We start from the raw sequence: 56,211 nt of genomic DNA on the forward strand, positions 1-56,211 counted from the left end.
GATATCAACTGGTATTTCGATCCGTTCACGCAAATGACCAATATAAAAACCGAGCGACGCATTGTTTGCCGGGGCGGCAAATTGTATCCCTACTTTTTGACACTCAAATCCTACGAAAGCGATTACGCGGTTAAGGGAAAGTTTGCCTGGCAGACCACCTGGACCGAGGCGAGTATCGGCAACAACCGCCTGCACAAATCTCTGGTAGTATTTCTGGCGCCGCTGTCCGCGTGGCACGATCCGAAAAAAGATGCACCCTGTCCGGATTTTCCCAGCCTGGATCTGGAAAAAGATATCGACCTGGCGCTGGACCGCTGGGAGCGGGATGCACGACCCACGGCTGAAATAGACGTGGACACGACGCCGGCGGAAGGTGAGCCTGAATTTGAGGGCGAGGAGTTTACCGAGTTTTCGAGCGGCAGTGCCGGTCGCAGCGCGCGCAAAACAAAAAGCAACTAAACACCGACATGGTCGTGGCGACAACAGGGTATGAATGCAGAAGTCTGTCTGGAAAAGCTACTACAGAACCTGGATCCACAAATGCAGGATGAGGTTTACGTTTTCTGCCAGGTACCGGACTCCCAGCTGAGTGAATTAATTGGCGATTGCCTCTGTGTCTTTCGCGAGCGCGAAGGGCTCAGTGCCATAGTGCCGCAAATACTGGCCCGGCAGCTGGGCCTGGCGGCGAGCGGCGGTTTTTGCCAGATCACCCTGCAGGTATTCTCCAGCCTCAATGCGGTCGGTCTCACTGCCGCCATCAGCAGGGAACTTGCCAACGCAGGCATCAGCGCCAATGTCGTTGCGGCCCTGCGCCACGATCACGTATTTGTGCCACAGGAAAAAGCTCAACAGGCGCTGCAGCTACTGCGAGGGATCTGCAACCGGGCGCAGTACAGTTGAGTCGCCTGCGGCCAGCGCGGTACCGCCATGCGGATCCAGTATCCTCCGCCCCAGCCCCACGGTGAAATCCGCCGGCTTCTGCCCGACTTTTTCTATGTGCCCGGTACCTCCAGACTGGCACCGGCGACGATCATCAACCGCAATATGGCCATCGTCCGCTGGGGTGATGAGCTGACGCTGGTCAATCCGCTGCGCCTGCGCCCGCAGCAGGAAGAAAAACTGCAGGACCTGGGCACCCTGCGCCACGCGGTGCGTCTGGGTTACTACCACGGCTGCGACGACCTCTACTACCGCGACCGCTTCAACATCACTTTCTGGCGTCAGGCCGACTCCGATTTCTATCCACCGATGGCCGATGCACTGCTGCGCGAAGGCGGCGACTGCCCGGTACCCGGTGGCCGCTTCGTCGAATTCTCCCACAGCCGTTTTCCGGAGGCGGTGTTGTGGGTGCCGCTGAACGGCGGCTTGCTGCTCAGCTGCGATGCGCTGCAGTTCTGGCAGTCGTGGCACGGCTGCAGCTGGTGCGGCCGCAACCTGCTGCGCTTGGCGGGCTTCCGCCGCGGCATGCAGGTGGCACCGACCTGGCGCCTGCGCATGACGCCGGAGGGCTGTGATCCGGCACACTGGCTGGAGGAGGATTTCCAGCGCGTGCTGCAGTTGCCGTTCCTACACTTCCTGGCCGCCCACGGTGATTTCTGCCCCGACTCCGCTTACGAGAAAGTCGTCACCGCAGTCAGCAAGGCCTTTCCCGACCTGGATCTCGCCGCCTGACACAATCGGGTGAGCAGGGGGCGCGGCGTTGTTTGTTATCTTTAGCCGAAGATAACAATCGCGCGGAGTACCCCGGTGCAGAACCTGACCCTGCCACTCAAGCTGTTAATCATTGCCGCATGGCTGCTGCTGTCCCAATTGCTCGCCACCGGCCTCGTCGGCGACGGGCCCGAGCGGCAGGGGCTGTTTATTCTGCTCGCCGCCGCCGGGCTGTGGATGAGCGAAATCATCCCGCTTCCCGTGACCGCACTGCTGGTGCCCGCCGCGGCCTATTTCAGCAAGCTGATGCCGGCGGCGGATGCGCTCGCGCCCTTTTCCAGCACCATTATTTTTCTGTTCATGGGCGGCTTTACGCTGGCCGCGGTACTGAATACGCACGGCATAGACCGGCGGCTGGCCGCGCGGGTGCTCAAGTTCGGTGGCGGGCATCTGTGGCCGACGCTGATCGGCTTTCTCGCCACGGTGTCCTTCCTGTCCATGTGGATGAGCAATACCGCCACCACCGCGATGATGCTGCCGATTGCGCTGTCACTGGTGGATGATGCACACCCGCGCACCCGCACCTTCGCCATTCTCGGCACCGCCTACGCCGCCAATATCGGCGGTCTCGCCACCGTGGTCGGCAGCCCGCCCAACGCCATTGCCGCGCGGGTGCTCGAGCTGGATTTCGTCAGCTGGCTGAAAGTGGGTTTGCCGGTGACCCTGGCGATGTTCCCGCTGGTACTGGCGGTGCTGTGGCTGGTGCTGCGACCGGACCGGGAACAGGCGGAAATCCAGCAGGTCGACGTGGCCACGCAGGAGTGGAGCGCCGGCGCCGTCGGTGCGGTGATCCTGTTCGTGACGGCGGTACTGTGCTGGAGTTTCTCCGGCCTGCTCACGCGCTGGCTGGACCTGGGCAAGAGTTTCGACGCAGTGGTAGGGCTCGCAATCACCGCGGCGGCACCGCTGTTCGGCCTGATCACATGGCCGAACCTGCAGCGACAGATCAACTGGGGCATCCTGTTGCTGTTCGGCGGCGGCCTGTGCCTGTCCGCAATACTGCAGCAGACCGGCACCTCACTGTGGCTGGCCCAATCCCTGCTGGGCGGACTGGAAAACGCGCCTGGCTGGCTGCTGATTACCGCCTGTATCGCGCTGATGATCTTTCTCACCGAACTGGCCTCCAATACCGGCAGTGCCGCCATCCTGGTCCCGGTGATCTATGCGCTGGCGCAACAGTTCAATCCCGGCATCGCCTACCCGCTGGTTTTCGGCGTCGGCCTGGCCGCCACCTGTGCCTTTATGCTGCCGGTGGCGACACCCCCCAACGCCCTGGCCTATGGCACCGGCATGGTCCGCCAGGAGCAGATGCTGCGCGCTGGTCTGATACTGAACCTGGCGGCGATTCCGCTGTTGTGGATCATGGTAAGCTTGCTGGCCTAGGCGAGCCCGGCAGCGGTTGCTGCCGGTTCCGCAGCGGCGCCCGGTGTACATCTGACCCGGTACTGTCCGCGCGCGCCCGATATCGACATTCAACAACAAGATTTATGCGATGAAATTCAAGACCCTGCTCGGCGCGCTGGTGGTGGGCGCGCTGGTGGCCTGTGCCACGACTTCCCCGGCACCCATTCCCAGCGCCGACAGTCTGAAGATCCAATCCCACGTCGCCTACCTCGCCGCCGATGAGCTGGCCGGTCGCGAAACCGGCAGTGCCGGCTACCGCGAGGCGGCCGATTATGTGGCTCGCCAATTCGAGCTGCTGGGCCTGCAGCCCGCCGGCAACCAGGGATACCTGCAGCAGGTGCCGTTCCGCCGCGCCAGCTGGAGCGGTCGCGAGCCGACGCTGGTATTGCAGGGCCGCGATGGCGATATCACCTTCAAGTTCGGTGAGGACTTTATCGCAGCGCCGCCCACCATCAGCGAAGACACCGCCACCACCGCCAACCTGGTGTTCGTCGGCTTCGGCATCGAGGCACCGGATTACGGCATCGACGACTACGCCGGCCTGGACGTGCAGGGCAAGATAGTGGTGATCCTGAGCGGCCGGCCGAAGAACCTGCCCAACGAAGTGGGCGCTCACTATGCGTCGACGCGCACCAAGCGCGAGACGGCCGCGCGTCACGGCGCGGTGGGATACATCACACTGAATACTCCGGAGCGGGAGCGGCGCACATCCTTCAAACGCGCCACAGAGCACCTGCATGAAGACAGTTTCGCCTGGATCGGCGCCGACGATCTGCCCGGCGATGCCATTCCTGGATTGCACCCGGGCGTGATGCTGGACATGCCCGCCGCGCGCCAGCTGTTTATGGGCGCCGAGCGCAGTCTGGATACCATCTATACCGAGACGAAGAACGGCCTGGCGCCGCGCGGTTTTGCGCTGCCCTATCGCGCCGCGCTGACCAGCGGTGCAGCACACAAGAAAATTCTCAGCCCGAATGTGGTGGCCATGCTGCCGGGCAGCGATCCCAGGCTGAAGGACGAGTACGTGGTCTTCTCCGCGCACCTGGATCATATCGGGGTGGACCCGGACGGCCAGGTCAATAACGGCGCCCAGGACAATGCCGCCGGCATCGCGGTCATGCTGGAAACCGCGCGCCTGTTTATTGAGTCCGGCCGCGCGCCGCGCCGCTCGCTGTTGTTTGTCGCGGTGACCGCGGAAGAGGAGGGGCTACTCGGCTCCGATTACTTTGCCCAGCACCCGCCGGTGCCGCCGCAGTCGATCGTGGCCAACATCAACCTGGATATGCCGATGTTGCTGTACCCGTTCCGCGACATCATCGCCTTTGGCGCCGAGCACTCGACGCTGGGCAAGACCGCCGAGCGCGCCGCCCGGCGCACCGGCCTGAAGTTGAGTCCGGACCCGATGCCCGAACAGGTGATCTTTGTGCGCAGCGATCACTACAACTTCGTGCGCCAGGGTGTGCCAGCCATCTACCTGATTACCGGCCGCGAAGCCCTGGACCCGGAAATTGACGGCACTGCGATGCAGGTCAAGTTCCTGCAGGAGCGCTACCACCGCCCGACCGACACGGCCGACGAGCAGATCGACTACGCCGCCGCAAAGCAGTTCACCGAGGTGAATTACGCGATCGCGCGCGAGGTGGCGGACGCGGACCGCAAGCCCCACTGGTACAAGGGCGACTTCTTCGGCGAGCTGTTCAGCCGGCAGTGAGGCTGAGCGGCGGCGGCAGATGAACCATTGTGGACGCCCTCACCAACTAACTGCGTCGAGGAATGGGGGTGAACGCGATGACTTTTTCTCCTGATGTATTGTCGGGCCCCGACCAATAGCGGCAGTCCGGTCGCAGGCCCGCCGGGCCGCCTTCACATACCAGGCCCACTTGCAGTCCATCTGTCAGTGGGCCGCTCCAGGCGCGGCAGCGTGCAAATCTGCCCGACCAATGCGCAACGCCGCGCACGAGTCTTCCTTCCGTCAGTGTCATCCCCAGATCCACGCCGGTGCATTTTGACAGGGCCTCTTTCGCGGTCCAGCTGCGCAGGAATTCAGCCTCCGCCTTTTCAGGCGGTAGCCGTAAAAGCCATGCCGCCTCGTCCGCGGCGAAGTATTGACTGCAGATGCCGCGCCAGTTGCGACGCCGCGCCAGCCGTTCACAGTCGATGCCGACCGGCTGCGCGGCCAGGGCCACAGCGACGGAATGTGCCGAGTGGCTGATGGATACAAAACACAGGGGAGAGTCGTCACTTCGCCGCGCGCGCACCGGTGCCGTCGCGGCCAGCCGAATATCGGCAGGAGGGCAGGTAAAGACGTCCGCAACCAATTGCCGAATTAGTAGCCGCCCGGCGAGGAACTGGTCGCGTCGGTGCGCGCTGCCAAAGCGCGACAGGCGCGCCTGCTCTTGTGCGGATAACCACCCGCGAGCCAGTGCACGCCAGTTGCCCTGCCAGCGATCGAAGTCTGAATAAACCAGTTGCAGCAAGAGTAATTACTTGAGGCTGGCGACTTCGCCCTTGCGCGCTACACCTGCCATGAGGGCGCCGGCGGTCGTTATGGCTTCTTCGATCGAAAGCATGTGCCGGGTATACCGCGCATCCGCTATCCCGCTCGGGGTCACCAGCCAGGTGGATAGAACCCCAGACAACGCCTTGTTATTCACTTCATGGCCCCTTGTATCAGTGGATTCCCGTCGTCTTGCCGGGAACGTTGGCAAGATCATACGCGAGCGCCCGGGGCGGAGAAATCCCGCGAAAGCGTCGTAGTGAGAGCTGGCTCATGGACAATTGTCATTGCAGGGCTATTTTTCTGGCGGAAATTGATCAGTTTGTGTACCATTTCCGGCTATTTTTCGCCGGCGGGCTGGGGCCCAAAATGGCCAGGTTACTCGAGAGCCATGGGTGGTCGTGGGCGAATTTACTGATTTGTTTGGGGGTATGGGGCCGGTTCCCATAAGCATCGGTGTCTATTGAATTTGTTATCTCCGCGTGGCGGGCCTGGGCGCCGGGCCTAAGTGACGCCGCCGATTGGCAGCGCTGGCGTCTCGGCGAAGCCTCACTGGTAGAAGGTGACCAGCCGGACGTGTCGTTCTTGCCGGCGATGCAGCGCCGCCGCCTCAGCCCGCTGGCGAAGGCGGCTTTCGCTACCGCATACCCGCTGCTCCACGATCGCGATATCCCGCTACTGTGCTGTTCCGTGCACGGAGAGGCCCTGCGGACCTTCTCCCTGTTGCGCGATGTCGCATCAGGTGAATCCCTTTCGCCGACCGCATTTGGCTTGTCAGTACACAATGCCATTGCCGGGCAACTGTCCATTCTCTGCGGCATTCACTCACCGGCGCTGGCGCTCGCGGGCGGAGATTTTCCACTGCAAGCTGGCCTGCTCGAGGCTGCCGGCTTGCTGGCAGAGGGGGCGCAGGAGCTGGTGCTGCTGTTCTGCGAGGAGCCGCTGCCGGAAATGTATTTGGCCAGTGCGCAGAGTGCCCAGAGTATCTGCGCGACGGCTCTGCACCTGACGGCGACCGCAAGCAGCGAACAGGGCCTGCGGGCCGCACTCGCTCCCGGAGCGCCAGAGCAGGTCGAGTCGGCGTTTGCACGTGCCGATTACCAGTTGCCCCTGATTGCGGCGCTGACCGATGGTGCCGGACGGGTGCCAGTGGGGCAGGGCTGGGAGCTTTGTATCCATGGATAATAGGCCGGCAAATTCACTGCGCCGAGATTACTATTGGCTGCGCCTGCTGGCGACGGCAACGGCATTCACCCTGTTCGGTCTCGGCGGGCTGGCTCTGCGTTTCGTACTCTTTCCGCCGTTGAAATTCCTTTACCGCGATGTGGAAGTGCGCAAACGCAAGGCGCGCCTGCTGATCCATCACGCCTTCCGCGCCTTTATCGGATTCATGCACATCACGGGTATCTACACCTATCATTTTCGCGGTGAGGAGCGCCTGCGCCGCCCCGGGCAGCTGGTACTCGCAAATCACCCGTCCCTGATCGACGTGGTGTTCCTGATCTCCCGCATCCCCAATGCCAACTGCATCGTCAAGGCGAGCCTGTTCCGCAACCCGTTTATGCGCGGTGCGGTGACCACCGCCGGTTACATCCCGAATGACGATCCCGAGCGCATCATAGAGCTGGCCGCACAGTCGCTGCAGCGCGGTGAATCGGTGGTGCTGTTTCCCGAGGGAACGCGGTCAGTACCCGGGCGCCCATTCAAGTTTCAGCGCGGTGCGGCCTATATGGCGTTGCGCGCGCGGGTGCAGCCGACACTGGTCACCATCCGCTGCAACCCGCCGATGCTGATGAAAAATATTCCCTGGTACAGCATTCCGCTGTCCCGTCCGCACTTCCAGTTTGAAATCGCCGAGGCCGATAACCTGCTGCAATTGCGCGACACCGGCGAATCGCCACTGGCGGCCCGGGAAATTACCCACAAATTGAAAGCATTTTTTACTGAGGAGTGTGCCGCGTGAGCGAGCTGGTAGAAGAACTAAAACAACTGATCATCGACGTGCTGAACCTGGAGGACATTACTCCGGAGGAAATTCAGGCTGACGAGGCGCTGTTCGGTGAAGGCCTCGGCCTGGATTCCATCGATGCGCTGGAGCTGGGCCTTGCCCTGCAGAGGAAATACAACATCTCCATCGACGCCGAGAGCGAGAACACCAAAACCCATTTTGCGAGCGTGAATAACCTCGCCCAGTTCGTGGCTGAAAGCCGCGCTTGAGAGAAGAAGCACGATGTTGAATAACAAAGATGAAATTCTGTCGGAACTGACCGGCATCCTGGTCGAAATGTTCGAAGTCGACGCGGCAGATGTCTCTGTAGACGCACACCTGTCCGACGATCTCGATATCGACAGTATCGACGCGGTGGATTTGATCGTGCGGCTGAAAGAACTGACCGGCAAAAAGATTGCGCCGGAAGAATTCAAGAGCGTGCGCACCGTCGGTCACGTGGTCGAGGCGATTCAAAAGGTGATGGCGGAGCAGTGAGCAGGCTGGCGCAACTGATGCTGGTTCTGGCCGTCGCTCTGTATCCGCTGGCGGTCTATTTCGGTATCCAGTATCTGTCGCTGGGCGCATTGCTCGGAGTCCTTGTCGTGGTGGCGGTTTTGCGACTGCTGCTCGGCGGCGGCAAGGTCGGCGCCAGGCTCGTCGCCGCGGCGCTGGCCATCGTTGTCGCCACTTCCTGGCTGCGCGGTGATGTCGCTGGCCTGCTTTGGTATCCGGTGCTGTGCAATGTCATCCTGCTGGCCGTATTCGCCTGGAGCCTGCGCCAGCCGCAGACCGTTATCGAGCGGCTCGCGCGCCTGCGGGAACCGGAACTCCCGCCAGAAGGCGTGGCGTATACCCGTCGCGTCACCCAGGTGTGGTGTGTTTTTTTTATGGCAAACGGCGCCCTGGCCGCGGTCACGGTGGTGCATGGCGACATGCAGGTGTGGACACTGTACAACGGGCTGCTTTCCTATGCCCTGATGGGCATGCTGCTGGCCGGCGAATGGCTGGTGCGGCGCCGTGTCCGCGCGCGGATATCCGCTGGGGCCTGAGACAGTATGTTGTTTGATTCTGTTTTCGGATATCGCAGCGACGGCGATCTTGTCTGTCATACGCGCCGTGGCCCGGTAACTTTTGCCGGGTTCAAGCGCCATCTCGCCGATGCCTGTGAGAAGCTGCGGCCGCGCCTCGCGCCGGCGCAGGGTGCGCGGGTGGCTCTGTACAGCGAAGACAGCTACGAATTCGCCGTGCTGATGTTCGCCGCGCTGGCCAGTAACGCCGTCGTGGTGATTCCCGCAAATAACAAGCGCGGGACCGCGCAACAAATCGGCGACGTCGATCTCTGGCTGGGCCAGTGGAATGTCTGCGGCACACTGTCGCTCGAAGACCTGTGCCGGAAATCGCCCGATGACGATACGACCGGTATGGCGTCGCGGCCACCGCGCGAATTTTCCGGCGGCATACAACTGTTCACGTCCGGCAGCAGCGGTGAACCCCAGTGCGTGAACAAAACGCTGGCGCAACTACTGACGGAACTGGATGCCCAGCAGCGACACTGGGGCACGCTGGCCGCAGGCGCGACCACGCTGGCCACGGTGAGCCACCAGCACATTTACGGACTGCTGTTCAAAGTGCTGTGGCCATTGCAAAGTGGCCGCCCGTTTGTCGCCAAGACCTATGTCGACGTGGCGGCCCTGTTGCGTGATGCCGAACAGATGGCGCCGGCCCTCTGGATAGCGAGCCCGGCGCAGTTGAGCCGCCGCATGGACAGCTGGCCGTGGCATCTGGGCCGCTCGCTACTGGGAATTTTTTCATCCGGCGGCCCCCTGTCCGCCGAGGATGCGCAGGCGATAGAACAGCTTAGCGGCGTTTCGCCCTGCGAGATTTATGGCAGCACGGAAACCGGCGGCATCGCCTGGCGGCGCCAGGTGGACGGTCCACAATGGCGGCCACTTGCCGGGGTCGAGGTCACTGCCGATGCCGAAGGATTGCTGCGTGTGCAGTCTCCGTGGCTGAACGGGGAATTTGCTGGTCAGGACCGCATCCAGACAGGAGCCGATGGAAGCTTTCGCTTGCTCGGTCGCGCAGACAGGATCGTCAAAATTGAGGAAAAGCGGATCTCACTTGCTCAGATCGAAACGTTGCTCTGCCGTAACAACTGGGTGGTGGAAGTGCGCACGCTTGCCGTGACACGTTCGCGCGAGTGTGTTGCGGCAGTCGTCGTGCTGAGCGCCGAAGGCAGGAGCTGCTTGTTGCGGGAAGGGCGAGCGACACTGGTGCGGACCCTGCGCGCATTTCTCGCACCGGATCTGGACGGCGTGGCTGTACCGCGCCTGTGGCGTTTTGTCGACGCTATCCCAACCAATCAGCAGGGCAAGAGCCCGAGAGAATTGTTGATGCAATTGTTTGATGCCACGCCGGCGGCAATGCTGCCGCGTGTCGTAACCCGGAGCACCGCCGAGTATGCCGCGCGCGTAACCCTGCAGGTTCCCGCCGAGCTGCCATGCCTGCCCGGACATTTTGAAGGAGCGCCGGTGGTGCCGGGTGTAGTTCAGATCGACTGGGCCATGCACTACGGTCGCGAGCTACTGGGCCTGGGTGGCCGGTTCTCGTCAATGGAAGTGATCAAGTTCAAGCAGCTGATGGTGCCAGGAGAGACCGCGGTGCTGGAGCTGGAATTCAACCCGCAGAAAAACAAACTGAAATTCTGTTTTCGTTGTGACGGCGATGACCAGCGCGAATTCAGCAGCGGACAATTGTGCTTTGACCATGGCTAATCCCTGTTTCGTAATCCCGGTATACAACCACGAAGGTGCTATCGCCGGCACCGTCGCCTCGCTGCGCGACTTCAATCTACCCTGCGTGCTCGTCGACGACGGCTGTAATACGCGGTGTCGCAATGAACTCGAGCGCCTCGCGAGCGAGCAGAGCGACTGGCTCCACCTGGTGGTGCGCGAACAAAACGGCGGTAAGGGCGCTGCGGTAAAGACCGGGCTGCGCGCCGCACGGGAACTGGGCTTCAGTCACGGTATCCAGGTAGATGCCGATGGCCAGCACAACCCGGCGGATATTCCGCAGTTCCTGCAGCACTGCAAGACAAACCCCACCGCGCTGATCTGCGGTTATCCGGTTTACGATGAATCGGTGCCGACGGTACGGCTGTTGGGGCGCTACCTGACGCACGTGTGGGTTTGGATCAATACGCTGTCGCTGGAAATCAGGGATTCCATGTGCGGCCTGCGCTGTTATCCGCTCGGCAGTGCGGTAGCGCTGATCGACGAGGAGTTTACCGGCGATCGTATGGACTTCGATCCGGAAGTGCTGGTGCGCTGGCACTGGCGTGGCGAGCCGTTGGTACAGGTACCGGTTCAGGTTTGCTATCCGGCCGATGGTGTTTCCCATTTCCGCGGTCTGCAAGACAACCTGCTTATTTCCGCGATGCATACGCGCCTGTTCTTCGGCATGCTCTCACGCCAGCTGAGGCGCTTGAAACCGGAGGCAGCGTTGTGAGTAGCGTGCACTGGTCGCGATACCGGGAGCAGGGGTTTTTCCTCGGTATCCGTTTCCTGTTCTGGTTGCATCACCGCCTCGGACCCATTGCGTTCAAACTGGCGGTCTATCCGGTGGTGCTTTGTTACTACCTGAAAAATCGCAGCGGCCGCAAAGCCATCCGCGAATACCTGCAACTGTTTGCGGCGCGCTATCCGGATGCGCAGATCAAGCCAGACTGGGTTACGGGTTTCCGTATCTTCCTGAACTTTGCCAACAGCGCGCGGGAAAAACTCGAGGCCTGGTTTGTCGGTATTCCCAAAAGCCAGGTGAACTTTCCGGAGCGGGCATTTCTGCACCAGCTTGCCGCGAGCGGCCGGGGCGGGGTGCTGATCGGTTCGCACCTCGGCAATCTGGAAGTCTGCCGCGCGCTTGGCAGTCTGACAGACGTGCGTGTGAATGTGCTGGTGCACACCAAGCACGCCAAAAAATTCAATCGCATGATGCAGATGCTCAACCCGCGGAGCCAGGTGCGCCTGATCCAGGTAACCGAGGTAACTCCGACGCTGGCGATGATGCTCGGTGAGGCAGTGGAGCGGGGCGAGCTGGTGGTGATCGTCGGCGACCGGACGCCGGTCAACTCCCACGGCCGTACCTGCGAAGCGGAATTCCTCGGGCGCCCCGCGCCCTTTCCGCAGGGCCCCTATATTCTCGCGGCACTGCTCAAGTGCCCGGTCTACACCCTGTTCTGCCTGCGCAGCAGCGACGGCTATGACATTTACATGGAGAAGCTTTGCGACCGTGTGCACATGAAGCGCGGTGATCGCGAGGGCCACATCCGCGAGCTGGTGGCCGACTTCGCCCGTCGCCTCGAACATTACTGCCGCCTCGCGCCCCTGCAGTGGTACAACTTCTATCCGTTCTGGAACCAACAACAATGAATACAGCAGTGTTACAGCGCACCCCGGTGGTGTTTGACGGCAGTGAGCTGACGATCGCGCAGATCAATGACATCGCCCGCGGGCGCGCCGATGTGCATCTGTCCGATGACGAGGCCTTTGTCGCGCGCATTAATCGCGGTGTCGAATTCCTCGACCGGCTGTGGCAGCAGGAAGGCGTTATCTACGGCGTGACCACCGGCTACGGCGACTCCTGCACGGTCAACATTCCCGGCGACCTGGTCGAAGAGCTCCCCCGACACCTGTACACCTTTCACGGCTGCGGACTGGGCGAGGTTTTCTCCATCGAACAGAGCCGCGCCATTGTCGGCGCGCGCCTCACCAGTCTCGCCCGCGGCAGCTCCGGCGTACGCTACGAACTGTTACAGCAGCTGGCGCGCCTGCTGCAGCTGGATGTGATCCCGGTCATTCCCCAGGAGGGCTCCGTCGGTGCCAGCGGCGACCTGACCCCGCTTTCCTACGTCGCCGCGGTTGTGGCCGGCGAGCGCCGCGTCTGGTACCGCGGTGAGCAGCGCGATACCGCCGAGGTGTTCGACGAGCTGCGCATCGAACCGCTGCAGCTGCGCCCGAAAGAGGGCCTGGCGATCATGAACGGTACCGCCGCGATGACGGGGCTTGCCTGCATGGCATTCAGTCGCGCCGAGTACCTGTGCCAGTTGAGCGCGCGTATTACGGCACTGATGAGCGTAGCGCTGCAGGGCAACGCATATCACTTCGACAGCGCACTGTTCGCGGTGAAACCCCACCCGGGCCAGAACCAGATCGCGCGCTGGATTCACGATGACCTGAATGTCGGCGAGGCGCCGCGCCAGAGCGACCGCCTGCAGGATCGCTATTCCCTGCGCTGTGCGCCGCACGTGATCGGTGTCGCACAGGACTCGCTGCCGTGGTTGCGCCAGTTCATCGAGAATGAACTGAACAGCGCCAACGACAACCCGATTATCGACGGCGACAACGAGCACGTGCTGCACGGCGGCCACTTTTACGGTGGGCATATCGCCTTCGCAATGGACAGTCTGAAAAACGCCGTGGCGAATCTCGCCGATCTGCTCGATCGCCAGATCGCCCAGCTGGCCGATGTGAAATTCAACAACGGCCTGCCGGCGAACCTGACCGGCGCCACCGGCGAGCGCCGGCCGCTGAATCACGGCTTCAAGGCGGTGCAGATAGGGGCCAGCGCCTGGACCGCGGAAGCGCTGAAACAGACGATGCCGGCGAGCGTGTTTTCCCGCTCCACCGAATGCCATAACCAGGACAAGGTCAGTATGGGCACCATTGCCGCGCGCGACTGTATGCGCGTGTTGCAATTGACCGAGCAGGTGGCGGCCGCTGCGCTGATGATGGCCTGGCAGGGTGTGCAGCTGCGCCTGCGCGCCGGCGCGGTACAGGAGGCGAGCCTGTCGCCCGCCCTCCGCGCGAGCGTCCGACAGGTCGCCGACAGCTTCAACCTGCTGGAGCAGGATCGCGCGCTGGAGGGCGACCTGCGCAACTTCGTCAAGCTGATTCAGCAGCGGCACTGGCGTCTGTACGATGAGCGAGACCATGGCTAAGAAGAACCTACCGCAAAACTGGGCGGCTGAAATTGAGCTGCAGGTCCCGTTCCACGATGTGGATATGATGGAAGTGGCCTGGCACGGCCACTACACCAAGTATTTCGAGATTGCCCGCTGTGCACTGCTCGACCAGCTGGATTACAACTATCCGCAGATGCGCGATTCCGGCTACGCGTGGCCGGTGATCGATCTGCGCATCCGCTATGCCAGGCCACTGCGCTTCCAGCAGTGGGTAGTGGTGCGCGCGGAAGTGGCCGAGTATGAAAACCGCTTCAAGATCAATTACCAGGTGCGCGATCGCGCGACTGGCACTCGCCTGACCAAGGGATACACCGTGCAGGTGGCCGTGGATATGCGCAGTGAAGAGATGCTGTTCGCCTCACCGCCGGTATTGCTGCAGAAACTGGGAGTTGCCTGATGCGTGCGTTGATGCTGGCATTGAGCCTGATTGTGTTTCCGCTGCAGACACTGGCAATCGCACCGGAACAAGTGCGGGCACTGGCGCAGATAGAGGCGCGCCTGCAGACGGCACCGCAGATGCTGGGACGTTTCGAACAGAAAAAGACCCTGCCGCAATTGCCGCGCCCGCTGTTGTCGAGCGGGGTTGTGGCGCTGTCGCAAAAGCAGGGTGTCAGCTGGCGAATAGAGCAACCGCTCGCCTCACACCTGCTCCTCAATGAGGAGAGCGCGGGTGACGACGCCCTCGCCAGGCAGATTGCCTATCCCCTGCTGCAGATTTTTCGCGGCAACTTCTCTGCGCTGGACGGGCTGTTTTATGTCGTCGGCGAAAATGCCGAAGACAAGTGGCAGGTCACCCTGACGCCGAAAAACGAGGCAATCGCGCGGGTGATTGCGTCGATTGAAGTTTCCGGTGACAGGGCTATCGAGCAGATCCGTCTGGCCGAGGCCAATAGTGCTGTTACCGAAATGCAGCTGCTGGAACTGCGCGCCGTTGACGAAACGGATCCGCAGTTCAAGGCCGAATTCAACGATCTCACCGCGACACCACAAGAATAAAAATTCCATCATGAATCGTCGTTTTGCACTCTGGCTCGCTCTTGTCGCCGCGTTTACGCTGGCGGCCGCCGCGCGCTATCAGCCCGGCTGGCTGCAGACCGACATACTCGCGCTGGCCGGTGACAGCGATGCGGCGCCGGCGGTGGCGGCTGCACAGCGCAAGCTGAACGGGCAGTTGCAAGGCAGCGTCCTGTGGATGCTGGTGGGGCCGGCTGCAGAAGCCGAGACCCTGGCGCACGCCACGGAAATGCTGGCGCAGCAGCTGCGGGCAGCAGCGGCGATCACCCGGCTCGAGTATCGCTGGGCCGAGGCGGAGCGCTATCAACGCGAGTGGGCACTGCTCTTTCCAATGCGTCAGCAGCTGCTGACGGGCGCCGACCGCAACCTGCTGGCGGAAACTCCGGAGGCGTTGGTGCGGCGCCAGTTGGCCGCGCTGTATGGCCCCGAGGGCGCGGGCATTGACCTGGAGCGGGATCCTTTCGCGACTTTCCGCCACTACTTTGCCGCTGGCCCACAGCTGGCTACGCAGGTATTCGGTGAAATACCTGTGCAGCAACGGGGTGAGCATGCCTTTACCCTGCTGCAGTCCACGGCGACGCCGGTCGCACTGGGCGGCAAGGTCCGCACACCGCTGTTGCAGTTGCGCGAGGAACTGCAACGCTGGGCGGAAGCGCGGAACCTGACACTGCTGTCGGTCGGTGCACCGCTGCACACCGAGTACGCCGCCGCCGGCGCGCAGCGGGAAATCCGCCTGATCGGTGGCTTGTCCATCGCGGCAATCTGCCTGCTATCGCTACTGATATTCCGTTCGATGCGCCCGCTGCTGCTGTCGGTTTTCGCCATCGCCGCCGGCATTGCCAGTGGGACCGCCGCAGTTATCGCCCTGCTCGGACAGATGCATATTCTCGCATTCGTTTTCGGCACCACCGTAACCGGGCTTGCCATTGACTATGCCTTTCACTTTATCTGCAACCGCATGCGCCCCGGACCGGCACGTGATCGGGATGTGCTGCCAGGACTGCTGCTCGGGCTGGTTTCCAGCTGCCTGGCTTTCTTTGCCCTGGCATTGACCCCCTTCCCGCTGCTGCGACAGATGGGAGTCTTTGTGGGAGCCGGCCTGATCGGCGCCTGGCTGACCGTTGTATTGCTGTTCCCGTCGTTGTTGAAACTGCGTCAGCGGCGCTTGCATATCGCCGAGCGCCTGCCGCCGACGAAACCCTCCCGCTATCTGGCTGCGCTCGCCGTATTGTTGCTTGTCGGCGCGGCGGCACTGCCGCGCATTGAGTTTGGCGACGACCTGCGGCTTTTCTATACGCCGCCGGAGTTTCTCGCCGAGGACGAAACGCAACTGAACGACTTGTTGCCGTCGCGTCCGGAATCCGCCTATTTCCTGGTGCAGGGCAACGACTGGCGACAACTGCTCGAGCGCGAGTGGCAACTGATGGGCGAGCTCCAGTCCGCGCGTGAAGAGGGCGCTCTGGCAGACTTCCAGGCGTTGAGTCTGCGCTTCCCGCCGGAGCGGATACAGCGTGCGGATTGGGAATTGATGCGGGATTTTTACGGCAGCGCGCCGGTACAGGGTTTTTACACCCAGCTTGGCTACAGTGCCACCGAGGCGCAACAGCTGGTGGCGGCATTGCGGCAGCCGTTCAAAGCGGTCACCCTGCCGGAGTGGCTCGCGGTTGCCGGCGGTCAGTACGCCGATCTCTGGCTGGGTTGTAACGCGGGCGGCTGTGCCTCGATCGTGCGCCTCTACGGCCTGCAGCAAACGGCGTCCCTGCCGTCGTCGCTCGAGGGTGTCACACTGGTGGATCCCCCGCGGGCCATCGCCGCGGTCATGTCGCAACAGCGCGACCTGTTGCTGAAACTGCTACCGTTGGTATTGCTCGTGGTAACCGTTGTAATCGCCCTGCGTACCGGTGCACGGCGGGCGCTGAGCATCATCGGCCTGCCGCTGGCGGCGGTGGTTGCGACCCTGGCGCTGGCGGTACTGAGCGGTGCCGCGATCAACCTGTTTCACGTGGCGGCGCTGTTGCTGGTGTTCGGCATCGGCGTGGACTACGCGGTGTTTAGCCACATGAGCGGGCGCGACGAGCGCAGCCATACACTGCTGGCTATCGGCATGGCCGGCATCACCACATTGCTGGGCTTTGGCCTGCTGGCCCTCTCGGCCACGCCGGCCATCGCCGACTTCGGGCTGACACTCGCGGTGGGAACGACACTCACGCTGGTGCTGGCAACTTTGTTTTTTGCGAGAGCCGTAGAGGGTGGTAACCGATGAAGGAAGTGGTATCGGACGTAGTGGTCATCGGCGCGGGGCCGGCTGGAGCGGTCGTCAGCGCGTTGCTTGTGCAGCGCGGCTGGAGCGTCAATGTTGTGGAGCGCCAGGAATTCCCGCGTTTCTCCATCGGTGAGAGCCTGCTACCCCAGTGCATGGAGTTTCTCGAAGCCGCGAATATGCTCGACGCGGTGAAAGCGGCTGGTTTCCAGTTCAAGAACGGTGCCGCGTTTGAGTGGGACGGCGCGCGCACCGCGTTCGACTTCACGGAAAAATTCTCCCCCGGCCACGGCACGACTTTCCAGGTGCAGCGTGGGCGTTTTGACAAGATTCTGGCGGACGAGGCGCAGAAGCAGGGTGCGCAGATCCACTACCGCCATACGATCCTCGAGGCGGACATCAGTGCGGACGGCGCGCGTCTGCTGGCGGAGTGCGGCGGCGAGCAGGTGGTGTTCCGGGGCCGTTTTGTACTGGATGCCAGCGGTTTCGGCCGCGTGCTGCCGCGTCTGCTCGAGCTCGATCGCCCGTCGCAGTTCCCGATGCGCGAATCGGTGTTCACACATGTGCAGGACAACATCAGCGACGCACACTTCGACCGCGACAAGATTCTGATCACGGTGCACCCGCAACAGCGGGATATCTGGTACTGGCTGATTCCGTTTTCCGGCGGGCGCGCGTCCCTCGGCGTTGTGGGTGAGCGCGACAAGATTGTGGCCATGGGTGACGAGCCCGAGCAGATACTGCGCAACGCCGTGGCGGCCGCGCCGGAATTGGCGAAAGTCTTGCGCGATGCCGAGTTCGATACGCCGGTACAGCGCATTTCCGGTTATTCCAGTGACGTCAGCACGCTGACCGGACCGGGATTCGCCCTGCTCGGCAATGCCGGGGAATTTCTCGACCCGGTTTTTTCATCTGGCGTTACCATTGCCATGAAGTCGGCCGAGTTGGCCGCCGGCTGTCTGCATCGACAGTTGTCCGGCGAACCGGTTGACTGGCAGGCGGATTTTGCGGCGCCCTTGAAGCACGGTGTAGACGTCTTCAAAACCTATGTCACGGCGTGGTATGACGGGCGTTTTCAGGACGTCATTTTCTATCAGACCGAGCAGCAGGAAATCAAACGGATGATCTGCTCCATCCTGGCCGGCTATGCCTGGGACAAGAACAATCCTTTTGTGGCGGTCGCCGAACGGCGCCTCAACGCGCTGGTGGAAATATGTTCGGCCGATTGAGCGCCTGTCTGTGGCTGCTCCTGCTCGCGGGCTGCAGCACGCAGCCGCAGTCACAGCCGCAGCTGCGGCCGCTGGCGCCGCTGTTGGACGGCGAGCCGCGCCAGCTGACCCAGCATATCGTCGTGCAGTACCGCGGCGAACAGCGCGATCTGATCGGCGCTTCGCTATTGGCACCGGAGCAGCTGCAGGTGTCGCTGCTGACCCCACAGGGTGTGAGCCTGCTGGATATCCATTACGATGGACGCGAAGTTACCGCGCAGCAACATCTCGGCCGCTCGCGGCAGATACCGCCGCGCGCACTGCTGGCGGATATGCAGCTGGTGTACTGGCCGTTGGAGATGTTGCAGCGCAGCCTGCCGGCGCCGTGGCAGCTGCGAGAATCCCGCGCCGAAAACACGCGGCTGCGCCAGTTGTTTCTGCGCGGCACCTTGTATACCGAAGTCCGCTACAGCACGGTGGATATCTGGCGTGCGGACGTGCAGCTGGAGCAAAAAGTGCTCGACTACGGCCTGAGTATCCGCAATCTGTAGAAGCCTATGAGCAACATTTACCTGAATCATCTAGGTCTTGCCTGCGCCCTCGGCGATGGTGTCGACGATGTGGCGCAAGCACTGTTTGCCGGCGACAACGCACAGATGTGTGTGGGCAGCCCCTGGCTCGAAGATCACGCGGCGCGCTTCGGTGAAATTCGCTTTCCGCTGCCGGAAATGCCCGCGCCGCTGCAGACCTACGACTGCCGCAACAACCGGCTGGCGCTGGCGGTGCTGCAGCAGATCGAAGCCGAGGTGGCCGTTTTGCGACACCGCCTCGGCGCTACGCGCATCGGCGTAGTGATGGGCACATCGACCTCCGGCATCGGTAGCGGTGAGGCCCGGTTGGGGCGCGATGCGGTCGGCGATTACAGCTATCGACGGCAACAGCAGATGGCCGGGCTGGCTGAATTTACCGCGCGCTACCTGCAGTTGCAGGGGCCGCAACTCACGGTTTCCACCGCCTGCTCGTCCAGTGCCAACGCTTTCGCCAGCGCGCGCCGGCTGCTCGCACTCGGCGCCTGCGATGCGGTGGTGGTCGGCGGCGTCGACACCCTCTGCGGCATGACAGTAAAAGGTTTCCACTCGCTGAGCGCGCTCAGCGGCGGGCACACGTTACCGTTCAGCGCCAACCGCGATGGCATCAATCTCGGTGAGGCCGGAGCCGTATTTATAATGACCCGTGAGCCGGGATCCGTGCGCCTGCGCGGCGTTGCCGCCAGTTCCGACGCCCACCATATGTCGGCCCCGCACCCGGAAGGACGCGGGGCCGAGGCCAGTATGCGCGGCGCGCTCGCCGATGCGGGACTGGAGGCTGCAGATATCGACTACTTGAACCTGCATGGCACTGGCACTCCCCACAACGATGCCATGGAAGCCGCCGCAGTGCAGCGCGTGCTGGGGGCGGAAGTCCCCTGTTCATCGACCAAGCCCATCACTGGCCACACTCTGGGTGCTGCCGGTGCGCTGGAGGCGGCTTTCTGTTGGCTGGCCCTGCAACGCGGACAGCTGCCTCCACACCGCTACGACGGTGTCTACGACGAGTCCATAGCGCGGCTGCAGCTATGTGATGAAAACACGGCGCCGCGCGCACTGCGCTTTGCGATGAGTAATTCATTTGCGTTCGGCGGCAGTAATTGCACATTGATTTTGGAACGGCAGGGGGAGAAGTAATGCAGCCCTTAGCAATCGAGGAAATGACAGCCGAAGAGCTGGTCCCGCACAGCGGCGACATGTCACTGCTGGACACAGTCGTCGCCGTGGGCGAGGAGACACTGACGGCAAAACTGCGCGTGCGCGACGACGGTATTTTCGCGCGCGACGGCCGCGTACCCGCCTATGTGGGTATCGAGTATATGGCGCAGGCCGTAGCCGCATTTTCCGGCTATCACGCCCGAGCGCGCGGTGAGGCGGTGCGCCTTGGCTTTCTGCTCGGGACGCGCAAGTTCAACAGCAATATAGACAGTTATCAGTGTGGCGATGAACTGACCGTCGAGGTCGAACGCCTGTTACAGGCGGAAAATGGTATGGCCACCTTTGAGTGCCGGGTGAGCGGGGCGGGCGTGCAACAGGCCGCGCGCCTGAACGTCTATCAGCCGGATAATATCGAAGCGTATCTGAAGGAAAAATTCTGAATGTCCGAGTGGGTATTGGTAACCGGCTCGAGCCGGGGCATCGGCCGCGCTATTGCGCTGCAACTGGCGAAAGACGGCTACAACATCGTGCTGCACTGCCGCAGTCGCCGTGAGCAGGCGGAAGAGGTTGCGGCTGAAATCGCGGCGCTGGGACGCGAGAGTCGCATACTGCAGTTCGATATCGTCGATCGCGCGGGTGCGCGCGCAGCGCTGCTGGCGGATGTGGAAGCCAACGGCTGCTACTACGGTGTCGTATGCAACGCGGGCCTGATCGCCGACAACGCTTTCCCGGCAATGCCTGAGGAAGACTGGGACCGCGTGGTGCACACCAACCTGGACGGTTTCTACAACGTGCTGCACCCGCTGACCATGCCGATGGTCCGGCGCAAGGCGCCGGGGCGTATAGTCGTGATGACATCCGTATCCGGCCTGGCCGGCAATCGCGGACAGGTGAATTACTCCGCATCCAAGGCCGGCCTGATCGGCGCGAGCAAGGCGCTGGCGCTGGAGTTGGCCAAGCGCAAGATCACGGTCAACTGTGTCGCGCCGGGTCTGATCGACACCGAGATGGTCGACGAGGACCTGCCGGTGGATGAAATCATGAAAATGATTCCGGCGCGCCGCCTCGGCAAGCCGGAGGAAGTGGCCGCGACGGTTGCTTTCCTGATGGACGAGCGTGCGGCCTATATCACGCGACAAGTTATCTCTGTAAACGGTGGTCTCTACTGATGAAACGCGTTGTTGTCACCGGCATGGCCGGTATTTCGCCCATCGGTCAGGGCTGGCAAGCGGTGAAGAAATCCCTGCAGTCGCGCCAGTCGGGTGTGATCTACATGGAGGACTGGGACAAGTACGAGGGCCTTGAGACCCGCCTCGGCGCCCCGGTAACGGATTTCGAAAAGCCCGCGCACTACAACCGCAAGCGCGTGCGCAGTATGGGTCGCGTTTCGCTCATGGCCGTGCGCGCCACCGAGCTGGCACTGGAGCAGGCGGGCCTGCTGAACGACCCGGTTCTGAAAAGTGGCGCTACCGGTGTGGCCTACGGCTCCTCGGCGGGCACCCCGGCGGCGATCGGCGATTTCGGCAATATGCTGATCAACCATCGCACCGATGGCCTCAATGCCACCAGCTATATCAAGATGATGGCGCATACCACAGCGGTGAATATCGGTGTTTTCTTCGGCCTCTGCGGCCGCGTGTACACCACCAGCTCCGCCTGCACTTCCGGCAGCCAGGGCATCGGTTACGCCTACGAGGCAATCCGCAACGGCAGCCAGACCGTCATGGTCGCAGGCGGCGCAGAAGAGCTCTGCGCGACCGAGGCGGCGGTGTTCGACACCCTGTTCGCCACGTCGACGAAAAACGATGCCGCCGGCACTACGCCGCGCCCCTTCGACCGCGAGCGTGACGGACTGGTGATCGGTGAGGGTGCGGGCACGCTGGTTCTGGAAGACTACGATCACGCGATGGCGCGCGGCGCGACGATTTTCGCGGAGATCGTCGGTTTCGGTACCAACTCCGATGGTGCCCATGTGACCCAGCCGCAGTCAGCGACCATGCAGATTGCGCTGCAGCAGGCGCTGGCGCAGGCCGGTATCGACGGCGCGGAGATCGGTTATGTCAGTGCCCACGGCACGGCGACGGACCGCGGCGATGTGGCGGAAAGCCACGCGACGCGCGGCGCCTTTGGTCGCGCTGTCCCGATCAGTTCCATGAAAAGCTACACCGGCCACACGCTGGGTGCCTGCGGCGCGCTCGAAGCCTGGGCCAGCATCCAGATGATGCGCGAAGGTTGGTTCCACCCGACCATCAACCTGCAGCAGGTGGACCCGGACTGCGCCGAGCTGGACTATATTGACGGCGACGGGCGCGCGATCGATACCGAGTACGTCATGAGCAACAACTTTGCATTCGGTGGTATCAACACGTCACTGATTTTCAAGCGCCGGGTTTGATGCGCAACTGCACTCGCGGAAGCCTGCTTCCTCGGAAAATAATAAGATCGGAATGCGACTGATATGAACAGGCTGCTAGTTGCTGTAACTGCCGCGCTGCTTTTGCAGCCGGCGTTTGCCAACGAACTTTTGCTAAGTGCCGGGGGCGGGCCACAGCCTGATTCCGATCAGCGCAACACAACTTATGGTGTCGACTACTCCTTCAAGAAATTTGAAAAGAGTTATCGCCAGCACATTCACCTGGGCGTTAGCTACACCAAGGTGACAACCGATGCGGATGACCATCGGTCTTTTCATGCGGTATCCATTTATCCGCAACTCAACCTGTACCCGCGCCAGCAGAGCTGGGGACAGCCATACTTCTTTGTACGTGCACTGGGCCCCAGTTATATCAGCAGCAACCAGCTGGGCGACCGACACCAGGACAATCACTTCGCCTTCCAGGCCCAGGTTGGCTACGCCGCTCGTATTAACTGGCGCTCCAGGGAAGACCTGGTCCTGATGGTCTCGTGGAAGCATTTTTCCAATGCCAATTTGTTCAGCGATAACGACGGAATCGATATGCCGTTTGTGGTCAATGTCGGCCTGAATTTCTAAGGCAAACAAAGCTCTCTGTGAACGTAAAAATTATCGGTGCGGGACTCGGCCGCACCGGCACACTGTCATTGAAGCTGGCTCTGGAGCGACTGGGTTATGGACCCTGCCTGCACATGAGCAATTTCGCCGCGGATCCCAGGCTCTGCCAGTTCTGGCTGGAGGAGCTGGCGGCAGATCATCCGGACTGGCCGCTCCTTGCCGCGGGTCATACTTCCCTGGTCGACTGGCCGGCGTGTCTGTTCGTCGAACAGCTTCTCCGGCAGTCGCCGACCGCCAAGGTAGTTTTCACCGAGCGGGATTTTGACAGCTGGTATCAAAGTATCAGCGAGACAGTGTTCCCGGCACTGCGCTGGGCCCGGATGCTATCGGAGGAAAAGTCTCCGGATTTTATACGCCTTGTTAAAAAGGTTATTTTCGAAAAAACCTTTGCGGAAAAATTTGATCGTGAGTCCGCATTCGAACTCTACTATGCGCACCGGAATCATATAGTAGGCCTTGTGCCTGCAGAGCAGCTATTGCTGTTCGATGTGCGGGATGGCTGGGAACCGCTTTGCGAATTTCTGCAGTGTGAGGTGCCGAAGGAGGACTTTCCCAGAGAAAACGCTGCGGGAGAATTTTTTGGGATGCTGAGCCGGATGCGCGGCAAGCGAATATTGAAGGGCAGCTAGAAAATGGGCCCGGCATTTGCGCCGGGCCGCAGGGGAAAGTTACAGAGTCAGCCGCTTGGCGATAGCGCTGTCCAGGTTGGCTATCCAGCGGTTGTAGTTTCTGTGAATGGTGTTGCGCCGGCTGTTGTAATCCAGCAGCTCGCTGTTTTTGTAGGTGATGCTGTAGCTGTCACCGTCATAGCTGATATCGGCATCGGCACGGTGTTTGCGCACATTGATGGATGCCGCTATCAGTCCCGGGGAAATTTCCCGGCAGGTCCAGCCCTTGTCGACACAGCCGGCAATAATGCCTTTCCTTACGGACTCCTGAGTCTGAGTCGAGCCATCCAGACGGTTTGGAACCGGTCTGTCGTTGATGTTCATCAGGGGGTTGCTGGTACAACCGGCCAGTACCGCGGCGAGCAGCATGGCAAAAAATACCTTTGCGAATGAATGCATGGATTTACCTAAGGTTTCGATTAAACAATATTATTTGCAGGGTTTGTTAGGGCTAACCCTGATGCTTTTTCTTGATCCATTTGGCGACGTCATTGCCTAGCGTGTGCACGCAGCGCTCCAGTACGTCGCAGGAGCCCTTGAATCCGCCGCCAAAACCGCCGCTGGAATTTCTGGCGTTCTGGAAGCTGTCTATCAGCTCGCCGTCCTTATAGAGTTCGGCCTCGATGGTGACTGACTTGCGGTGGCCGCTCCAGGCATTGCCGGAGCTGGTGGCGTTGAGAATGCTCAGCTTGAGATTGAAGCCCTCGGTTTGCAGATCCTGCTCTGGTTGCAGTGCGGCAGAAAAGCCATACTTCTCCAGGAATTTTTTCGTTGAATCGGAAAATTTGTACCCCAGGTTGGTGCACTCCCGAACAATATTCGGAGCGATCACCTTGGTATCGTAGTATTCCGCTTTCTGGTTGATGCTGATTGCGGCATCGTCCTGTGCCAGCGTCGAGGCACTCAGTAGGGCCCCAGCCAGGAAGAGGGCTGCTTTTGCTGTCTGCATAAATTTCCCCAAAACAATGATTGTTATTTGTTCATTCGAATTGTCGCGATGGGTCTCCGGTCGCGCTGTTATCGATCAAGCACGCCAGCAAAGTTACCAGAAATGGCGAACGGGCCAAAGTAGAGGGCGGAGCTATTCGGCGCTGGGGAACCAGCGCACCACCACCGCAGTGCGCAGCCTCTCTCGGCCGAACAACGACATTTTTGCAAAGTCATCCCGCGCGATTGGCAGATACTGGCTGTCGAGCGGATTCTGTTCGTCGTCTTCATCCGGGTCGTGCACGTAGAGGCACTCCTCGTCGATGCCGGTCAGCGTCACCCAGTGGGGCACCTTCTTGCCGTCCAGGCGGTAGGTGCTGATCAGCAACAGTGCCAGGGCGCCTTCCTCGAGCCACTGCTGCAGCTGTTCCTGGGTGAACTCCCGCTCGATCACCGCAATACCACTGGCACTGGCGGCAGAGCGGAAGTCCGCGTCCACCTGCTGAATCACCGATTTTTTTGCCGCCGAACGCACGCCGTCGGCGAACAGCGGCGAGGTCTGGTTCAGGTACACCTCACAGTCGAAGCCGCGTCGCTGCATTGCCAGCGCCAGGCCGATGGGATGGCAACCGCCGTGTCCGGACGCCATAAAAATCGTCGTCGCTTCGCGCCACAGCGCCAGCTCCTCACTGACCGATGGGGGATAGTCGGGGTGCAGCGCCGCCATCGCCATCATCGCCGCCGCCGGCCCGCAGGTGAATTCGGTGGTCTGCCCGTACCAGGGCACTGCCAGGCTGTGCAGGTTCTCCGGGCGGTAGCGAATGCGTTTCTGCATGCGCAGCGCGTCGCCCTGGTCCTCGTAATAGTTCGGATAGCTGCCGAAGGTGCGGTAACCCAGCTGCTGGTAGAGGGCGATGGCGGAATGGTTGTCCTCCGCCACTTCCAGGCGCATGAACAGGCGGCCGCTCTGGCTGCTGGCTTCCTCGGCGGTGACCAGCAGCGCCTTGCCGATACCCTGGCCGCGCCCCGCCGGGCCCACCGCGAGGGAATAGAGTCGCGCGAGGCGGGTGCCGCGGCGCAGCAGCACCAGTACATAGCCGAGCAGCTGCTCCGCACGCTCGGCCACCAGGAAGACCCGGTTCTCCGCGCCCACCCAGTGGCGCAGGCGGCGCCGGCTGAGGCGGTCGCCCTCAAAACAGGCCTGCTCCAGGACGTGTAGCGCGGGCACGTCCGCGGGCGCGGCGGGGCGAATCGTGAAGGTGGGGAAGGATTGCGCAGACATGGTTAGGGCCCGCCTGGCGGCGGCTCAGGACACCGCGAAGGTGCGGCCTGGCAACATTATCAAAAGCGTTAAAAAAAGATAGGAGCTGGACAAAATTTCTTCTATCTTTCGCCCTGTTGACCTTTCCCTACTTGAGGCGCCTATTTGCATGTCCCAGGTGCTAATCGTGATCGACCAGCTCGACGACTGGGCTCCCTACTACCCCAGCGAGCGCGTGATCACCTTTGCCGACTATCTACAGTTGCCCGCCCGCCAGCAGCGCGTGCGGGTGATCAACCTGTGCGCGGACTACGACTATCGTTCCGAGGGGTACTATTGCTCTCTGCTCGCGGAGGCCCGTAGCCACCACGTTCTGCCGAGCGTGCGCACCCTGAATGACCTGTCGGTGCCGCAGCTCTACAAGCTGCAGCTGGCGCCTCTGGTGCCCGCGCTGAGCAAGTTGAAGAAGCCGGACGAGCCGGATGCCCACCTGGTGGTGAAGTCCTACTTCGGACAGTGCGCCGAGCCGGCCCTGCAGCCGCTGGCGCGACTGCTGTTCGACCGCTTTGCCTGCCCGGTACTGGAAATTCACCTGGCCTGCGACAAGGCCTGGGAGATTGCCGACCTGCGCATCTGCTCGCACCGCGAGCTGAGCGAGGAAGAGGAGACACGCTTCGCCGACGCGCTGGACAGCTTCAGCAACCAGGTGTGGCGACCGCGCACCAAGAGCGCGAACACCCGCTACGATCTGGCGATTCTGGTGAATCCTGAAGAGGCGCTGCCGCCCTCGGACCAGAGTGCGCTGAAAAAGTTTGCCAGCGCCGGCCGCGAACTGGGCTTCTCCGTGGAAATAATCACGCCGGCAGACTATATGCGCCTGCCGGAATTCGATGCGCTGTTTATTCGCGAGACAACCGCCATCGACCACCACACCTACCGCTTTGCGAAAAAGGCCGAGGCGGAGGGCCTGGTGGTGCTGGACGATCCGACCAGTATCCTGCGCTGCACCAACAAGATTTACCTGGCCGACCTGTTTGCGACGCACAAGGTCCCTGCGCCGAAGACCTGCATCCTCAGGCGCGGCGACGAGCAGAGCCTGCAGAAGGCGCTGGCCGAGCTCGGTCTGCCGATGGTGGTCAAAATTCCCGACGGGTCCTTTTCCCGCGGCGTGGTAAAGGTTCAGACCGAAGAGGACCTGCGGCACAAACTGGACGAGTTGTTTGCCGAATCCAGCCTGCTGCTCGCGCAGGAATTTCTCTATACGGAATTCGACTGGCGCATCGGCGTGCTGAACAACAAGCCGCTGTACGCCTGTCGCTATTACATGGCGAAGAATCACTGGCAGATCTACAACCACGGCAACAAGAAAAGTGTGAGCGGTGGCTTTACCACACTGCCCACGTTTGAAGTGCCGAAGGCGGTGCTGCAGGCCGCCCTGAAAGCGACCAAGCCGATCGGCAACGGTTTCTACGGTGTCGATGTAAAGGAGTCCGCCGGCAAGGGCTACGTGATCGAAGTCAACGACAATCCGTCGATCGACAGCGGCGTCGAGGATAAATACCTGGGGCGCGAACTCTACCGGCTGATACTCGAAGAGTTTGCACGCCGACTGGACGCGCGGCGCGCCGGACACGAAAACTGACGCTTCGACTTAGCGCGCCCAGTGCGCCTGCCGCAGTTCGATTGGCTGGGCGCTGCAAAAAGAAAACCACCCGCGAGCGGGTGGTCTGGTTGCTGACAAAGTTATGCAGTCAAAATTTAAGGCAAAGTGCTAGGGCGAGTATTTCGAACCGTCGGCGACAGGGCCGAAGGCGCCGCGAATGCGTGCAGCGGCCGGACCGTCGCCGACGGAGCTTACAGGGATGTATTCACAGCGTTTCGAAATACTCGCCCTAGTGCTTGGCCGCCACCGCACCAACTCAGAGCGGAATACAGGGTTTATCAAGAGTCTGACCACCCGTGAGCGGGTGGTTTTTTTATTCCCCGGAAGTCTGCCGGCACAGTTCCAGCCAGCGCTCAATTCCGGTGCTGCGATATTTTTGCCGATGCAGGGCAAAATAAAATTCGCGGCGGAAGTCCCGCTGCGGCACCGGCAGCTCCACCAGCGAGCCGCGTTTAAACGCATCGACTAGCGATACCCGTGACAGGCAGCTGATGCCCAGACCCGCCTCAACCGCGCGCTTGATCGCCTCGGTATGCTGCAGCTCCAACAATATATGCAGCTGTGGCACCAGGCCCGCCATGGCGCGCTCGAACGTCTGGCGGGTGCCGGAGCCGGACTCGCGCGTGATCCAGGTGGCGGCGGTGAGGTCCCTGTCAGACAGCCGTTTGCGACCCGCCAGCGGGTGCTGCGGCGCACAGAACACCACCAGCTCGTCGTCGCGCCAGCGAATCATCTCCAGGTCCGGGTGGTTGAGCTCGCCCTCGATCAGGCCGAGGTCCAGCTCGAAATTCAGTACCCGCTCGGCGATGGCGGCGGTATTGGCCACTTCCAGTTCCACCCGTGTGCCCGGCTGCTCCTCCATATAGCTGGCCATGACGCCGGCGGCGAGGTAGTTGCCGATGGTCAGGGTGGCGCCGATTTTCAGCCGCCCCAGGTCGCGGTGCGTGGCCAGGGTCTGTTCCAGTTCCCGCGCCCGCTCCAGCAGTTCCTCCGCCCGCGGCCACAGCTGGCGGCCCAGCTCGTTCAGGCGCAGGCGCTTGCCGGTGCGCTCGAACAGGCGCAGCTCGAACTGCTGTTCGAACTCTTTCAGCGCGGTGGAGGCGGCGGACTGGGACATATTCAGGCTCTCCGCCGCACGGCTCACGTTCTCGTAGTGGGCGCAGGCGAGGAACACCTCCAGCTGGCGGAGGGAATAGCGCATAATGAGTCCCTGTGCTCATTAATATAATCGATAAGGAATATCCAAATATCCCATTTTGCCTATAGATATTCCAGAGCTAGAATTCAATCATTAAGAGAGTTCAGGAATAAGTAGTTCTAAGCTTATGTCTAATTTGAATATAGAGAAGGTGCTGGAAGTCCATCACTGGAACGACACACTGTTCAGCTTCAAGACCAGTCGCGATCCGGGTTTCCGCTTTGAGAACGGCCATTTTACGATGATCGGCCTGCAGCAGGACAACGGCCGCCCGCTGCTGCGCGCTTACTCTATTGCCAGTGCCAATTACGAGGATGAGCTGGAGTTTTTCAGCATCAAGGTGCCCAATGGCCCGCTGACCTCGCAGCTGCAGAATATCAAACCCGGTGACGAGATCTTTGTCAGCCGCAAGCCTACCGGTACCCTGGTGGCCGACCACCTGCTGCCCGGCAAGCGCCTGTGGCTGCTGTCCACCGGTACCGGACTCGCGCCCTTCATGAGCATCATCAAGGATCCGGATGTCTACGAGCGCTTCGACCAGGTGATCCTGACCCACGGGGTGCGCCATGTATCCGAGCTGGCCTATCAGGACTACATCGAAAACGAGCTGCCGAGTCACGAGTACTTCGGCGAGATGGTGCGCGAGCAGCTGCTCTACTACCCGACGGTGACCCGCGAGCCCTACCGCAACAACGGTCGTCTGACCGACCTGATGCTGTCCGGCAAGATCTTCCAGGACCTGGGCGTGCCGCAGCCGAACGTCGAAGAGGACCGCTTTATGCTGTGTGGCAGCCCGGCGATGCTGAAGGATCTGACCGGCATTCTCGACGACTGGGGTTTCCGCGAAACCCGCGCCGGCGTACCGCACGAGTACGTCATCGAGCGGGCTTTTGTCGAGAAATAGATCCGCCTGTGGTGCGCGCCGATCGCTATCGCCGCGCACCACCAGTTTCCTACGAGAAAGAGACAGAATACCGGCGTCGGTACTTCGAGAGTATCTGCGCGATGGATTGCGCGCAGGGAGAGACCGGGACGTTAAATGTTTTCGGAGTGTCGACCCCGGTGTTTTGTCGCCCGACCGGCTACAGTCACGTCTCCAGTGAAGTGACAGGTAACGAGTTGTCTTCTACCTGTTTTTTGCAAACCACCCCTCCGGGTGGTTTTTTTATACCTGAAAAGCCGCTGCACTGATCCTACTCTCTAAGCAGGGCGTACAACACCAGGTGGGCAACACGGCGCAGCAGCTGCGACTGGCATTGGCGGGAGTACATCGGTGACGAAGATTTTCAGATTTTTCCTGTGCGTATTTCTACTGGGCGTCGCCGGTTGCACCGGTGTGCCGGAAAATGTCGCGCCGGTGCAGAACTTTCAGCTCGACCGATATCTCGGCACCTGGTATGAGATAGCGCGGCTCGATCACTCTTTCGAGCGCGGCTTGTCCCGGGTCACGGCAGAATACAGCCGCAATCCCGATGGCTCGGTGCGCGTCGTCAACCGCGGCTATTCCCGCGAGCAGGACAAATGGAAGCAGGCCGAGGGGCGGGCGACTTTTGTCGACCGCGAAGATACCGGGCACCTGCAGGTTTCTTTCTTCGGCCCCTTCTACGCGTCCTATGTCATCGTCGAACTGGATAAGGACTATCAGTACGCACTGGTCAGCGGCTACAGCAAATCCTATCTGTGGATACTGTCCCGCACTCCCAGCTTGCCGCAGGGCACGGTGAGTGCATTAGTCCAGCGCGCCGCCGAACTCGGCTATCCAACCGAGCGGCTGATTTTTGTGGATCAGGCCGCAGCGCCAGCGCTTCCGTAGACCAGCGGTCAGCGCAGTGCACTGCGTTCCCGCCACCAGGTAAAACTCAGCAGTAACAGCAGGGCTAGCGCCGGCCAGTGTATTGGCAGTGGCCGTTGCGGAGCCTTTGCCTGCGTCGCCGGGCCGAGACGCGCGCTGGCCATCTGCTGCGTCTGCGTACGTTTCAGCCCTCTGTCCCACTCTGTCCACGCCTCGGTCGGGAATACGTACAGAGAAAACGGATTGCGCTCGTCGTCGCTGCGATACCAGCCCGCCTGCGCCGGCCAGTAGGAATAACAGGAGCCGCTGTCAGTTTCTGCCGCGGCAATTCCGGTTAGCGGCGTCTCCGAATTTTCCTCTGCAGACACTGCGCGCAGTAAAGGTGGTGTGCTGTCGGTCAATGCGCTGCCACACAGTGTCAGTCGCTGGCCGGCCAGCGGCAGTGCGGTCGACAGCGTAATCGGTGTACGGCTGCCGCGCCGTGCGAGCTGGTGATCGAATACCGCTTTCCACAGCCGCGCGTAATCCGTCGCATATCCGGCGGTAGGCCAGCGGTGACTGTCGCCGAACATTGCAAAACCCAGCGTGCCCTCCGGCTTGCTGCGCCCCCAGTAGAGGACGCTGTTGTCTCCGTGCAGTTGCAGATCGCCTGCCTGAATTTTCTGTGGCTGATAGCCGCGCAATCGCAGCATCGGCAACTCGTCATTAGCGAACGGACTTTTCGCGGTCTGAGTGTCGGTTGCTTTCAACCGCATCTGTTGCGCAGCGGCATAGTCGACAAAGCTGCGCGGACCGTCGTCGCCGACCAGCCACAACAGCGACTTTCGTGCGGCGATGTCCGGCAATTCGCTGCGCTGCGCCGTTGTCAGCTGCGGCCACAGTCGGCTGTCGAGTATCACCAGGTCGAAGGGGCCGGCGGCATCCAACGGTTGTCTGGCGCTATTGTCCAGACCATTGAAGGTTTCGCGCCGCACTACCGCCGGTGCCAGTTGCGTGATGACCTGCGTGGGCGCGCCGGACTGCCGCAGCCAGCGGGCCAGGGCCGCCGTCTCGAACGACGGCCGTGCCAGCCATAGCAGCACTGTCGGTTGTTCGGCACTGTGCACCACTATTGGCACCGGTTCGCGACGAATTTCGCTCTTACCCCCGACAACGGTTTCGATGCGCAGCTGGTAAAGCTGCGGACCTTCGAGCTTGGGTACGGCTGTCAGCGCCGCTGCCATTTTCGCGCCCGCGGCGATCGTCGCAGTGTCGACCACACCACCGAAGGGATCTTCAAGCGTCAGTTTGGCGGTGCTATCCAGCGCGGTGTCGGCGGAGATCTGCAGGCGCACCGCATCCCCCAACAGTAATTCCCGCGGCCAGTCGACGCGCCACGTCGGCGCGACAGTGTTTGCCGCTGATGCCAGTCGCACCGGCGGCAGGTCGCAAAGCGCGTCGCGCCGCAGTCCGTCGCCGTTCACATGCAGGGTTTGCAGGGCCGCGATTTCCGCCGGCGCGAGTTCCGCTGTCAGTGCCATTGGCTCGCTACTTTGCAGAGTTGCAGTCTGCGGCGCCGGCAGCAGCGCGGGCGGCTGCAACAGCGTCCAGGCAGCCGCCCAGATCAATACCTGTGTCAGGGCGGCACCGATCCGCTGCGCTACGCTTGCGCGTCGGCGTATGACCAGCCACAGGGAAATCGACAGCGCGACGGCAGCGAGCGGGATGAGCCACTGAATCATCGGCGCACCTCCGCGTTATCGCCGCTATGCTGCAGTGCCTGCAGCCACTGATCGAACTCGCCGCCGGCGTTGCGCAGGCGCGGCAGCGACGGCTGCGCCAGGGGTTCCGGCAGCAGCTGATACAGCAAGGCTGTGAGTTGCTGCCGACACTCGTTACAGCCGAGTTGCTGGCGGTACACGCGCAGTGCCTTCGACAGTTCCAGCTGCAATTGCGGCTGCGCCTGCACCGACGGCCATCGCTGCAGCTCTGTGACAACCTCATCGCCAAGTGCATTGCCGTCCCGCACCCGCTGCAGCAGGGTAAGGATTTCCGCGCGCTCGCCGCTGCCGGCGGCGGCGCGAACGGCTGGCGGCGCCACTTCGTCGAGCTCGCCACTCAGGCGGCGGGTCTCGTCCAATGGCGGCGGCTCGAAACCGACGCGCTGCAGATAGATACGCGAGGCCTGTTGCACCTCCTTGATAAAGCGCAGCGCCGTATGCTGATGGGGCAGGGATGCGCGCGGCTCGATCACCGACAGCTCGCGCCAGGAGCTCCACATGGCATTCAGTGCACTGCGCAGCAGTTCCTTCGTCTGCGGGTCGAACAGTGTCGCGTGTTCCGAGTCGCCGTGCTGGTGGCCGGCGGCGGCGACAATGCCGGCATCGTCGCCGAACTGCACCGGCGGCGCGCGGTGTTCCGCTTCCTGTCCGCGGCCGTGCTCTGCCTTGTGTGTTTCGGCATGGTCTGCGCCGTGCTCTCCCTGAGTGTCATCGCCATGCGCATCGCCGCCGTGTTCCAGCGCCGAGTCCTCCTCGCCGAGGAAGCGGCCGTAACGCATGCGCAGCAGATTCTGTTCGTAGGCCAGGGATTCGGCGCGCGCGCGGAATTTCGCCGGGGCCAGTTGCTCCTGCTCGGCGAGCAGTGCCTCGGTATCGATGATCAGCTGCCGCTGGCTGCGGAAATACTCCGGCAATACCTTGATCGCCATACCCTCCGCATCGCTGAGACCGAAAATCTCTTCGTGCGGCCAGCGCACGATGAAATGCTGGCTCTTCACCACGTTGGCCTGCGGCGCGCGGTTGTCGCGCGCCTGCAGGAACCAGTACAGCTCGTCACCCGGTTCTATGTCATAGCGCGTTACCGGTATGCTAAAGCGGTAGCGTTTTTTCTTGCCGGTATCCTCGCTGGGTTGCAGCTTAATCGCATCGTTACGGAAGCGGACATTTTCGCCGCTGCCACTGGCCAGCGTAATCAGCAGTTCCGTATCGCTTACCCGGAAGTCATCCGCCACCTCGACACTCACCTGCAATAGAGCGGATGAATCGTTTACACCGGTGCTGACGACGGTGACATTGTCCCGCGGGTAGTCGAAGGAAAACTCCGGTGCGCGATCCGGCTGGATTTCAATATTGTGAATTTCCGGCAACAGTTTTTGCTCGCCATCGCTGTCTACCGCCAGTTGATAAAAGTCGGCAGCGGTGACGGTACGGGTCAACTGCCAGCGGCGGCTCGGCAAAATATCGGCCGGCGCAAAATCAAATTCCTCCTCTGCCGCCAGCATCGACAGCCCGTCTGCGGCGCCGTCGAGTTCGATCTGCCAGGTAATACGGGCGCCTTCCACTGCAGTCACTTGTAGCGCCTGTGTCTGATGCGGCAGCTTGGTGTAGGCGGGCGGTTGAATTTCAGTAACGGCCTTCGCAATGGCGATCGATTGCGGTGCGATCGAGTTCGGCGTTGTGGATACTGTCTCGGTGGCATGTCTTTGCGGCAGGCCGTCGAGCGCGACAAATAGCAGCAGGCCGAGACAGGCACCGGCGGCATTCGCCAGCTGGCTGCGGTGCCAGGCGGGCCGGAATTCTTTCAGTTCACCCCGCTGCAAAATATCCTGTAGGGCAGTGGCGACGCGCTGGCGCTGCAGTCGAGCCAGCGGCGCCAGCGTCTCCGGTGCGGCGCGCAACAGCTGACTGCTGTCCTGCATTTGTGGGTAGCACCGATCCAGCCGCTGACAGAGTTCGGCGGAGGACAGGCGCCAATTGCGGTCCAGTAACAGCGCCACGCTGATAACTATCACGCAGGCGACTGCCAGCCAGCTCGGCCACTGCAGATAGGCAGTGCCGGCGGCGACCGCAGCCCCGACAGGCAGACTCAGCCACAGGTAAGGTCGCAAGCTGCCGTGCCGCCAGCGATTGTGCGCACGTCCGAGAATTCGCCGGGCCAGTTCAGTCACGCTGCTCACCTATCTTCCGCGCGTCGAACCGCATTGCGCCGCTCAGTGCCAGCAAGCGTTCCAGGGCCAGCAGTAACAGCAGGGCGACTAGCAGCGGACGCTCGATGGTGGCACGCGCCGCCGGCGGTACGTCGGTGTCCGGCACGGCAATGCCCGGTGGTGCATCGATCGACCAGTTGGCACGGCTGCGGGATTGCAGCGCCCAGTCCTGCGCCGACCACTGCTGCCACAGGCGTCGGGGCAGGTCGGCGCGGCGGAAAAACTGCTCGCCGTGCCAGTCGTGCCGGTAGCGCAACCAGCTGCCGCGACCGATGGCCGCCGCCTGCAGAATTTCGCCCGGTTCTGTTTCGAGCGCGACAAAATCCACCGCGGCGGCCGGTTGCACCCGCTGATCGGTGATCAGCAGGCCGCCGTCGCGAATAAAATCGTGCAGGCTTTCGGGCAGTGGGCCGGGCGTGTCGTAGATCAGCCAGTCCAGGCTCTCCGCATCCGCCGCTGCCGTTGTGGTCAACTGCTGCAGCGCCAACTGCGGTTGCGCCGTGTTCCGCCACTGTCTCATTACCGGTTCCAGCCAGGCTGGTCCGTCGCCGAGCAGCGCAATGCGCGGCGCATTTGGGTCGTCGCCGCTGCCCGACTGCTGCACTGCATGCCACTGCCAGTGCGGGCTGAATTTGAACAGACCGCGGCCGGAGGGGTTGTTGTCACTGCGCAGCAGGATATGTGCGCGGCGGAACGCGGCCTGGTCGGCGAGAGCGGACAGCGTCTGCCACAGGTCCGGTGCCGGCGGCCGCTGCTCGGCGATCGGTGACGGACGCGCTTGCAACCAGAAGATCTCGGTAAAGGTCTCGTCGCCGGAGAAATTGCGATCGAGAAATTCGCGCAACTCCGCGCGTTCCATGCGCGGGTCGACCAACAGGATACTTTTTTCCGGCTGCGCATCGCGGTTAAGCAACGGCTGCGCCAGCAGCAGCGCCAGCAGGGCAATTAACAGCAGTCGCAGCAACAGCAGCAACTTGTCGCGCAGGAACAGGCGTTTCCAGTTCTGCTGTGGCTTCTGCCGCAGCCAATGGGCGGCGGCGAAGGTGATTTCGCGTGGGTTGCTGCGGCGCAGCAGGTGAATCAGCAGCGGGATCGCGAGCGCACCGAGCAGCCACAGCCACAGCGGCGATTGCAGGGAAGCCGGCAACCACTGCATCAGCCGACCCTCGCATGGGCGTCGATAAAGCGCCGCAGTGACTGTTCCAGCGGTTGCTCAATGGCGACACTGGTCAGCGGACACTCCTGCCCGGCGAAGCGCGCGGCCAGTTGCCGCTGTGCGGCGGCAAAGGCGCGCAGGTAATCGCCGCGCTGCTGCTGCGCACCGACTTCGAGAATGCCGGTGGCCTCCGGGTTGCGGATTTTCAGCTCGCCGTCGAACGGAAATGTCTCCTCGGCTTCCACCAGCAGCTGCAGCGGCAAGCAGGGCCGCCCGGCCGCGTGCAGGCGGGCGGCAAAGGCACTGATCTCGCCGTTGTCATGGCGTTCGAAAAAATCGCTGACCAGCACCACCTGGCAGGGCTGCTCGAAGTACTGCCAGACACTGGCCAGTCGGCTTTCACCGGGCCAGTGACCAGCGGCCTCGAGTCCCTCGAGTTCCAGTGCCAGGCGGCGGTGGTGCCCCTCGCCCTGGCCCTCGGGCAGGTAACGTATGCCGGAATCGCTAAGTGCCAGCAGGGAAAAGCGGTCGCCCTGGTTGTGCAACAGCCAGCACAGACTCGCGATCCAGCACCTGGCGTACTGCAGTTTGGTCAGTTCGGGATAGGCAAAACTCGGCTGCGCCATCGACGCGCTGGTATCGAGCACGATGCACACATGCATCTGGCTTTCCTGTTCCGCCTCGCGCACATAGTAGCGGTCCGAGCGCGCGAACAGCTTCCAGTCGATATGGCGAATGGAATCCCCCGGCTCGTAACTGCGGTACTGCTGGAACTCGATGCCGGCACCGCGGCGCTGGCTGTGCTGCACGCCCAGCAGCATGCCCTCGGCAATATGGCGCGACAGCCAGGCGAGATCGCGGGTGCTGGCGAGTGTCAGCGGGTCGATCAGTTTCACAGAGCCGGCTCCACGGTATCAGTCCTGTCCCGGCTCCGGCACGGCGGCGAGCAGCTTTTCCAGTACCTGCTGCACGGTGACGCCATCCGCCTGGGCGTGGAAACTGAGCAGTATGCGGTGGCGCAGTACCGGCAGCAGCAGTGCCTGAATATCCGCGCGGGTCACCGACAAACGCTGTTGCAGGAATGCGCGCGCCTTGGCCGCCAGGATCAGCGCCTGGCCGGCGCGCGGGCCTGCGCCCCACTTGATCCACTGCTGCAGTTGAGATTCACCACCTTCGCCGCTGCGGGTGGCGCGCACCAGGCGCGCGACGTAGTGAAAGAGGTCGTCGCTGATATGAATTTCGCGCACCAGTCGTTGCATTTCGAGCAGCCCGGCGGCGTCGAGGCACGGCCGCGGTTTTGCCGCACTGGCGCCGGTGGTCGCGCGCAATATTTCGATCTCGTCTTGTTCGGTCGGGTAGTCGATATGAATATTCAGCAGGAAACGGTCCAGCTGCGCTTCCGGCAGCGGGTAGGTGCCGGCCTGCTCGATCGGGTTCTGCGTCGCCAGCACGAAGTAGGGCTCCGGCAGCGCCATGGTCTCGCCGCCGACGGTCACGGAGTATTCCTGCATCGATTCCAGCAGTGCCGACTGAGTCTTCGGCGGCGTGCGGTTGATTTCGTCAGCCAGCAGGACGTTGGTGAAAATCGGGCCGCGCTGGAACTTGAAGAAGCGTTTGCCGGTGGAGTGATCCTCCTCGAGGATCTCGCTGCCGAGGATATCCCCCGGCATCAGGTCCGGGGTGAACTGTACGCGCTTGAAGGCCAGCTCGGTACAGTCCGCCAGGGTCTTTACCAGCAAGGTCTTGCCGAGACCGGGCACGCCCTCGAGCAGTGCGTGGCCGCGGGCCAGCAGACAGATCAGCATTTGGTCCACCACCTCGCGCTGGCCGACGATGACCTTGCCGATTTCCTGTCGTAGGGTTTCCAGGCCATTCAGGCGCTGCGCGATGGACTCTTCAATAGTAGTTTCAATGGTGTTGGACATGGCGGTTCAGCTTGTCAGTGCGTAGATAACAATGTTCACGGCGAATTTTGTATTGTCGATCGCCAGCCAGCGTTTGTTGCGGTAGTCGTAATCCCACTCGCAACCGAAATCCTTGTTGCTGTAGAGCACGGCGATGCGCCCATCGATGACGATGGCTTTCAGGTAATCGTGTACCAGGTCGTCGCCCCAGCCGTTCAGTTCGAAGCTGGTGACCGGCAGCTCGTCGAACTGGAAAAAACAGTGGTACAGGTCGTGGTTGTCCGGCAGTTTCTGCAGGCAGTCTTCGCCGAACAGTTTCACCATCTGCGCCTCGAACGATTTGGCAAACAGGCCGTCGATATCGTGGTTGCAGTCGTCGACGAATACGAAACCGCCGCGATTGACGTAATCGCGAAAGTTGCGCGCCTCGGCCTCGGTGAATTCCACCAGCTTGTGCCCGGCCAGATAACAGAAGGGCGCCAGCAGCATTTCCGGATCCGCCAGCGGCACTATGCGCTCGCTCGGGTCGACCTTCAGGTTGGTGTACTCCACCAGTGAGTTCAGCACATTGGACGGCATGCGCTGGTCCACGTCCCAGTCGCCGGATTCGTACATCAGGCGGGTGAAGTAAAAATCATAGTGCTCCCGTGCCGCATTTTGCGCACGCAGGCCCAGCGGCAGCGCGGCGGCGCAGCTGCCCAGCAACAGGCTGTGTAGAAATTGCTTGCGGGTGAGGGACATGCTTATTAATGCAACGGGACTTCGACATCTATGTAGGATGGGCACGCTGCGCTTTGCCCATCCTACGGAATTGCATTGAAAGTGCTGTGCGCTGTAGGAGCCTGCTTGCAGGCGAAAGGCTACGGAGCTCCGCCCCTGTTCGCCTGCAAGCAGGCTCCTACGCAGACAGCGCCAACAATTTAGCCGAGCTTACGCTTGGTGTTGATCACATTCACGCCGTCGAAACGCGTGGTCGAACTGCCGTGGGACACGGCACTGACCTGGCCCGGTTGGCCCTTGCCATCGAAGAAGGAGCCACCCAGGCGGTAGTCGCGCTTGTCACAGATCTGTGAACAGGAATTCCAGAATTCCTGCGTGTTCGACTGGTAGGCGACATCCTCGAGCATGCCGGCGATCTTGCCCTCCTTGATCTCGTAGAACAGCTGGCCGCCGAACTGGAAGTTGTAGCGCTGCTGGTCGATGGAGAAGGAACCGGCACCGACGATGTAGATACCCTTCTCGACGTCCTTGATCATGTCGTCGACACTCAGCTCCTCCTTGCCCGGCAGCAGCGACACGTTGGCCATGCGCTGGAACTGCACGCTGGACCAGCTGTCCGCGTAGCAGCAGCCGTGGGATTCCTTCTGGTCGAGCATATGCACCTGATCGCGGATCGCCTGGTAGTTCACCAGCACGCCGTCCTTCACCAGGTCCCAGTTGCCGGTTTGCACGCCCTCGTCGTCGTAGCCGACCGCGCCCAGTGAGCCCGGCTGTACCTTGTCGGCGAACAGATTGACCTTGTCGCTGCCGTACTGGAATTTACCGCTGCGCCACTTGTCGATGGTGGCGAAGGAGGTGCCGGCGTAGTTGGCCTCGTAGCCGAGCACGCGGTCGAGTTCCAGCGGGTGGCCGACGGACTCGTGGATCGTGAGCCACAGGTGGCTGGGGTCCAGTACCAGGTCGTACTTGCCGGGCGTGACGGATTTAGCGGTGAGTTTTTCCTGCGCCTGCTCGGCGGCCAGGCGCGCGTCCTCGACCATATCGTAGGAATCGCGGTACAGCACCGTCTGCGACTGGATCTTGTCCTCGGCGCGGCCGTCCAGGTATTCGAAGCCGCGGCCCACCGGCTGGCTCAGGCCATTGCGAGTGCGGAAGCCGCCGTCCTTCTTGTCGACCGCGGTGACCTGCATCGGCGCCCACAGGCGGTGCACGTCCTGATCGATATAGGAGCCGTCGGTGGAAGCGAAATACTTCTGTTCGTTGACCAGGTAGAGCATGGAATTGATAAAGCTGGCACCGGCATCCAGTGCCGACTTGTTCACTTCCATCAGCAGGTCGACTTTTTCCGCCAGCGGAATCTGCATGGCGTTTTTCTGGATCGGCGTCCGCCAGCTGACTTCGCCGTGGCCCTTGACCGGTGCCAGTTCCACCGGCTCCTTCTGCTGTTTGGAGTTGGCCTTGGCGGTGGCAACGGCTTGCGCGGTAGCGCGGGCGATGCCGTCGCTGGTCATGTCATTGGTGGCGGCGAAACCCCAGGTGCCGTTGGCAATCACGCGCACGCCCATACCGATGGATTCGGTATTGACCACGTTCTGTACTTTCATTTCGCGGGTGATCACGTACTGGTTCAGGTAGCGGCCGATGCGCACGTCGGCGTAACTGGCACCGAGTTTGGTCGCCGTATTCAGGGCGGCGTCCGCGAGCTCTTTCTTGACCGCGACATCCAGTCCACTCTGGGTCAGCTTGCTTTCCGCCACTGCGATACCGGACAGCGGCAGCATGGAAAATCCAAGACCGGCGCCACTCAGCTGGAGAAACTTTCTTCTATCCATTTCGGAATCCTCGTTTAGCTGTGGCCGTTACACGGCGTCGGAAAGGCTGCTGAAGGTGAAGTCGCGCACTTTCAGTGCGGGAATCATCGCGGAATAACCCCACATGCCCACGCGCTCGGCGCGGCCCATGTCCTCGATATTGTTCAGCATGATCACCGGGCTCTCGTTGAAGCGGAAATTCTTGATCGGGTATTTGATCTTGCCGTTTTCGATATAGAAGGTGCCGTCGCGAGTCAGGCCGGTCAGCAGCAGGGACTGCGGATCCACCATGCGGATATACCAGGTGCGGGTCACCAGCACGCCGCGGCGGGTGTTCTTGATCAGCTCCTCGGTGGACTTGTCCCCGCCAACCATAATGAGGTTGTTCGGCTGCGGAATCGCCTTGTCCTTGTTCTCGGACTGGCTGGCCCAGTAGCGGCTGCGCGGCAGGTTCTGCACCACGCCGTCCCTGATCCAGTCGACGCGCTCCAGTGCCATATGGTCGTCTTCCGCCCACGGCATGGCCGGCACGTTCAGGTCGGCGGGATCGGAGTAGATGTGCACGCGCTTGTCGAACATCTTCTCGCCGATACGGTTGCCGCCGCCTTTCTTACTCATAAAGCTGCGGCCCTCGTCGGCGCTGCGCGCGTCGTAGTTCCACATCATGAAACCGACCAGGCCGGATACCGCACTCGGTTCCAGGATCACTGTGTATTTACCCGGTTCCAGTGCGCGCGCCTCTTGGGACATGACAGCCTTGTCGATGGCGACGCCGGATACGCTGCCGGTGCTCATCGCGGCGAAATCGGATACGTCGCTCTGCGCCCAGCCGGAGCCGAGGCCGTTTTCGGTGCGCATGGTCACGGTGAAGTTGGCGGAGGTGGCGGCGTGGTAGCCGAACAGGCCATTGGTGTTGGCGACCGCGGCAAAGGAGCGCGCATCTTCCAGGTAACCGGCCGCGACGACCTTCTTCTCTTTGGCGGCGATGATCGAGTCGGCGGCAGCCTTGGCGCGCTGATCCGGCGTCATGTCCGCGGTGGATTTGGCAAAGCCGTCGACGCTCATGTATTTCTGCTCGCCCAGCAGCGGCATGGCCTCTGGATTGTCCGGCGACAGCTTGGCCAGCTCCTCGGCGCGGCGCATGACTTTTTCCAGCGAGGCATCGCTGAACTCGTTGATGGTGGCGATACCGGATTTCTTGCCGAAGCGCGCCTCCACCGCCAGCTCGATATCGTTGACGATACCGCTGGTGGACACGCTGTTGCGCGCGTAGCGGATATTGCCGGTCTCAGCGCCGGTCAGCTGCGCGCTGGCCGCTTCCGCTTTGCTGTATTTCAGCACCTTGTCGAGAATTTGCTTCGCTTCACTTCTGGATAAAATTGCCATTTTTTTGCTCCAAAAAATTATTTTTGTTCGCCGATACTTTGGAAAACCTGACCAAGCTTCGAGCCTGGTGTGGGAGCGAGCCCCGCTCGCGAATTCGCCTGCAGGGCAGGCTCCCACAAGGGTTTAATCAAAAATCCTTACGAAATTTTCCGTTTGGTGTTTATTACATTGATCTTGTCGAAACGGGTGGTGGCGCAGCCGTGTGAAACGGCGCTCACCTGGCTCGGCTGGCCCTTGCCATCGAAGAAGGTACCGCCGAGGCGGTAGTCGCTCTCGTCACAGATGGCGCTACAGGAATTCCAGAACTCCTGGGTGTTCGACTGGTAGGCGACGTCCTCCACCTGGCCGACGATCTCGCCGTTCTTGATCTCGTAGAACAGCTGCCCGCCGAACTGGAAGTTGTAACGCTGCTGGTCGATGGAGTAGGAACCGCGGCCGAGAATGTAGATGCCTTTCTCGACGTCGCGGATCATGTCCTTGACCGAGTATTTTTCCTTGCCGGGCGCCAGTGACACGTTCGGCATCCGCTGGAACTGCACGCTGGACCAGCTGTCGGCGTAGGAGCAGCCGTGGGATTCCTTCTGGTCGATCATGTGTACCTGGTCGCGGGTGGCCTGGTAGTTCACCAGCACGCCGTCTTTGACCAGGTCCCAGCGCTTCGCTTTCACGCCCTCGTCGTCATAGCCGACGGCGCCGAGGGAGCCGGGCTGGGTGCGGTCGGCAAAGAAATTAACCTTGTCGCTGCCGTACTTGAACTTGCCGCTGCGCCACTTGTCCAGCGTTGCAAACGACGTGCCGGCAAAGTTGGCCTCGTAGCCGAGTACGCGGTCCAGTTCCAGCGGGTGGCCGACGGATTCGTGAATCGTGAGGCGCAGGTGCAGGGGTTCCAGTACCAGGTCGTATTTGCCCGGCTCGATCGACTTGGCCGACAGCTTCGCCTTCGCCTGTTCGGCGGCGAGCTGCGCGTCCTCGACCATATCGTAGGAATCTTTGTACAGCGTGGTCTGGCCGTGGAGCTTGTCTTCCTCGCGGCCATCCAGGTACTCGTAGCCGAGGCCCACCGGGGTGCTCAGGCCATCGCGGGTCTTGAACGCGCCGCTCTTCTTGTCCACCGCGGTCACCTGCATCGGTGCCCACAGGCGGTGCACGTCCTGATCGATATAGGAGCCGTCGCTGGAGGCGAAGTACTTCTGCTCGTTGACCAGGTACAGGGCGGAATTGACAAAGCTGGCCCCGGCATTCAGCGCGCTGTTGTTCACTTCCATCAGGTAGTCGACCTTTTCGCTGATCGGCACCTGAATGGCGTTCTTCTGGATCGGCGTCTGCCAGGACACCTCGCCGACACCCTTCACCGGTGCCAGCTGTACCGGCTCGCTCTGGTATTTGGCATTGGCCCTGGCCACGGCGACGGCCTGGCGCGCGGCCCTGGCAATCCCGTCGGGGGTCAGGTCGTTGGTGGCGGCGAAGCCCCAGGTGCCGTTGGCGATCACGCGGATACCGGCGCCGAAGGATTCGGTGTTGACGATATTCTCGACGTTCTTTTCGCGGGTCAGCACGTACTGGTTCAGGTAGCGGCCGATGCGCACATCGGTGTAGCTGGCACCGGCCTTGCGGGCGGTGTTCAGGACCACGTCGGCGAGGACTTTTTTCTGGCCCACGTCCATACCGTTGCCGGCGAGCTGTGCCGCGGACACCGGCACGCCGTAGACGGGCAGCATGATACCGCCGGCTCCGACACCGGCGAGCTTGAGGAATTTTCTTCTGTCCATTGTCCTCCCCGAGCTCCCGACCGCGAGGGTCGCCGAGGGCGTAGTCGGGAGATTGGTTATTGTTATTGTCCGCTGCGCGGGGGCAGCCCGTGGGCCTTACGCTAACACAGATCGGTCGGCGCAACCGCCAGCGGTCGAAAGGAACAGCTAATCGCGCCGGCCGCGGTTTGTAAAGCGATGAGGCGTTGAGTTGAGGGCTGGTGGAGCCGAATGGTTGGCGCGGGCGCTGGCGGCGTATTCAACATTGGCCCGGGCCAATGTGGTGCGTCGTGAAATGGCAGTATTGGAAATACTGGGTGCTACAGCGCCGCGCGCTCCCGCACTTCATCGAAGCTGGTTTGCGTCAGTAGCCGCCCGTCGCGGTAGACCGGCTGCAGCAGATTCTGCCGCTCGCCGAGTTCCTCGAGGCGGACCGTCTCCATGTCGCCCGTGGCATTGGTGATCAGCGCCAGGCGCCCGCGCATGGACTTTTTCTCCGGACCGGTCACCGGATCCTTGTAGATATCGTGCCAGTGGCCGTCGATGCGGATGGCGCTGGCTTTCATCGCGAAACTGAGGATATCCCGGTCCAGCTTCTGCAGCAGCGCGCCGCCCATGCCGAAGGTGACATTGTCGGCGCTCTGTTTGCGCTCCTTCATCGCCTGCAGGATTTTCGGGATCGAGTGCCGCGAGATGCCGTCGCCCTGGATCACGCGGATAAAATCCGGCAGTAGCCGGTAGCCCTTGCGGTTGGTGGTATAGCCAAAGATGCGCATCAGCCGCTCCAGGCTCTCGGTGACTATCGAGACCGGTTCGCCGGAGTCCGGTCTGATCACCAGGGTGCCGCCGTTGTCGATGACGCGCTCCCTGAGCACGCCGCCCCAGATATTCTCGATCGCATTCCAGATGTCGTAGCTGTCGCTGACCACGGCCACCAGTTTGCCGGGGCCGGCGAACTGGTCGAGCATATTCGCATAGGCATCCGCCTCGCGCGCCTTGCCCCAGGCGGTCATGGTGCTGTGCTCGGCGGCGGGAATCGAATAGCCGGCCATATCGGCGCCGTAGAACTGTCGCGCGGCCACCAGGCCGGAAACCGTGTCGGTGCCCTGGAAATTCACCAGGTGCGCCATGCCGCCGAGCATCGCCGTCTCCAGGCTGCTGGCGCCGCGGCCGCCGAAGTCGTGCAGCTTGAACGGCAGATTGTCGAGCGAATCGGCGGTCTCCTCCAGGTAGCCGGCGATGATTTTCTTGATCTCGCGGCTCTGCGTCGCCACCGTCATCGGATACCAGGTGGCGCGCACCAGCGCCGTCTCGATATAGCTGGTCAGCCAGAAGCAGCTGGGGCAGGTGTTCACTATCTGCAGCATCACATTGTGCAGCGGCACCACAGTGCCCTCCGGCACCGCGGCGATCTCCAGCGGCAGCTGGCCGCCGTGTTCCTGCAGTATGTGCTCCCAGCCGGCGCGGTGAAACGGCAGCCCGTGCGCGTGCAGCATCGCCTCCGCCTCGTCGATATCCGCGGCGCTGATCGGCGTCTGCAGGTACTGCTTGATAAACGCCTGCAGGCCGAAAAAAACCGCCTCGACAAACTCGCCGCCGCGACATTCGATGTAACTGCTTACAAACTCCGAGCCCGGCGGATACTGCAGGTAGTGGCTCGCCTTGTAACTGTCGACGTTGAGAATCAGGTTGTGGATGGACATTCAATCGGGCGCTTGCCGGCTGTTGCAACTGCTCATCTAGAAAGCAAAGCACAAGCGCAAAAAGCTGCCTCCCTGGCGCGTCATTCATCGTTGGGAAAATATTTCGTCGGATAGGCGTTGACCGCCCGCATACGTGTGTGTACTTTTGTATACATCGCAGAGAAGGGAATATCATGCTCAATAAAAGCCAATCCATATCGGCGCGCCTGTCGGCGGACGACTATGCCTACCTGATGTCCATCGACCGCAACGGCGCCGTTACCCAGAGCGAAAAAGTGCGCGAGCTGATCGCCATGGCCCGGGATTTCGTCGGCATGCACAGCTTTGCGCGCGCCTATATCGCCTCCGCCGAAGCCGTGCTGCCGATCAAGGCCCGCTGTGCGGAGGAAGACAATCGCAGCCTATTGGTGGAAGCGCTGCTGGAACTGCTCGCCGAAGGTGCCGCGGCGGTGCAGAGCTGTGCCGATGAGGATCCGATGGCGCCGCAACTGGAGCGGAAGTCGCTGCCCGCCGTCGAGGCCTTCCTGGAAAAAATTCTGTTACTCGCGCTGCAGGACGGCCCGCGCAGCGCCGATCCCGAATCTGCCGCAAGGATTAAAAAAACGCTCGATAGCCTGCTGAACAAATAGTTAAATGAAACAAACGGAAGGAGAAAACAATGAAAGAAGGACTGGTAAAACGCATTTCCCGCTTGATATCCGCCTCCGCCAACGCGCTGGTGGACTCTGTGGAAAACGCCACCCCGCAACTGGTAATGGAACAGGCGATCCGCGAGATCGACGATGCCATCGCCGAGGTGCGTGATCAGCTGGGCAAGGCCGAAGCGGCCAAATACCTCAGCAGCAAAACCCTCAACGATGAAAACAATCGCCACAGCGCGCTGGCCGAGCAGATCGATATTGCGGTGAAAGAGAGTCGCGATGATCTGGCCGAGGCCGCGATCGCCAAGCAGATGGATATCGAGGCGCAACTGCCGGTACTGGAAAAAGCCATCGCCGATGCCGATGCGGAAATCAGTGAGCTGAACGCCTACATTGGGGCACTGCAGGGCAAGAAGCGCGACATGCGCGAACAGCTGCGCGATTTTGTCGTGGCCAGCGAGCACGCCGGCAACGGTGCCAGTGGCGAGCAGCGCGGCAGCAGCCGCAGTACCGCCGACAAGGTAGATCAGGCCGAGGGCGCCTTCAGTCGCGTGCTGGAAAATGCCGGTGTGCCCACGACTCAATCCAGTGCCGACGCGAGCAAGCTGGCCGAACTCGAGGAGCTGGCGCGCAACAACCGCATCAAGGAGCGGCTGGCAAAAATTAAATCGGAGGCTTAATGGCTTTCCTGCTTCAAGACGGCAACCTGCTGTTTACCGGCGCGCTGGTATTGATGCTGATGATCGCGGTGCTGGAAGGGGTCATGATGCTGATCGGTGTCGGTATTTCCGATCTGCTCGACAATTTGCTGCCGGATGTCGACGTCGACCTGGATGCGCCCGACACCGAGGCCGGCGGCGTGCTGACCAAGTTCCTCGGCTGGCTGCGCTTTGGTGAAGTGCCGGCACTGATTCTACTGGTCGCGTTTCTGGTCGCCTTCGGTACCACCGGCCTGTTGATCCAGATGTTCGTGGAGTCACTGGCCGGCTTCCTGTTGCCGTCCTGGTTGCTGGCGATTCCGGTATTGCTGCTGGCGCTGCCGCAGGTGCGCTTTGTCGGCAACCTGTTGCGGCGTTTCGCCGTTGGCGATGAAACCGAGGCGGTCGGGCGCAAATCCTTTATCGGCCGCGTGGCGACCATCACCATCGGCGAGGCCACTGCCGGCTCGCCGGCGGAAGCGCGCTTCAGCGACGAGTTCGGCACCACCCACTATGTGATGGTGGAGCCGGATGCAGATGACACTTTCAGTCAGGGAGAGCAGGTGTTGCTGGTGGAAGAGCGCGGAGCCAATTTCCGCGTGATTCGCCCGACCAACCAGCACCTGGTAAATAACTAAAAGGAAAAACAAACATGAATATGCTCGATAATTTTTCCACGATTCTATTTATGGCCGGCGCGGTACTGGTGGGCCTGATCGTGATCGGTACCATCTTCGCGCGTCTCTACACGCGCGCGTCCAAGGAGCGCTCTTTTGTGCGCACCGGTATGGGCGGACAGAAGGTGATCATGAACGGCGGCGCACTGGTGCTGCCGGTGCTGCACGAAATCATCCCGGTGAACATGAATACCCTGCGCCTCGCCGTGTCGCGCAAGGAGCACCAGGCGCTGATCACCAAGGACCGCATGCGCGTCGACGTGCTCGCCGAGTTCTACCTGCGCGTCAAGCCGGATACCGATGCCATCGCCAACGCGGCGCAGACCCTCGGCCTGCGCACCCTGGATCCGGATGCATTGAAGGAGATGATCGAGGGCAAGTTCGTCGACGCCCTGCGCTCGGTAGCCGCGGAAATGGAAATGGCCGAGCTGCACGAACAGCGCAGCCAGTTTGTGCAGAAGGTACAGCAGGTGGTGTCCGAGGACCTGCTGAAAAATGGTCTGGAACTGGAGTCCGTTTCACTGACCGGCCTCGACCAGACGCACAAAGAATTTTTCAACCAGGACAACGTCTTCGACGCCGAAGGTCTCGCCAGCATGACGCGCTCTATCGAGGCGCGTCGCAAGGAGGTGAACGACGTCGAACAGGAAACCATGGTGCAGATCGAGACGAAGAATCTCGAAGCCGAGCGCCAGAAACTCGAAATCGAAAAGGAAAAGCGCTACGCGTATCTTGAACAGCAGCGCGAACTGGAAAACCGCGAGGCTGCGCAGAAAGCCGATATCGCCCGCGAGCAGGCCGCGCAGGAGCGCGCCGCGCGTCAGGCGGAGATCGAGGCCCAGCGCGAAGTGGATCAGTCGCGCATCAGCGCCGAACAGGCCACGCGCCTGCTGGAAATCGAAAAGGAAAAACGCCTGCAGGAGCAGGAGATCGAGCGCGAGCGCATTCTCGATGAGCAGCGTATCTCCAAGCAGAAGTCCGTCGAGATTGCCGAGCAGGAACGCGCGATCGCCGTCGCGGAAAAGTCCAAGGAGCAGTCCGTCGCCGACCAGCAGGCCAATGTTGCGCTGGCGGAAGCGGTGAAAGCCGAGGAGCAGGTGCGCACCGCCAAGGATGTGGAAGTCGCCGAGCGCGACAAGCGCATCGAAATCATCGAGGCGCAGAAGGAAGCTGAGCGTCAGGCCACCGCGATCAAGGTCGCGGCCGAGGCGGAAAAGGCAGCCGCCGAAGACAAGGCCGAGGCGCTGCGCCTGCAGGCCGCCGCCGAGGCGGAAGCGGTGCGTATCAAGGTGGAAGCGGACCGCGAGAAATACGCGGTGGACGCCGAGGGTCAGCGCCTGATGAACGAGGCCTTCAACAGCCTTAACGAGGCGCAGATTGCACTGAAGAAAGTGCTCAGCCTGCACGAGAACCTGCCGCACATCATCCGCGAGAGCGTCAAGCCGCTGGAGAGTATCGAGGGCATGAAGATTATTTCCGTCGAGGGCCTGAACGGTATCGACGGCCGCGCCAGCGGCGGCATCCTCGACAGCGATGGAGACGTGAAGGGCCAGAGCCTGCCGGAGGCGCTGGTCGGCAGCGCACTGAAGCACCGCGCCATGGCGCCGCTGGTGGATTCCCTGCTGAAGGAGGCCGGCGTCGGCGACTTCACCAAGGTACCGGAAACCGAAGCCTGACCTTCCAAACCGCCCTACGGGGCGGTTTTTTGTAGGATGGGCACGCTGCGCTTTGCCCATCCTACAGTTGCTTCCTGCAGCCGTGGCAGAGCCGGCGATCTTCGGCTTTTATTAAAGCCATGGAATACAAGGACTACTACAACATACTCGGCCTCGAGCGCAGTGCGGATCAGGCCGAAATCAAGCGCGCCTACCGCAAGCTGGCGCGCAAATACCACCCGGATGTCAGCAAGGAGGAGCAGGCCGAGGAGCGCTTCAAGGAAGTGAGCGAGGCCTACGAGGTGCTCAAGGACCCGGAGAAGCGCGCGGCCTACGACCAGGTCGGTACCGGCTATCACTCCGGGGAAGAATTCCGGCCACCGCCGGGCTGGGATGCGGGCTTCGAATTCCACGGCGGCGGCTACACCGAGGCGAATCCCGAGGCGTTCAGCGATTTCTTCGAGAGCCTGTTCGGCCGCGCCGGCGGCTTCGGCCATGCCCAGGGTGGCGGCTTTGGCGGTGCGCAGCGGCGTCAGTTTCACGCCGAGGGCGAGAATACCTACGCCAGGATCGTCATCGACCTGGAAGACAGCTACCGCGGCGGCACCCGTCAGATCACCCTCAAGCACTCGGTCCTCGGTCCGGACGGCCGGCCGGAGATCAAGGAGCGCAAGCTCAATGTAAAGATTCCCAAGGGCATCACCGAGGGCCAGCAGATTCGCCTGGCCGGCCAGGGCGAGCCCGGCATCGGCGAGGGCAAGCCCGGCGATCTCTATCTGGAAATCTCCTTCAATCCGCACCGGCTGTATCACGCCGAGGGCAAGACGGTCTATCTCGACCTGCCGCTGACGCCGTGGGAGGCCGCCCTCGGCGCCAAGGTGCAGGCACCGACGCCGGACGGCCCGGTCAACCTGACGATCCCCGCGAACAGCAAGGATGGCAGCAAGCTGCGCCTGAAGGGCCGCGGCATTCCGGCGAAGGAGCCCGGCGATCTGTACGTGGTATTGAACGTGGTGGCGCCGCCGGCCAATACCGAGGCGGAAAAGGAGGCCTACCAGCAGTTCAGCCAGGCATTTGAATTCGATCCGCGCAGCGGACTGGGAGCTTAGCAATGGCGAACAATAATCACCGCGAGATCACCGGCGCCATTCTCGATGAAGAGAGCGAACTGACCCTGGGCGAACTCTGCCGCGCCTGCGGCATGCCGGCGGAGCGGATTATCGCGCTGGTGGAAGAGGGCATCATCGAGCCGCGCGGCAGCCGTGTGCGCTGGCGTTTCAGTGGTATCTGCGTGCGGCGGGTGCGCAAGGTCTATACGCTGGAGCGGGACCTGGGGGTCAATCTGGCCGGAGCGGCGCTGGCGCTGGATTTACTCGAAGAAATCGAGCGGCTGCAGGCGCGGCTGGCGCGCCTGGAGAGCGGGCGGGAATAATCCAATTCTTGCACATCGTCGTTCCGGCGCAGGCCGGAACCCAGCATTAGTCAGGCCATTGCCGTCCTGGTAATGGTCACCACCAGGTAGGCGTTGTAAACGACGTAGGCGAGCAACAGCCCCGCGCCCTCGAAGCGGTTGATGCGGCCCTTGCCGCGGAAGCCGTAGCCGAAGATAAATAGCGCCACCGTCAGGCCGATGACCATCGGCCAGTCCCGCGACAGCACTTCCGGCGGCACCGACGACATCGGCGCTATGGCGCCGGCGATGCCGATCACCGCCAGCAGGTTGAACATATTCGAGCCCACGACATTGCCGATGGCGATATCGTGTTCGCCCCTGCGCGCGGCGATCACCGTGGCCGCCAGTTCCGGCAGCGAGGTACCCAGTGCCACGATGGTCAGACCGATAATCAGGTCGCTGACGCCCAGTGTCTCGGCGATGGTCACTGCGCCCCACACGAGGATGCGCGAGCTGATAATCAGCAGCGCCAGGCCGGCGACCACCCAGAAGAGCGCGCGCCCCAGCGTCATCGCGTGGCTTTCCAGCTCCCCCTCAATATCGCCCTCGATGACATCGCCCTTGCCGGTCATCGCCGAGTAGATGGACCAGCCGATCAGGCCGAAGAAACCGGCCAGCAGGATCAGCGCCTCCCAGCGCGCCAGCGAGCCGTCCCACAGGAAAAAACCGCCGAGCAGGGTGATCGCCAGCAGCAGCGGCAGCTCCTTGCGCACAATCTTCGAGTGCACCGCCAGTGGAATAAAGATCGCCGTAAAACCGAGAATCAGGCCGGTATTGGCGATGTTGGAGCCGTAGGCGTTACCGAGCGCCAGGCCCGGGCTGCCGTCCAGTGCCGCCATGGCGGATACGACCATTTCCGGTGCGGAAGTACCGAAGCCGACGATCACCATACCGATCAGCAGGGTCGGCATGCCGGCGTGCTGGGCGGTGGCCGCGGCACCCTCGACGAAGCGGTCGGCGCTCCAGACCAGCAGGGCGAATCCGGCGATGATGGCGAGAGCGGCGAGAATCATATGGCGTCCTATGTCGAAGCAGTCACGGTAGAGCGTAGGGCAATCACCCGGCAAACGGGGGCCGATTGTACCGGCTTGGGCAAATTCAGAAAGGGCGTTGGCGAAATACTATTCCCGCGCCGAGCAATTTCCCGCAGTTGTCTTGCCAGTCAGAAGGTTGCCAGGTCAATGCTGATCTAGAGTGAAGGCATAGGCGGGCAATTCCTCGGCAGCCGCCGCGGAGCGGCCCGGACTTTTTACCTGAATCCACAGATGAGGTATTCGAGATGGTGAAGGTAGTGAACGGCATAGTGGCGGTAGTGGCCCTGGCGGTCCTGTGTACCGCCTGCGGTGAACGCGAGCGAAGAGAGGCGAAGGAAATGGCGGCGCCAGCGGCGGGCTGCTGCCAGAAGGCGGACAACACCTGCGCCAGTCCGGTTACGCTGGAGCAGTGCACCGAACTCAACGGCACCTTCACCGAGGGCGCCGCCTGCGGCGACGACGGCACCTGCGGCGCGGAGCAGCCGCAGTAGCAGCGAGGATTTCCGCACAACTCTCTGATCCGGCTGGGCACAAATCGATACCTGTTGCCCGGCCGGCCCAGCATCGGCCGATGTCGCCGGTTACTGCAACCGGCGAGGGCATTTGCACATCTCTTTGCTGTGCGGCGCTGCCGAGGCGGTCCGCCCGGTCACTGGGGGTTGCCGGCGCGGCGCATTACAGTGAATGCGAACCCGAGCAACTGTGTAAGGGCCCTGAACATGAACAAGAAACTGTTGCTGGGCGCCCTCATCGGCGCCGGCATTTCCATGCTGAACAAGAGACGGCGTCAGGCACCCCAGGCCCAGGCGCCGAATATTCCCCCGCCGGATTTCTCGCGGGTGCCACCCCCCACGACCACCGGCGCCCCGCAGGACAGCGGCCTCGATGATATCTTCGGCCGCCGGGCGCGGCCCGGCGCACCCGGCACGGCTGCCAGTCCCGGCGGACCATCCGGCGGCGCCAGCGGCGATATCTTCGGTGGCGCGATACCCGCGGGCGGCGGCGCCGCCGTATTGATGGATATCGCCCGCCGCATCTTCCAGCAGATGCAGCAGGGTGGCCGCACCGGCGCCTCGTCCGGCACGCCCGGCGCCAGCGGCAACCTCAACGATATCCTCGGCCAGATCTTCGGTCGCCTGAACGGCAAGTTCGGCCAGCAGGGCCCGATGGGCCAGGGCGGCGATAGCGGTGCCTGGCGCAAGGCGGGCCGGGGCGGACTATTTGGCTTCGCCGCCAATGACAGCAGCCCGCACGGGCAGGAGCAGGCCGAGCTGATGCTGCACGCGATGGTCGCCGCCGCGCAGGCAGACGGCGAGATCGACGCACAGGAGCAGCGCAATATCCTCGGCGCGCTGGAAGGCCAGCTGGAGAGATCCGAACTGAGGGAACTGCAGCAACTCCTGGCCACGCCGGTGAATATCGACGAGGTGCTTGAGCGCGTGCAGGACCCGGCCACCGCGTTCGATATCTACCTGGTTTCGGCGATGACCATCAACGAGGACAACGCGCGCGAGCACGCCTACATGGACGAGCTGGCGGCGAAGCTGGGCATTTCCGAGGAGGCCGCGCACTTGATCGAAGAGCAGGTGCCCCACGCGGCCTGAAGCCGACGGCTTCGTGCGTTCCACTATTGCGCCGGCGCCGTGCACTCGTGCGGCGCCGGCGTTCGGTGTAAGGACTGACTATGAAACTGGTAATGCTGTCCGCAACTGCTGTCGTAGCTGTCGCGCTGGCATCGCTGCTGGCCGGCTGCACGCCCGAAGATGAAAGGGGCAGGCCACCGGGCGCCGAGGCGGCGGACCCGAGCGGCTGCTGCCAGCAAACGGAAGCGCTGTGTAGCAGCCCCGTTACCCAGTACCAGTGCGACGAACTGAGAGGCAAGTTTCACCAGGGCAGCAGCTGCCACCTGAACACCGGCCAGTGCGGCGTTGGCCGCGAAGACTAGCGGCCCCATCGATCCCATTAAAAAAGGCGCCGCAGCGCCTTTTTCTATGACCGATCAGAGTGACCTTCAGGCGCCCGGCAGCAGCCCGGCGAAATTCTCCCCGGTCGGGTAGTCGCCGGCGGACCAGCCCAAACGCACCACCACGGTATTGGTGGAGGGCGAGATCATCACCACCTGCGCGCGGTTGCCCTTCATGAAATAGGCATCGGCCGGCAGCTGTGGATAGCGCAGCATCTCGCCGCCGCCGTTCAGCCAGAACTGGTAGCCGTAGCGCGATTCGTTGGGGCTGCCGTTCGGCGCCGCCGCGCGCGCGACCCAGTCGGCGCTCAGCAACTGCTCGCCATGCCACTCGCCGCGATTCAGCATCAGCTGTCCCAGCCGCGCCCAGTCGCGGCCGGAGGCGTAGATATAGGAGCTGCCGACGAACACGCCGCTCGGATCCAGTTCGAACACCGTGTGCGCCATGCCCAGCGGCTGCAGTATCTCGCGGCTGAAGAAATCCAGGCTCGCCTGCACGTCGCCGCCCAGCTGCTCGTGCATCCAGCGCGCGATCAGGTTGGTGGTGCCGGACGAGTAGGAGAAATGTTCACCCGGCCCGTACGCCGCCGGGCTGACCATGGCCACGTCGGAGGCGCTGTGCGCGTTGAACAGCATCTCGGTGGCGTCGCTGCCCGGCGCGTAGGTCTCGTCGAAGTCGAGGCCCGAGGACATATGCAGCAGATCCTCGAGGGCGATCTGCGCGCGCGCGTCGTCTTGCCATTCGGCGAAGACCGGCTGGACCTGGCTGTCCGCCAGTCCCAGGGTTTCCATGCGCCCCTGCATTATCGCGGTCAGGCTCTTGCCCATGGACCAGCCCAGCAGCGGCGTCTCGACATCGATGCCCGGGCCGTAGGCCTCGGCGAGCAGTTTGCCGTTCTGCACGACGACTAACGCGCGGGTCTGCAGGCCGGCGCTGTTGTCCGCGGCGACGATCGCCTCGACGCGCTGCTGCAGATCGGCGTCGATGGAGGAAACGCGGCTGCCCAGCGGCCACTCGTCGCCATTCGCCGCCACCGGCTGCATCTGCACCTGATCCAGTGCGCGGGTATCGCCGATATCCAGCGTACAGCCGAGGCCGTCGCGGTAGCTGGCGCTGGCGCGGCCCATGCCGAACAGCGCCGCGGTCACCGTGCGCTCGCCATACTGCAGGTCCAGCAGGCGGTTGGCCGGGGAATAGGAGGCCAGGTCGTCGACGATGCGCGACTCACTGAAGCCGGACACGAAGCGCGCCGAGCAGGCCAGCTTGGCGCCCATGCCAGTGGCGACGCGCACCGCGTTGCCGAGCTGGGTGATGGAGAAACCGAGCAGGCTCGGCGCCAGCAGTGCCAGGGTCAGCAGCAGCGCGGTTGCGCCGCCGAGCAGAATGGTGAGGATTTTTTTCATTGTTGTTCCGTCGCTGGTGCGCCCGCTGTGGGCATAGAAAATTTCTGCCGACGGATTGTAGCGGGCGCGGATGACGCTTGCTGGTTCGTTTGAGCCGTAAACCTGTCGGTCGCCGGCGGCTAGCTGGCGGGCACCGCAAACACGGTGATGAACGCCAGCGCGGCGGCGACCAGGCCGAAGAACAGCCGCTGCACGCCCGAGTGGCTGACGCTGATCGCCACCAGGCACTGCAGGAAGTAGTAGAAGGCGAATGCCCGCGAGGCCAGCGCCACTATCTGCAGCGTATCCGCCAGCCACGCCAGCGCGATGGCACCGCAGCCGACCAGCACGGTACCGAATTTGAGCTTCAGCTCCCTCTTCGTCACCTCTTCCAGATTGCCGGTCGCCGCTAAAGTGTCCGCCACTGCCGCGGAGAACTGGCTCATCGCCGCGGCGATCACCAGCGGCGCAACCAGCAGGCCAGACGCCGCCGCGGCCAGCTGGATCAAGCTGTTGTCGTCGTACTTGCCGTTCAGCGTGTGCACCAGCGGCAGGGCCACGGTGATAAACACCAGGTAGACGCCGGTGGAAATCAGCTGCGACAGCCGCGAAGCGCGGATGCGCGTCTGCGCATCGAACTCATCGCCGAGATAGCGGGTGGTCTCGAAGCCCTGCACCACGATCAAAATGCCGCCGACGATCGTCAGCGTTTCCCACACACTGTGCGGTTGCGGCTGGAAGAAAGTCAGCCCCTTGGCGGACTGCCAGGCGTGCAGGTCGTAGAGGGCAAAACCGCCGATCAGCAGCACGATAATCAGCAGGGTAATGGCCAGTGCCCAGCCTTCCAGCGCTGCCAGCCCGGCCAGGCCGCGGGTCAGGCCGATGAACATGATGAACACGATCACCGCCGTGGTCAGCGCGCTCTCGTTGAGGTCCGTGTCCAGGTGCAGGCTGCCGAGTACGAACGCGGACAGGATATGCAGGTACAGGCACACCGAGATCACATAGGCCAGCACCAGGGCCAGGTCCGAGCAGCGCTCGAAGGCCAGCGTGGATTCTTTGGGGGTGGCCGCCAGCGCCGGTTCCGCGGCGCGGATATTGAAGCGGATCACGCTGCCGACGCAGTAGGCGACGCCGCACACCAACGCCATCGCCAGCGGCGCATAGACGCCCACGGCGCCGGCCAGGATAGGCACCATCACCAGGAAGCCACTGCCGAAAATGGACGCCAGCGGCGTGCTGGTGGCCTTCATCAGCGCGCGTTCGTTGCCGCCGCCGCGGACGGTCGCCTTGCGTTTCAATCTTCACCACCCGGAACTGTTGCGTCTGTCTGCTGTGGCATGGGCCCTTTCGCGCCCGCACTCGGTTATCCGCCCCGCTGTTTAAGCTTCGTGCACGCTAGAAATAGTGCAAGCCGCTGTGGTGGCGGGCGCTGGAATTGTTGCTATCGGCGGGTTTAGCGGATTTTCCCGCTGTTTAGCCGCCAGTTTGCCGATAAGGCGCCGAGATAAGTCGCCAAAAGGGTGACGGGAATCCGGATCGGCCTTCACAGATTGTGCCCGCATCCCCCCTTTCCAGGAGATGCAGCAGCGCGGCACCACCGGCGCATCCGCTGGCACGCCGGGTGCGAGCGGCAATCTGAACGGTGTCCTCGGCGCGCACGGATCGCCTTGAGGGCTTGGCTTTTCATCGTGATACGTCCCTGTTAACGCGCTTTTAATCCGGGATATCCTGTTTGCCCCGCCCGTGAATTGATGTACAGGCTGATCCGGGCAATATGTAATGGCGGCGTGACGCATCGCCAACCTGTACCGAAATTATTCGGGCCGAAGCTTTCCGTGGGGTAATGCGGTTGCCAGGCGACAGCAGGATTGCTGGCCGCAGCCAAGTCAGCACAGAGAGACATAACAAGCTGGCTTTGATTG

At 62.2% G+C, this 56,211-nt stretch carries 57 protein-coding genes (2 of these 57 cut by a window edge); 37 read left to right on the plus strand and 20 right to left on the minus strand.

Features of this window, described 5'->3' with window-relative positions:
* The 5 genes from BUC36_RS10005 to BUC36_RS10025 form a co-directional block, all read left to right on the plus strand.
* Positions 1–459, plus strand: partial view of a hypothetical protein gene (locus tag BUC36_RS10005; protein WP_073274206.1) — the 3' portion only. Its footprint begins 258 nt before the window's first position; only the last 459 of its 717 coding nucleotides appear in the window; the start codon falls outside the window, past its left edge; the stop codon is at positions 457–459.
* A gap of 30 nt (positions 460–489) precedes the next feature.
* The gene (locus BUC36_RS10010; protein ID WP_073274208.1) at positions 490–900 is read left to right on the plus strand and encodes an ACT domain-containing protein; all 411 of its coding nucleotides are present in this window, start codon (positions 490–492) and stop codon (positions 898–900) included.
* A 27-nt stretch (positions 901–927) separates the two neighbouring features.
* Entirely contained in the window at positions 928–1,671 is a 744-nt protein-coding gene (locus BUC36_RS10015) for a hypothetical protein (protein WP_073274210.1), read from the plus strand.
* Between the two features lie 75 nt (positions 1,672–1,746).
* On the plus strand, positions 1,747–3,093 hold the full coding sequence (locus tag BUC36_RS10020; RefSeq protein WP_073274212.1) for an SLC13 family permease: 1,347 nt from the start codon (positions 1,747–1,749) through the stop codon (positions 3,091–3,093).
* Positions 3,094–3,202: 109 nt separating this feature from the next.
* Positions 3,203–4,825 carry a M28 family metallopeptidase gene (locus tag BUC36_RS10025; RefSeq protein WP_073274214.1) on the plus strand — a complete coding sequence of 541 codons (1,623 nt, stop codon included), beginning with the start codon at positions 3,203–3,205 and terminating at the stop codon, positions 4,823–4,825.
* Positions 4,826–4,871: 46 nt separating this feature from the next.
* Here the strand turns inward: BUC36_RS10025 and BUC36_RS10030 are convergent, their stop codons facing one another.
* A complete protein-coding gene (locus BUC36_RS10030; RefSeq protein ID WP_073274216.1) occupies positions 4,872–5,591 on the minus strand; it encodes a 4'-phosphopantetheinyl transferase family protein in 720 nt (239 codons plus the stop codon).
* A 6-nt stretch (positions 5,592–5,597) separates the two neighbouring features.
* A complete protein-coding gene (locus BUC36_RS18985; protein ID WP_159436006.1) occupies positions 5,598–5,768 on the minus strand; it encodes a hypothetical protein in 171 nt (56 codons plus the stop codon).
* A gap of 299 nt (positions 5,769–6,067) precedes the next feature.
* Here BUC36_RS18985 and BUC36_RS10035 point away from each other — a divergent pair, with 299 nt between their 5' ends.
* The 20 genes from BUC36_RS10035 to BUC36_RS10130 all read left to right on the plus strand — a co-directional run bounded on the left by BUC36_RS10035 (position 6,068) and on the right by BUC36_RS10130 (position 23,507).
* The gene (locus BUC36_RS10035) at positions 6,068–6,796 is read left to right on the plus strand and encodes a beta-ketoacyl synthase chain length factor (protein WP_073274218.1); all 729 of its coding nucleotides are present in this window, start codon (positions 6,068–6,070) and stop codon (positions 6,794–6,796) included.
* Entirely contained in the window at positions 6,789–7,574 is a 786-nt protein-coding gene (locus BUC36_RS10040) for a lysophospholipid acyltransferase family protein (RefSeq protein ID WP_073274220.1), read from the plus strand. The genes BUC36_RS10035 and BUC36_RS10040 overlap by 8 nt, the downstream gene beginning before the upstream one ends.
* Positions 7,571–7,828, plus strand: a complete 258-nt coding sequence (locus BUC36_RS10045) for a phosphopantetheine-binding protein (protein WP_073274222.1) — start codon at positions 7,571–7,573, stop codon at positions 7,826–7,828. The genes BUC36_RS10040 and BUC36_RS10045 overlap by 4 nt, the downstream gene beginning before the upstream one ends.
* Positions 7,829–7,841: 13 nt before the next feature.
* Positions 7,842–8,096, plus strand: a complete 255-nt coding sequence (locus tag BUC36_RS10050; protein ID WP_073274224.1) for an acyl carrier protein — start codon at positions 7,842–7,844, stop codon at positions 8,094–8,096.
* Entirely contained in the window at positions 8,093–8,650 is a 558-nt protein-coding gene (locus BUC36_RS10055) for a COG4648 family protein (RefSeq protein ID WP_073274226.1), read from the plus strand. The genes BUC36_RS10050 and BUC36_RS10055 overlap by 4 nt, the downstream gene beginning before the upstream one ends.
* Before the next feature lie 6 nt (positions 8,651–8,656).
* Positions 8,657–10,375, plus strand: a complete 1,719-nt coding sequence (locus BUC36_RS10060) for an ApeI family dehydratase (RefSeq protein WP_073274228.1) — start codon at positions 8,657–8,659, stop codon at positions 10,373–10,375.
* The gene (locus tag BUC36_RS10065) at positions 10,368–11,108 is read left to right on the plus strand and encodes a glycosyltransferase family 2 protein (protein WP_073274230.1); all 741 of its coding nucleotides are present in this window, start codon (positions 10,368–10,370) and stop codon (positions 11,106–11,108) included. Before BUC36_RS10060 ends, BUC36_RS10065 begins: the two co-directional genes overlap by 8 nt.
* Entirely contained in the window at positions 11,105–12,028 is a 924-nt protein-coding gene (locus BUC36_RS10070; protein WP_073274232.1) for an LpxL/LpxP family acyltransferase, read from the plus strand. Before BUC36_RS10065 ends, BUC36_RS10070 begins: the two co-directional genes overlap by 4 nt.
* Positions 12,025–13,596 (plus strand): HAL/PAL/TAL family ammonia-lyase, encoded by a 1,572-nt coding sequence (locus tag BUC36_RS10075; protein ID WP_073274234.1) that lies wholly within the window; start codon positions 12,025–12,027, stop codon positions 13,594–13,596. Before BUC36_RS10070 ends, BUC36_RS10075 begins: the two co-directional genes overlap by 4 nt.
* Complete coding sequence (locus BUC36_RS10080; RefSeq protein WP_073274238.1) at positions 13,589–14,017, plus strand: acyl-CoA thioesterase; 429 nt, start codon at positions 13,589–13,591, stop codon at positions 14,015–14,017. Before BUC36_RS10075 ends, BUC36_RS10080 begins: the two co-directional genes overlap by 8 nt.
* The gene (locus BUC36_RS10085; RefSeq protein ID WP_073274239.1) at positions 14,017–14,616 is read left to right on the plus strand and encodes a LolA family protein; all 600 of its coding nucleotides are present in this window, start codon (positions 14,017–14,019) and stop codon (positions 14,614–14,616) included. The genes BUC36_RS10080 and BUC36_RS10085 overlap by 1 nt, the downstream gene beginning before the upstream one ends.
* Before the next feature lie 10 nt (positions 14,617–14,626).
* Positions 14,627–16,897, plus strand: a complete 2,271-nt coding sequence (locus BUC36_RS10090; RefSeq protein WP_073274241.1) for an MMPL family transporter — start codon at positions 14,627–14,629, stop codon at positions 16,895–16,897.
* Positions 16,894–18,123, plus strand: coding sequence for an NAD(P)/FAD-dependent oxidoreductase (locus BUC36_RS10095; protein WP_073274243.1), 1,230 nt, complete (start codon positions 16,894–16,896; stop codon positions 18,121–18,123). The genes BUC36_RS10090 and BUC36_RS10095 overlap by 4 nt, the downstream gene beginning before the upstream one ends.
* Positions 18,108–18,653 (plus strand): DUF3261 domain-containing protein, encoded by a 546-nt coding sequence (locus BUC36_RS10100; RefSeq protein ID WP_073274245.1) that lies wholly within the window; start codon positions 18,108–18,110, stop codon positions 18,651–18,653. Before BUC36_RS10095 ends, BUC36_RS10100 begins: the two co-directional genes overlap by 16 nt.
* Positions 18,654–18,659: 6 nt before the next feature.
* Complete coding sequence (locus BUC36_RS10105; protein WP_073274247.1) at positions 18,660–19,826, plus strand: beta-ketoacyl-ACP synthase; 1,167 nt, start codon at positions 18,660–18,662, stop codon at positions 19,824–19,826.
* Entirely contained in the window at positions 19,826–20,287 is a 462-nt protein-coding gene (locus BUC36_RS10110; RefSeq protein ID WP_200797219.1) for a hotdog family protein, read from the plus strand. Before BUC36_RS10105 ends, BUC36_RS10110 begins: the two co-directional genes overlap by 1 nt.
* On the plus strand, positions 20,288–21,016 hold the full coding sequence (gene fabG, locus BUC36_RS10115) for a 3-oxoacyl-ACP reductase FabG (protein WP_073274250.1): 729 nt from the start codon (positions 20,288–20,290) through the stop codon (positions 21,014–21,016).
* A complete protein-coding gene (locus tag BUC36_RS10120; RefSeq protein WP_073274252.1) occupies positions 21,016–22,242 on the plus strand; it encodes a beta-ketoacyl-ACP synthase in 1,227 nt (408 codons plus the stop codon). The genes fabG and BUC36_RS10120 overlap by 1 nt, the downstream gene beginning before the upstream one ends.
* 63 nt (positions 22,243–22,305) lie before the next feature.
* Positions 22,306–22,839 (plus strand): acyloxyacyl hydrolase, encoded by a 534-nt coding sequence (locus tag BUC36_RS10125; protein ID WP_073274254.1) that lies wholly within the window; start codon positions 22,306–22,308, stop codon positions 22,837–22,839.
* Between the two features lie 17 nt (positions 22,840–22,856).
* Positions 22,857–23,507: a sulfotransferase family protein gene (locus BUC36_RS10130; RefSeq protein ID WP_073274256.1), complete on the plus strand. Its 651-nt coding sequence runs from the start codon at positions 22,857–22,859 to the stop codon at positions 23,505–23,507.
* Positions 23,508–23,546: 39 nt separating this feature from the next.
* Here the strand turns inward: BUC36_RS10130 and BUC36_RS10135 are convergent, their stop codons facing one another.
* The 3 genes from BUC36_RS10135 to BUC36_RS10145 form a co-directional block, all read right to left on the minus strand.
* Complete coding sequence (locus tag BUC36_RS10135; RefSeq protein ID WP_073274258.1) at positions 23,547–23,945, minus strand: hypothetical protein; 399 nt, start codon at positions 23,943–23,945, stop codon at positions 23,547–23,549.
* Positions 23,946–23,997: 52 nt separating this feature from the next.
* Positions 23,998–24,495, minus strand: coding sequence for a hypothetical protein (locus BUC36_RS10140; RefSeq protein ID WP_073274263.1), 498 nt, complete (start codon positions 24,493–24,495; stop codon positions 23,998–24,000).
* Between the two features lie 132 nt (positions 24,496–24,627).
* Positions 24,628–25,755 (minus strand): GNAT family N-acetyltransferase/peptidase C39 family protein, encoded by a 1,128-nt coding sequence (locus tag BUC36_RS10145; protein WP_073274265.1) that lies wholly within the window; start codon positions 25,753–25,755, stop codon positions 24,628–24,630.
* A 148-nt stretch (positions 25,756–25,903) separates the two neighbouring features.
* On the opposite strand from BUC36_RS10145, the gene BUC36_RS10150 reads away from it, so the two are divergent.
* Positions 25,904–27,376: a RimK family protein gene (locus tag BUC36_RS10150; protein WP_073274267.1), complete on the plus strand. Its 1,473-nt coding sequence runs from the start codon at positions 25,904–25,906 to the stop codon at positions 27,374–27,376.
* A 334-nt stretch (positions 27,377–27,710) separates the two neighbouring features.
* Here the strand turns inward: BUC36_RS10150 and BUC36_RS10155 are convergent, their stop codons facing one another.
* Positions 27,711–28,598 carry a LysR family transcriptional regulator gene (locus tag BUC36_RS10155; RefSeq protein WP_073274269.1) on the minus strand — a complete coding sequence of 296 codons (888 nt, stop codon included), beginning with the start codon at positions 28,596–28,598 and terminating at the stop codon, positions 27,711–27,713.
* A 124-nt stretch (positions 28,599–28,722) separates the two neighbouring features.
* Here BUC36_RS10155 and BUC36_RS10160 point away from each other — a divergent pair, with 124 nt between their 5' ends.
* Positions 28,723–29,499, plus strand: a complete 777-nt coding sequence (locus tag BUC36_RS10160; RefSeq protein WP_073274271.1) for a ferredoxin--NADP reductase — start codon at positions 28,723–28,725, stop codon at positions 29,497–29,499.
* A gap of 369 nt (positions 29,500–29,868) precedes the next feature.
* Positions 29,869–30,408 carry a lipocalin family protein gene (locus BUC36_RS10165; protein ID WP_234994942.1) on the plus strand — a complete coding sequence of 180 codons (540 nt, stop codon included), beginning with the start codon at positions 29,869–29,871 and terminating at the stop codon, positions 30,406–30,408.
* An 8-nt stretch (positions 30,409–30,416) separates the two neighbouring features.
* Here the strand turns inward: BUC36_RS10165 and BUC36_RS10170 are convergent, their stop codons facing one another.
* From BUC36_RS10170 to BUC36_RS10215, 10 genes are all read right to left on the minus strand, one after another.
* Positions 30,417–32,108 (minus strand): hypothetical protein, encoded by a 1,692-nt coding sequence (locus BUC36_RS10170; RefSeq protein WP_073274273.1) that lies wholly within the window; start codon positions 32,106–32,108, stop codon positions 30,417–30,419.
* Positions 32,105–34,324, minus strand: a complete 2,220-nt coding sequence (locus tag BUC36_RS10175) for a hypothetical protein (protein WP_073274275.1) — start codon at positions 34,322–34,324, stop codon at positions 32,105–32,107. Before BUC36_RS10175 ends, BUC36_RS10170 begins: the two co-directional genes overlap by 4 nt.
* Positions 34,308–35,510, minus strand: coding sequence for a BatA domain-containing protein (locus tag BUC36_RS10180; RefSeq protein ID WP_073274278.1), 1,203 nt, complete (start codon positions 35,508–35,510; stop codon positions 34,308–34,310). The genes BUC36_RS10175 and BUC36_RS10180 overlap by 17 nt, the downstream gene beginning before the upstream one ends.
* Positions 35,510–36,406 (minus strand): DUF58 domain-containing protein, encoded by an 897-nt coding sequence (locus BUC36_RS10185; RefSeq protein WP_073274280.1) that lies wholly within the window; start codon positions 36,404–36,406, stop codon positions 35,510–35,512. Before BUC36_RS10185 ends, BUC36_RS10180 begins: the two co-directional genes overlap by 1 nt.
* A gap of 18 nt (positions 36,407–36,424) precedes the next feature.
* Positions 36,425–37,435: an AAA family ATPase gene (locus BUC36_RS10190; protein ID WP_073274282.1), complete on the minus strand. Its 1,011-nt coding sequence runs from the start codon at positions 37,433–37,435 to the stop codon at positions 36,425–36,427.
* Positions 37,436–37,441: 6 nt separating this feature from the next.
* Positions 37,442–38,155: a DUF4159 domain-containing protein gene (locus tag BUC36_RS10195; RefSeq protein WP_073274284.1), complete on the minus strand. Its 714-nt coding sequence runs from the start codon at positions 38,153–38,155 to the stop codon at positions 37,442–37,444.
* Positions 38,156–38,334: 179 nt separating this feature from the next.
* The gene (locus tag BUC36_RS10200; protein WP_073274287.1) at positions 38,335–39,966 is read right to left on the minus strand and encodes a TldD/PmbA family protein; all 1,632 of its coding nucleotides are present in this window, start codon (positions 39,964–39,966) and stop codon (positions 38,335–38,337) included.
* Positions 39,967–39,993: 27 nt separating this feature from the next.
* Complete coding sequence (locus BUC36_RS10205) at positions 39,994–41,331, minus strand: TldD/PmbA family protein (protein ID WP_073274289.1); 1,338 nt, start codon at positions 41,329–41,331, stop codon at positions 39,994–39,996.
* 137 nt (positions 41,332–41,468) lie between these two features.
* Entirely contained in the window at positions 41,469–43,100 is a 1,632-nt protein-coding gene (locus tag BUC36_RS10210; RefSeq protein WP_073274292.1) for a TldD/PmbA family protein, read from the minus strand.
* Positions 43,101–43,399: 299 nt separating this feature from the next.
* Positions 43,400–44,782, minus strand: coding sequence for a nicotinate phosphoribosyltransferase (locus BUC36_RS10215; protein ID WP_073274293.1), 1,383 nt, complete (start codon positions 44,780–44,782; stop codon positions 43,400–43,402).
* Between the two features lie 173 nt (positions 44,783–44,955).
* On the opposite strand from BUC36_RS10215, the gene BUC36_RS10220 reads away from it, so the two are divergent.
* The 6 genes from BUC36_RS10220 to BUC36_RS10245 all read left to right on the plus strand — a co-directional run bounded on the left by BUC36_RS10220 (position 44,956) and on the right by BUC36_RS10245 (position 49,885).
* Positions 44,956–45,411 carry a hypothetical protein gene (locus BUC36_RS10220; protein ID WP_073274295.1) on the plus strand — a complete coding sequence of 152 codons (456 nt, stop codon included), beginning with the start codon at positions 44,956–44,958 and terminating at the stop codon, positions 45,409–45,411.
* Positions 45,412–45,440: 29 nt separating this feature from the next.
* A complete protein-coding gene (locus tag BUC36_RS10225) occupies positions 45,441–46,103 on the plus strand; it encodes a PspA/IM30 family protein (protein ID WP_073274297.1) in 663 nt (220 codons plus the stop codon).
* Entirely contained in the window at positions 46,103–46,759 is a 657-nt protein-coding gene (locus BUC36_RS10230) for a YqiJ family protein (RefSeq protein ID WP_073274299.1), read from the plus strand. The genes BUC36_RS10225 and BUC36_RS10230 overlap by 1 nt, the downstream gene beginning before the upstream one ends.
* 14 nt (positions 46,760–46,773) lie before the next feature.
* A complete protein-coding gene (locus tag BUC36_RS10235; RefSeq protein ID WP_234994943.1) occupies positions 46,774–48,474 on the plus strand; it encodes a flotillin family protein in 1,701 nt (566 codons plus the stop codon).
* 119 nt (positions 48,475–48,593) lie between these two features.
* Entirely contained in the window at positions 48,594–49,562 is a 969-nt protein-coding gene (locus BUC36_RS10240; protein ID WP_073274302.1) for a DnaJ C-terminal domain-containing protein, read from the plus strand.
* 2 nt (positions 49,563–49,564) lie between these two features.
* Positions 49,565–49,885 (plus strand): chaperone modulator CbpM, encoded by a 321-nt coding sequence (locus BUC36_RS10245; protein WP_073274304.1) that lies wholly within the window; start codon positions 49,565–49,567, stop codon positions 49,883–49,885.
* A 50-nt stretch (positions 49,886–49,935) separates the two neighbouring features.
* Here the strand turns inward: BUC36_RS10245 and BUC36_RS10250 are convergent, their stop codons facing one another.
* Complete coding sequence (locus BUC36_RS10250; protein WP_073274306.1) at positions 49,936–50,919, minus strand: calcium/sodium antiporter; 984 nt, start codon at positions 50,917–50,919, stop codon at positions 49,936–49,938.
* Between the two features lie 266 nt (positions 50,920–51,185).
* Here BUC36_RS10250 and BUC36_RS10255 point away from each other — a divergent pair, with 266 nt between their 5' ends.
* From BUC36_RS10255 to BUC36_RS10265, 3 genes are all read left to right on the plus strand, one after another.
* Entirely contained in the window at positions 51,186–51,431 is a 246-nt protein-coding gene (locus BUC36_RS10255) for a hypothetical protein (protein WP_073274308.1), read from the plus strand.
* A gap of 228 nt (positions 51,432–51,659) precedes the next feature.
* Positions 51,660–52,544, plus strand: a complete 885-nt coding sequence (locus BUC36_RS10260; protein ID WP_073274310.1) for a DUF533 domain-containing protein — start codon at positions 51,660–51,662, stop codon at positions 52,542–52,544.
* Between the two features lie 80 nt (positions 52,545–52,624).
* A complete protein-coding gene (locus BUC36_RS10265; RefSeq protein WP_073274312.1) occupies positions 52,625–52,885 on the plus strand; it encodes a hypothetical protein in 261 nt (86 codons plus the stop codon).
* 66 nt (positions 52,886–52,951) lie between these two features.
* Here BUC36_RS10265 and BUC36_RS10270 read toward each other — a convergent pair whose 3' ends face one another.
* The 3 genes from BUC36_RS10270 to BUC36_RS19220 all read right to left on the minus strand — a co-directional run.
* On the minus strand, positions 52,952–54,307 hold the full coding sequence (locus BUC36_RS10270; RefSeq protein WP_073274314.1) for a serine hydrolase domain-containing protein: 1,356 nt from the start codon (positions 54,305–54,307) through the stop codon (positions 52,952–52,954).
* Positions 54,308–54,426: 119 nt separating this feature from the next.
* A complete protein-coding gene (locus BUC36_RS10275) occupies positions 54,427–55,587 on the minus strand; it encodes a hypothetical protein (protein WP_073274316.1) in 1,161 nt (386 codons plus the stop codon).
* A gap of 404 nt (positions 55,588–55,991) precedes the next feature.
* A protein-coding gene (locus tag BUC36_RS19220; protein ID WP_143186932.1) for a hypothetical protein crosses the window boundary here: on the minus strand, positions 55,992–56,211 show its 3' portion. 38 nt of this gene lie beyond the right edge of the window; 220 of the gene's 258 nt are visible here — the last part of the coding sequence; its start codon lies beyond the right edge, outside the window — the gene reads right to left on this strand; its stop codon occupies positions 55,992–55,994.

It is taken from the genome of Microbulbifer donghaiensis, from assembly GCF_900129095.1.
GTDB classification, from domain to species: Bacteria; Pseudomonadota; Gammaproteobacteria; order Pseudomonadales; family Cellvibrionaceae; genus Microbulbifer; species Microbulbifer donghaiensis.

Excerpts from the sequence above, each read along its gene's own strand:
- BUC36_RS10010 (WP_073274208.1), top strand. The coding sequence starts at position 490 with ATGAATGCAGAAGTCTGTCTGGAAAAGCTACTACAGAACCTGGATCCA.
- BUC36_RS10015 (WP_073274210.1), top strand. The coding sequence starts at position 928 with ATGCGGATCCAGTATCCTCCGCCCCAGCCCCACGGTGAAATCCGCCGG.
- BUC36_RS10025 (WP_073274214.1), top strand. The coding sequence starts at position 3,203 with ATGAAATTCAAGACCCTGCTCGGCGCGCTGGTGGTGGGCGCGCTGGTG.
- BUC36_RS10040 (WP_073274220.1), top strand. The coding sequence starts at position 6,789 with ATGGATAATAGGCCGGCAAATTCACTGCGCCGAGATTACTATTGGCTG.
- BUC36_RS10050 (WP_073274224.1), top strand. The coding sequence starts at position 7,842 with ATGTTGAATAACAAAGATGAAATTCTGTCGGAACTGACCGGCATCCTG.
- BUC36_RS10060 (WP_073274228.1), top strand. The coding sequence starts at position 8,657 with ATGTTGTTTGATTCTGTTTTCGGATATCGCAGCGACGGCGATCTTGTC.
- BUC36_RS10065 (WP_073274230.1), top strand. The coding sequence starts at position 10,368 with ATGGCTAATCCCTGTTTCGTAATCCCGGTATACAACCACGAAGGTGCT.
- BUC36_RS10075 (WP_073274234.1), top strand. The coding sequence starts at position 12,025 with ATGAATACAGCAGTGTTACAGCGCACCCCGGTGGTGTTTGACGGCAGT.
- BUC36_RS10080 (WP_073274238.1), top strand. The coding sequence starts at position 13,589 with ATGGCTAAGAAGAACCTACCGCAAAACTGGGCGGCTGAAATTGAGCTG.
- BUC36_RS10085 (WP_073274239.1), top strand. The coding sequence starts at position 14,017 with ATGCGTGCGTTGATGCTGGCATTGAGCCTGATTGTGTTTCCGCTGCAG.
- BUC36_RS10090 (WP_073274241.1), top strand. The coding sequence starts at position 14,627 with ATGAATCGTCGTTTTGCACTCTGGCTCGCTCTTGTCGCCGCGTTTACG.
- BUC36_RS10095 (WP_073274243.1), top strand. The coding sequence starts at position 16,894 with ATGAAGGAAGTGGTATCGGACGTAGTGGTCATCGGCGCGGGGCCGGCT.
- BUC36_RS10100 (WP_073274245.1), top strand. The coding sequence starts at position 18,108 with ATGTTCGGCCGATTGAGCGCCTGTCTGTGGCTGCTCCTGCTCGCGGGC.
- BUC36_RS10105 (WP_073274247.1), top strand. The coding sequence starts at position 18,660 with ATGAGCAACATTTACCTGAATCATCTAGGTCTTGCCTGCGCCCTCGGC.
- BUC36_RS10110 (WP_200797219.1), top strand. The coding sequence starts at position 19,826 with ATGCAGCCCTTAGCAATCGAGGAAATGACAGCCGAAGAGCTGGTCCCG.
- fabG (WP_073274250.1), top strand. The coding sequence starts at position 20,288 with ATGTCCGAGTGGGTATTGGTAACCGGCTCGAGCCGGGGCATCGGCCGC.
- BUC36_RS10120 (WP_073274252.1), top strand. The coding sequence starts at position 21,016 with ATGAAACGCGTTGTTGTCACCGGCATGGCCGGTATTTCGCCCATCGGT.
- BUC36_RS10125 (WP_073274254.1), top strand. The coding sequence starts at position 22,306 with ATGAACAGGCTGCTAGTTGCTGTAACTGCCGCGCTGCTTTTGCAGCCG.
- BUC36_RS10135 (WP_073274258.1), bottom strand. The coding sequence starts at position 23,945 with ATGCATTCATTCGCAAAGGTATTTTTTGCCATGCTGCTCGCCGCGGTA.
- BUC36_RS10140 (WP_073274263.1), bottom strand. The coding sequence starts at position 24,495 with ATGCAGACAGCAAAAGCAGCCCTCTTCCTGGCTGGGGCCCTACTGAGT.
- BUC36_RS10145 (WP_073274265.1), bottom strand. The coding sequence starts at position 25,755 with ATGTCTGCGCAATCCTTCCCCACCTTCACGATTCGCCCCGCCGCGCCC.
- BUC36_RS10150 (WP_073274267.1), top strand. The coding sequence starts at position 25,904 with ATGTCCCAGGTGCTAATCGTGATCGACCAGCTCGACGACTGGGCTCCC.
- BUC36_RS10155 (WP_073274269.1), bottom strand. The coding sequence starts at position 28,598 with ATGCGCTATTCCCTCCGCCAGCTGGAGGTGTTCCTCGCCTGCGCCCAC.
- BUC36_RS10160 (WP_073274271.1), top strand. The coding sequence starts at position 28,723 with ATGTCTAATTTGAATATAGAGAAGGTGCTGGAAGTCCATCACTGGAAC.
- BUC36_RS10170 (WP_073274273.1), bottom strand. The coding sequence starts at position 32,108 with ATGATTCAGTGGCTCATCCCGCTCGCTGCCGTCGCGCTGTCGATTTCC.
- BUC36_RS10180 (WP_073274278.1), bottom strand. The coding sequence starts at position 35,510 with ATGCAGTGGTTGCCGGCTTCCCTGCAATCGCCGCTGTGGCTGTGGCTG.
- BUC36_RS10190 (WP_073274282.1), bottom strand. The coding sequence starts at position 37,435 with ATGTCCAACACCATTGAAACTACTATTGAAGAGTCCATCGCGCAGCGC.
- BUC36_RS10195 (WP_073274284.1), bottom strand. The coding sequence starts at position 38,155 with ATGTCCCTCACCCGCAAGCAATTTCTACACAGCCTGTTGCTGGGCAGC.
- BUC36_RS10200 (WP_073274287.1), bottom strand. The coding sequence starts at position 39,966 with ATGGATAGAAGAAAGTTTCTCCAGCTGAGTGGCGCCGGTCTTGGATTT.
- BUC36_RS10205 (WP_073274289.1), bottom strand. The coding sequence starts at position 41,331 with ATGGCAATTTTATCCAGAAGTGAAGCGAAGCAAATTCTCGACAAGGTG.
- BUC36_RS10210 (WP_073274292.1), bottom strand. The coding sequence starts at position 43,100 with ATGGACAGAAGAAAATTCCTCAAGCTCGCCGGTGTCGGAGCCGGCGGT.
- BUC36_RS10215 (WP_073274293.1), bottom strand. The coding sequence starts at position 44,782 with ATGTCCATCCACAACCTGATTCTCAACGTCGACAGTTACAAGGCGAGC.
- BUC36_RS10220 (WP_073274295.1), top strand. The coding sequence starts at position 44,956 with ATGCTCAATAAAAGCCAATCCATATCGGCGCGCCTGTCGGCGGACGAC.
- BUC36_RS10225 (WP_073274297.1), top strand. The coding sequence starts at position 45,441 with ATGAAAGAAGGACTGGTAAAACGCATTTCCCGCTTGATATCCGCCTCC.
- BUC36_RS10230 (WP_073274299.1), top strand. The coding sequence starts at position 46,103 with ATGGCTTTCCTGCTTCAAGACGGCAACCTGCTGTTTACCGGCGCGCTG.
- BUC36_RS10235 (WP_234994943.1), top strand. The coding sequence starts at position 46,774 with ATGAATATGCTCGATAATTTTTCCACGATTCTATTTATGGCCGGCGCG.
- BUC36_RS10240 (WP_073274302.1), top strand. The coding sequence starts at position 48,594 with ATGGAATACAAGGACTACTACAACATACTCGGCCTCGAGCGCAGTGCG.
- BUC36_RS10245 (WP_073274304.1), top strand. The coding sequence starts at position 49,565 with ATGGCGAACAATAATCACCGCGAGATCACCGGCGCCATTCTCGATGAA.
- BUC36_RS10250 (WP_073274306.1), bottom strand. The coding sequence starts at position 50,919 with ATGATTCTCGCCGCTCTCGCCATCATCGCCGGATTCGCCCTGCTGGTC.
- BUC36_RS10255 (WP_073274308.1), top strand. The coding sequence starts at position 51,186 with ATGGTGAAGGTAGTGAACGGCATAGTGGCGGTAGTGGCCCTGGCGGTC.
- BUC36_RS10260 (WP_073274310.1), top strand. The coding sequence starts at position 51,660 with ATGAACAAGAAACTGTTGCTGGGCGCCCTCATCGGCGCCGGCATTTCC.
- BUC36_RS10265 (WP_073274312.1), top strand. The coding sequence starts at position 52,625 with ATGAAACTGGTAATGCTGTCCGCAACTGCTGTCGTAGCTGTCGCGCTG.
- BUC36_RS10270 (WP_073274314.1), bottom strand. The coding sequence starts at position 54,307 with ATGAAAAAAATCCTCACCATTCTGCTCGGCGGCGCAACCGCGCTGCTG.